At 54.2% G+C, this 57,671-nt stretch carries 50 protein-coding genes and 1 tRNA gene (1 of these 51 running past the window's edge); 13 read left to right on the plus strand and 38 right to left on the minus strand.

Translation table 11 applies throughout. The features are described 5' to 3' along the window. Positions 1–126: 126 nt before the first annotated feature. Positions 127–1,815, minus strand: a complete 1,689-nt coding sequence (gene ybaL / locus DEU53_RS00005; protein ID WP_101762391.1) for a YbaL family putative K(+) efflux transporter — start codon at positions 1,813–1,815, stop codon at positions 127–129. A 459-nt stretch (positions 1,816–2,274) separates the two neighbouring features. On the opposite strand from ybaL, the gene ushA reads away from it, so the two are divergent. Then, positions 2,275–4,026, plus strand: coding sequence for a bifunctional UDP-sugar hydrolase/5'-nucleotidase UshA (gene ushA / locus DEU53_RS00010; RefSeq protein ID WP_110865656.1), 1,752 nt, complete (start codon positions 2,275–2,277; stop codon positions 4,024–4,026). A 50-nt stretch (positions 4,027–4,076) separates the two neighbouring features. On the opposite strand, the gene DEU53_RS00015 is transcribed toward ushA, so the two are convergent. Then, the gene (locus tag DEU53_RS00015) at positions 4,077–4,508 is read right to left on the minus strand and encodes a multidrug/biocide efflux PACE transporter (protein WP_110865657.1); all 432 of its coding nucleotides are present in this window, start codon (positions 4,506–4,508) and stop codon (positions 4,077–4,079) included. A gap of 90 nt (positions 4,509–4,598) precedes the next feature. On the opposite strand from DEU53_RS00015, the gene DEU53_RS00020 reads away from it, so the two are divergent. After that, positions 4,599–5,468, plus strand: a complete 870-nt coding sequence (locus DEU53_RS00020) for a LysR family transcriptional regulator (RefSeq protein WP_110865658.1) — start codon at positions 4,599–4,601, stop codon at positions 5,466–5,468. Here the strand turns inward: DEU53_RS00020 and ybaK are convergent. The 3 genes from ybaK to copA all read right to left on the minus strand — a co-directional run bounded on the left by ybaK (position 5,465) and on the right by copA (position 9,594). Beyond that, positions 5,465–5,944 (minus strand): Cys-tRNA(Pro)/Cys-tRNA(Cys) deacylase YbaK, encoded by a 480-nt coding sequence (ybaK, locus tag DEU53_RS00025; RefSeq protein WP_110865659.1) that lies wholly within the window; start codon positions 5,942–5,944, stop codon positions 5,465–5,467. The two genes, DEU53_RS00020 and ybaK, sit on opposite strands and share 4 nt — an antisense overlap. A 261-nt stretch (positions 5,945–6,205) precedes the next feature. Continuing rightward, on the minus strand, positions 6,206–7,006 hold the full coding sequence (locus tag DEU53_RS00030) for a TraB/GumN family protein (RefSeq protein ID WP_110865660.1): 801 nt from the start codon (positions 7,004–7,006) through the stop codon (positions 6,206–6,208). Positions 7,007–7,074: 68 nt separating this feature from the next. Beyond that, positions 7,075–9,594, minus strand: a complete 2,520-nt coding sequence (gene copA, locus DEU53_RS00035; protein ID WP_110865661.1) for a copper-exporting P-type ATPase CopA — start codon at positions 9,592–9,594, stop codon at positions 7,075–7,077. Between the two features lie 96 nt (positions 9,595–9,690). Here copA and cueR point away from each other — a divergent pair, with 96 nt between their 5' ends. Beyond that, positions 9,691–10,107 carry a Cu(I)-responsive transcriptional regulator gene (gene cueR, locus DEU53_RS00040; protein ID WP_110865662.1) on the plus strand — a complete coding sequence of 139 codons (417 nt, stop codon included), beginning with the start codon at positions 9,691–9,693 and terminating at the stop codon, positions 10,105–10,107. On the opposite strand, the gene DEU53_RS00045 is transcribed toward cueR, so the two are convergent. From DEU53_RS00045 to tesA, 5 genes are all read right to left on the minus strand, one after another. Next, complete coding sequence (locus DEU53_RS00045) at positions 10,083–10,544, minus strand: NfeD family protein (protein ID WP_225608369.1); 462 nt, start codon at positions 10,542–10,544, stop codon at positions 10,083–10,085. The genes cueR and DEU53_RS00045 overlap by 25 nt on opposite strands. Continuing rightward, complete coding sequence (locus DEU53_RS00050; protein ID WP_110865663.1) at positions 10,541–11,455, minus strand: SPFH domain-containing protein; 915 nt, start codon at positions 11,453–11,455, stop codon at positions 10,541–10,543. Before DEU53_RS00050 ends, DEU53_RS00045 begins: the two co-directional genes overlap by 4 nt. A gap of 63 nt (positions 11,456–11,518) precedes the next feature. Continuing rightward, a complete protein-coding gene (locus DEU53_RS00055; protein WP_101762382.1) occupies positions 11,519–12,373 on the minus strand; it encodes a co-chaperone YbbN in 855 nt (284 codons plus the stop codon). 79 nt (positions 12,374–12,452) lie between these two features. Further along, positions 12,453–13,226, minus strand: coding sequence for an SDR family oxidoreductase (locus DEU53_RS00060; protein WP_101762381.1), 774 nt, complete (start codon positions 13,224–13,226; stop codon positions 12,453–12,455). A 31-nt stretch (positions 13,227–13,257) separates the two neighbouring features. Then, positions 13,258–13,884: a multifunctional acyl-CoA thioesterase I/protease I/lysophospholipase L1 gene (gene tesA, locus DEU53_RS00065; protein ID WP_176971305.1), complete on the minus strand. Its 627-nt coding sequence runs from the start codon at positions 13,882–13,884 to the stop codon at positions 13,258–13,260. Between tesA and ybbA the strand changes: the two genes are divergently transcribed. The 3 genes from ybbA to DEU53_RS00080 all read left to right on the plus strand — a co-directional run bounded on the left by ybbA (position 13,852) and on the right by DEU53_RS00080 (position 17,778). Continuing rightward, positions 13,852–14,538, plus strand: a complete 687-nt coding sequence (ybbA, locus tag DEU53_RS00070) for a putative ABC transporter ATP-binding protein YbbA (RefSeq protein WP_101762379.1) — start codon at positions 13,852–13,854, stop codon at positions 14,536–14,538. The two genes, tesA and ybbA, sit on opposite strands and share 33 nt — an antisense overlap. Beyond that, on the plus strand, positions 14,535–16,952 hold the full coding sequence (gene ybbP / locus DEU53_RS00075) for a putative ABC transporter permease subunit YbbP (RefSeq protein ID WP_110865664.1): 2,418 nt from the start codon (positions 14,535–14,537) through the stop codon (positions 16,950–16,952). The genes ybbA and ybbP overlap by 4 nt, the downstream gene beginning before the upstream one ends. Before the next feature lie 82 nt (positions 16,953–17,034). Next, positions 17,035–17,778 carry a class I SAM-dependent methyltransferase gene (locus DEU53_RS00080; protein WP_110865665.1) on the plus strand — a complete coding sequence of 248 codons (744 nt, stop codon included), beginning with the start codon at positions 17,035–17,037 and terminating at the stop codon, positions 17,776–17,778. Positions 17,779–17,894: 116 nt separating this feature from the next. On the opposite strand, the gene purK is transcribed toward DEU53_RS00080, so the two are convergent. The 4 genes from purK to ppiB form a co-directional block, all read right to left on the minus strand. Continuing rightward, the gene (gene purK / locus DEU53_RS00085) at positions 17,895–18,959 is read right to left on the minus strand and encodes a 5-(carboxyamino)imidazole ribonucleotide synthase (protein ID WP_110865666.1); all 1,065 of its coding nucleotides are present in this window, start codon (positions 18,957–18,959) and stop codon (positions 17,895–17,897) included. Then, the gene (purE, locus tag DEU53_RS00090) at positions 18,956–19,465 is read right to left on the minus strand and encodes a 5-(carboxyamino)imidazole ribonucleotide mutase (RefSeq protein WP_110865667.1); all 510 of its coding nucleotides are present in this window, start codon (positions 19,463–19,465) and stop codon (positions 18,956–18,958) included. Before purE ends, purK begins: the two co-directional genes overlap by 4 nt. Positions 19,466–19,596: 131 nt before the next feature. After that, positions 19,597–20,313: a UDP-2,3-diacylglucosamine diphosphatase gene (locus tag DEU53_RS00100; RefSeq protein ID WP_110865668.1), complete on the minus strand. Its 717-nt coding sequence runs from the start codon at positions 20,311–20,313 to the stop codon at positions 19,597–19,599. Continuing rightward, positions 20,313–20,807 (minus strand): peptidylprolyl isomerase B, encoded by a 495-nt coding sequence (ppiB, locus tag DEU53_RS00105; protein ID WP_008103818.1) that lies wholly within the window; start codon positions 20,805–20,807, stop codon positions 20,313–20,315. The genes DEU53_RS00100 and ppiB overlap by 1 nt, the downstream gene beginning before the upstream one ends. Positions 20,808–21,025: 218 nt before the next feature. Between ppiB and cysS the strand changes: the two genes are divergently transcribed. After that, positions 21,026–22,411, plus strand: a complete 1,386-nt coding sequence (gene cysS, locus DEU53_RS00110) for a cysteine--tRNA ligase (RefSeq protein WP_110865669.1) — start codon at positions 21,026–21,028, stop codon at positions 22,409–22,411. 33 nt (positions 22,412–22,444) lie between these two features. Further along, entirely contained in the window at positions 22,445–23,551 is a 1,107-nt protein-coding gene (locus DEU53_RS00115) for an AAA family ATPase (protein ID WP_110865670.1), read from the plus strand. Positions 23,552–23,576: 25 nt separating this feature from the next. Here the strand turns inward: DEU53_RS00115 and ybcJ are convergent, their stop codons facing one another. Beyond that, a complete protein-coding gene (gene ybcJ, locus DEU53_RS00120; RefSeq protein WP_007890771.1) occupies positions 23,577–23,789 on the minus strand; it encodes a ribosome-associated protein YbcJ in 213 nt (70 codons plus the stop codon). Then, positions 23,789–24,655 carry a bifunctional methylenetetrahydrofolate dehydrogenase/methenyltetrahydrofolate cyclohydrolase FolD gene (gene folD / locus DEU53_RS00125; RefSeq protein ID WP_110865671.1) on the minus strand — a complete coding sequence of 289 codons (867 nt, stop codon included), beginning with the start codon at positions 24,653–24,655 and terminating at the stop codon, positions 23,789–23,791. Before folD ends, ybcJ begins: the two co-directional genes overlap by 1 nt. Before the next feature lie 175 nt (positions 24,656–24,830). On the opposite strand from folD, the gene DEU53_RS00130 reads away from it, so the two are divergent. The 5 genes from DEU53_RS00130 (at position 24,831) to DEU53_RS00150 (ending at position 32,717) form a co-directional block, all read left to right on the plus strand. Next, the gene (locus DEU53_RS00130; protein ID WP_110866423.1) at positions 24,831–25,334 is read left to right on the plus strand and encodes a DUF1198 family protein; all 504 of its coding nucleotides are present in this window, start codon (positions 24,831–24,833) and stop codon (positions 25,332–25,334) included. 95 nt (positions 25,335–25,429) lie between these two features. Then, positions 25,430–25,506: transfer RNA gene (locus tag DEU53_RS00135), tRNA-Arg, on the plus strand. A 223-nt stretch (positions 25,507–25,729) separates the two neighbouring features. After that, entirely contained in the window at positions 25,730–28,096 is a 2,367-nt protein-coding gene (locus tag DEU53_RS00140; protein ID WP_110865672.1) for a class I SAM-dependent DNA methyltransferase, read from the plus strand. Next, complete coding sequence (locus tag DEU53_RS00145) at positions 28,096–29,469, plus strand: restriction endonuclease subunit S (RefSeq protein WP_110865673.1); 1,374 nt, start codon at positions 28,096–28,098, stop codon at positions 29,467–29,469. Before DEU53_RS00140 ends, DEU53_RS00145 begins: the two co-directional genes overlap by 1 nt. Next, positions 29,466–32,717 (plus strand): type I restriction endonuclease subunit R, encoded by a 3,252-nt coding sequence (locus tag DEU53_RS00150; RefSeq protein WP_110865674.1) that lies wholly within the window; start codon positions 29,466–29,468, stop codon positions 32,715–32,717. Before DEU53_RS00145 ends, DEU53_RS00150 begins: the two co-directional genes overlap by 4 nt. A gap of 119 nt (positions 32,718–32,836) precedes the next feature. Here the strand turns inward: DEU53_RS00150 and DEU53_RS00155 are convergent, their stop codons facing one another. From DEU53_RS00155 to DEU53_RS00260, 22 genes are all read right to left on the minus strand, one after another. After that, the gene (locus DEU53_RS00155; RefSeq protein WP_110865675.1) at positions 32,837–33,601 is read right to left on the minus strand and encodes a hypothetical protein; all 765 of its coding nucleotides are present in this window, start codon (positions 33,599–33,601) and stop codon (positions 32,837–32,839) included. A gap of 22 nt (positions 33,602–33,623) precedes the next feature. Next, positions 33,624–34,640, minus strand: a complete 1,017-nt coding sequence (gene tssG, locus DEU53_RS00160; RefSeq protein WP_110865676.1) for a type VI secretion system baseplate subunit TssG — start codon at positions 34,638–34,640, stop codon at positions 33,624–33,626. Beyond that, the gene (gene tssF / locus DEU53_RS00165; protein WP_110865677.1) at positions 34,637–36,421 is read right to left on the minus strand and encodes a type VI secretion system baseplate subunit TssF; all 1,785 of its coding nucleotides are present in this window, start codon (positions 36,419–36,421) and stop codon (positions 34,637–34,639) included. Before tssF ends, tssG begins: the two co-directional genes overlap by 4 nt. Before the next feature lie 7 nt (positions 36,422–36,428). After that, a complete protein-coding gene (locus tag DEU53_RS00170) occupies positions 36,429–36,782 on the minus strand; it encodes a hypothetical protein (protein ID WP_110865678.1) in 354 nt (117 codons plus the stop codon). Further along, entirely contained in the window at positions 36,767–38,086 is a 1,320-nt protein-coding gene (locus tag DEU53_RS00175; RefSeq protein WP_110865679.1) for a phosphatase PAP2/dual specificity phosphatase family protein, read from the minus strand. Before DEU53_RS00175 ends, DEU53_RS00170 begins: the two co-directional genes overlap by 16 nt. Position 38,087: 1 nt before the next feature. After that, positions 38,088–39,842, minus strand: a complete 1,755-nt coding sequence (locus DEU53_RS00180) for a bifunctional alpha/beta hydrolase/class I SAM-dependent methyltransferase (protein ID WP_110865680.1) — start codon at positions 39,840–39,842, stop codon at positions 38,088–38,090. Beyond that, positions 39,839–40,471 (minus strand): 1-acyl-sn-glycerol-3-phosphate acyltransferase, encoded by a 633-nt coding sequence (locus DEU53_RS00185; protein ID WP_110865681.1) that lies wholly within the window; start codon positions 40,469–40,471, stop codon positions 39,839–39,841. The genes DEU53_RS00180 and DEU53_RS00185 overlap by 4 nt, the downstream gene beginning before the upstream one ends. 9 nt (positions 40,472–40,480) lie before the next feature. After that, positions 40,481–41,410 carry a phosphatidate cytidylyltransferase gene (locus DEU53_RS00190; RefSeq protein WP_110865682.1) on the minus strand — a complete coding sequence of 310 codons (930 nt, stop codon included), beginning with the start codon at positions 41,408–41,410 and terminating at the stop codon, positions 40,481–40,483. Next, the gene (locus tag DEU53_RS00195) at positions 41,403–42,005 is read right to left on the minus strand and encodes a CDP-alcohol phosphatidyltransferase family protein (protein WP_110865683.1); all 603 of its coding nucleotides are present in this window, start codon (positions 42,003–42,005) and stop codon (positions 41,403–41,405) included. Before DEU53_RS00195 ends, DEU53_RS00190 begins: the two co-directional genes overlap by 8 nt. A 29-nt stretch (positions 42,006–42,034) precedes the next feature. After that, a complete protein-coding gene (tssJ, locus tag DEU53_RS00200) occupies positions 42,035–42,556 on the minus strand; it encodes a type VI secretion system lipoprotein TssJ (RefSeq protein ID WP_110865684.1) in 522 nt (173 codons plus the stop codon). Continuing rightward, complete coding sequence (locus DEU53_RS00205) at positions 42,553–45,888, minus strand: ImcF-related family protein (protein WP_110865685.1); 3,336 nt, start codon at positions 45,886–45,888, stop codon at positions 42,553–42,555. Before DEU53_RS00205 ends, tssJ begins: the two co-directional genes overlap by 4 nt. Next, complete coding sequence (locus tag DEU53_RS00210) at positions 45,869–47,005, minus strand: hypothetical protein (protein ID WP_110865686.1); 1,137 nt, start codon at positions 47,003–47,005, stop codon at positions 45,869–45,871. Before DEU53_RS00210 ends, DEU53_RS00205 begins: the two co-directional genes overlap by 20 nt. Further along, positions 47,002–47,265 (minus strand): PAAR domain-containing protein, encoded by a 264-nt coding sequence (locus tag DEU53_RS00215; RefSeq protein WP_110865687.1) that lies wholly within the window; start codon positions 47,263–47,265, stop codon positions 47,002–47,004. The genes DEU53_RS00210 and DEU53_RS00215 overlap by 4 nt, the downstream gene beginning before the upstream one ends. Continuing rightward, complete coding sequence (locus DEU53_RS00220; protein ID WP_110865688.1) at positions 47,262–49,571, minus strand: DUF2235 domain-containing protein; 2,310 nt, start codon at positions 49,569–49,571, stop codon at positions 47,262–47,264. The genes DEU53_RS00215 and DEU53_RS00220 overlap by 4 nt, the downstream gene beginning before the upstream one ends. After that, positions 49,556–50,080 carry a DUF3304 domain-containing protein gene (locus tag DEU53_RS00225; protein ID WP_110865689.1) on the minus strand — a complete coding sequence of 175 codons (525 nt, stop codon included), beginning with the start codon at positions 50,078–50,080 and terminating at the stop codon, positions 49,556–49,558. The genes DEU53_RS00220 and DEU53_RS00225 overlap by 16 nt, the downstream gene beginning before the upstream one ends. After that, positions 50,077–50,862, minus strand: coding sequence for a YceK/YidQ family lipoprotein (locus DEU53_RS00230; RefSeq protein WP_110865690.1), 786 nt, complete (start codon positions 50,860–50,862; stop codon positions 50,077–50,079). The genes DEU53_RS00225 and DEU53_RS00230 overlap by 4 nt, the downstream gene beginning before the upstream one ends. Before the next feature lie 5 nt (positions 50,863–50,867). Next, positions 50,868–51,605, minus strand: a complete 738-nt coding sequence (locus tag DEU53_RS00235) for a DUF4123 domain-containing protein (protein ID WP_110865691.1) — start codon at positions 51,603–51,605, stop codon at positions 50,868–50,870. Positions 51,606–51,607: 2 nt separating this feature from the next. Beyond that, the gene (locus tag DEU53_RS00240) at positions 51,608–53,992 is read right to left on the minus strand and encodes a type VI secretion system Vgr family protein (protein ID WP_110865692.1); all 2,385 of its coding nucleotides are present in this window, start codon (positions 53,990–53,992) and stop codon (positions 51,608–51,610) included. A 36-nt stretch (positions 53,993–54,028) separates the two neighbouring features. After that, on the minus strand, positions 54,029–54,685 hold the full coding sequence (gene tssL, locus DEU53_RS00245) for a type VI secretion system protein TssL, short form (protein ID WP_110865693.1): 657 nt from the start codon (positions 54,683–54,685) through the stop codon (positions 54,029–54,031). A gap of 557 nt (positions 54,686–55,242) precedes the next feature. Beyond that, entirely contained in the window at positions 55,243–55,725 is a 483-nt protein-coding gene (locus DEU53_RS00250; RefSeq protein ID WP_101763283.1) for a tellurium resistance protein TerW, read from the minus strand. A 175-nt stretch (positions 55,726–55,900) separates the two neighbouring features. Beyond that, positions 55,901–56,845: an HpcH/HpaI aldolase/citrate lyase family protein gene (locus tag DEU53_RS00255; RefSeq protein ID WP_110865694.1), complete on the minus strand. Its 945-nt coding sequence runs from the start codon at positions 56,843–56,845 to the stop codon at positions 55,901–55,903. Continuing rightward, a protein-coding gene (locus DEU53_RS00260; protein ID WP_110865695.1) for a cysteine protease StiP family protein crosses the window boundary here: on the minus strand, positions 56,845–57,671 show its 3' portion. 253 nt of this gene lie beyond the right edge of the window; 827 of the gene's 1,080 nt are visible here — the last part of the coding sequence; the start codon falls outside the window, past its right edge; the stop codon is at positions 56,845–56,847. The genes DEU53_RS00255 and DEU53_RS00260 overlap by 1 nt, the downstream gene beginning before the upstream one ends.

The following is a 57,671-nucleotide window of genomic DNA, read 5'->3' on the forward strand; positions in this document are numbered from 1 at the left end:
AAAATGGGGTTGGGTGGGCTGAGTCCGGTAGCGTACAGGACTCAGCATTACGCAGCGCTTTAACTAAACGGTCCAGGTTATGGGGTTCAGTTCATTAATGGCGACCTTGCTAAAGACCGCACTCACTTAAATCGGGCACTCACGTACAATCGGGTTCTGCGCAATCTCTTCTTCCAGCACATGCAGCATGCTGTTGGCGATCTCACGCTCGCCCATCACCACGCGATTCGCGCCGCGCTCCATTATGTAGGTCACTTCATCGTCATAATGCGCACGGGCAATTATCTCAATGTCCGGACGCTTTTCGCGCGCTGCCGTCACGACTTCACCGGCTTCGTAGCCATTCGGAATGGTCAGCAGCAGCCAGCGGGCACAGTCGAGGCGCGCCAGTTCCATGGTATCCACGCGTGCCGCATTGCCCAGCACCGCTTTGATCCCTTGCTCGCGCAGCGCTTCAACGCGCGGACGGGAGTTCTCCACCACCACCAGCGGCACATCCGCTTCCATCAGCTTTTGCCCCAGCAGGCTGCCGACGCGGCCATAACCTACTAAAACCGCGTGATTGCAGATATCCACCGGAATCTGCTTCTCTTCTTCGATCGCTTCTTCCAGCGTCTGTTCTTCGATGGTCTCGGTTTTGTCGAGGTAGCGTTCCAGCACGCTAAACAGAATCGGGTTAAGCATGATGGAGAGAATCGCCGCCGCCAGCACCAGATTGCGGCCTTCCTCGCTCAGCATGCCGAGCGAGATGCCGAGGCCGGCGAGAATAAAGGCGAATTCACCAATCTGCGCCAGGCTCACCGAAATGGTCATCGCGGTGCGACGTGAATGACCCAGCAGCGTTACCAGCAGCCAGGCGGCAATGGATTTGCCCAGCACGATAATCGCCAGCGCGCCAAGCACCGCCAGCGGCTGCTCAATCAGGATCATCGGGTCAAACAGCATGCCGACGGACACAAAGAACAGGACGGCGAACGCATCACGCAGCGGCAAGGTATCGTGCGCCGCGCGGTGGCTAAGTTCAGATTCGTTCAGCACCATGCCGGCAAAGAAGGCGCCGAGGGCGAAGGAGACATCAAAGAATTCGACAGCGCCAAAGGCGATACCGAGCGCCAGCGCTAACACCGCAAGGGTAAACAGCTCACGCGAACCGGTCGCGGCACTTTTTGCCAGAATCCACGGCACTACGCGACGGCCTACCACCATCATCAGCACCATAAAGGCGACGACTTTACCGATGGTCAGCAGCAGATCCCACAACAGCAGCGTTGGGCTGGCGTTGCCCTGTTCCAGCATGCCGGCGATGGCTGGCAGCAGCACCAGCGTCAGCACCATCACCAAATCTTCCACGATCAACCAGCCAATGGCGATTTGCCCGCGCTGGCTATCAATCAGCTGACGCTCTTCCAGCGCGCGCAGTAGCACCACGGTGCTGGCGGTGGAAAGACACAACCCAAATACCAAACCGGTCATCCACGACCAGCCCATTGTCCATGAAAGTCCCATTCCCAGCAGCGTCGCCACGGCGATTTGCGCGATGGCGCCAGGAATGGCGATGGACTTTACCGACATCAAATCCTTCAGCGAGAAGTGCAAACCGACGCCGAACATCAGCAGAATAACGCCGAGTTCAGCCAGTTCAGGGGCAAGGTTGGTATCCGCGACAAAGCCTGGCGTGAAAGGGCCGGCCAGGACGCCAGCCAGAAGATAACCGACTAACGGTGAGATGCGCAGGCGGTTTGCCAGCATACCAAGGAGAAATGCGAGGACCAGTCCCCCGACAATGGTAGTGATCAACGGTGTGGTGTGATGCATGCCTGTCTCCTTGTGTGCAAATGTATCCGCTTGTAACAACCTAGTGTAATGCACAATTCCTTACCGCGTTTAAACATTTGAGCGGTTAAAGCCCACTAAATTGAAAAAATGAGACTAAAACGCAGCTGAAGCTCCATTTTCGTCAGTTATCTCACTATATCGGCTGGAATTACGCAGAATGAAGGGTGGCGCGGAAAAAATAGTTGCAGGGGGAAATTGGCTTCGCAGCAGGGGTTGTTACGGTTAAAGCGGTCCTAAGTCGATAAAGTCACCGCCAGGTGTAGAATTGGGTTGTCAGTCCCAGCTTGAAGCGAATTTAAAAACGCTGGTCGTCACGCTGTGCCATGATGCAATGCGTGTTTCATCTTGAGTTAGCCAGCCATCTGTGCGACACAGAAGGGCGATAACGCACATTAAGTCCACCGCTAAGTGGAAAAACGCAGAATAAGGAGATCGACTTTGTTTTTATCACCGCGAAAAGGGCGCTGGCTGGCGCTGACAGTGTTACTGCTGCCGATGCTGGCGCAGGCGTGGCAAACGGATCGCAGTTATCGTTTCAGCATTCTGCACACCAACGATCATCACGGTCGTTACTGGCCGAACGCACAGGGCGAATATGGCCTTGCGGCACAGAAAACGCTGATGGATCAACAGCGCTACGATGTGCAGGCCAAAGGTGGCGGCGCGCTGATCCTGTCGGCGGGCGATGTGAATACCGGCGTGCCAGAGTCAGACATGCTGGATGCTGAACCCGACATTCGCGGCATGAACCTGGTGGGCTATGACGCCATGGCGTTGGGCAACCACGAATTCGACAAACCGCTGAGCGTGCTACAGCAGCAGCAGAAGTGGGCCAAATTTCCGTTCCTTTCGGCCAACATCTATCAAAAAGGCACCGACACGCGCTTATTTAAGCCGTGGGCAACCTTTAACCGCATGGGGCTGAAGATTGCGGTGATCGGCCTGACCACCACCGACACGCTGCGCATCGCCAATCCGGAAAACATTGCGACGATTGATATTCGCGATCCGGTGAAAGAGACCGAAAAAGCGGTGGCGGAACTACGCGCCAGCGAAAAGCCTGATGTCATCATCGCGCTGACACACATGGGCCACTACGACGACGGTCAGCACGGCAGCAATGCGCCGGGCGACGTGGAGCTGGCGCGCAGCCTGCCGCCGGGTACCCTCAACGTGATCATTGGCGGCCATTCGCAGGATGCGGTGTGCATGGAGAAAGAGAACGTCAGCGTAAAAGATTATCAGCCAGGCCAGCCCTGCCAGCCGGATCGGCAAAACGGCGTGTGGATCATGCAGGCAAAAGAGTGGGGCAAATTTGTTGGGCGCGGCGACTTTACCTTCCGCAATGGCGAGCTGACGCTGGAGAATTACCAGCTGATCCCGGTCAACCTCAAGCACAAGGTAAAAAATCTTGATGGCAGCGAATCCTGGCTCACCTGGCAGGAAGAGATCCCGAAAAACAGCGCGATGATGAAGCTGTTAACGCCGTATCAACTGCGTGCTGGCAAGAAACTGGATGTCAACGTCGGCAGCAGCGACGGCGTGTTTGTCGGTGAGCGCGACAAGGTACGCTTTGAGCAGACCAATCTTGGGCAGCTAATTTTGCGCGCCCAAATGGCGGCGACCAAAGCGGACTTTGCGGTGATGAGCGGCGGTGGCATTCGCACTTCGCTGGCGCAGGGTAATCTCAGCTGGCGCGATTTGTTGCAGGTGCAGCCGTTTGGCAATCAGGTGGTGTCGGTGACGCTGAAGGGTAATGAAGTGCTGAATTATCTGGCGACGGTTGCCAATATTAAAGTGGATTCCGGCGGCTTCGCGCAGTTCAGCAACATCAGCCTGGTGGCGGATGGTAAAGGCGTCAGCGACGTGAAGATTAATGGCGAACCGCTGCAAAAGGATAAAACCTACCGCATGGCGACTAACAGCTTTAACGCCAGCGGCGGCGATGGTTATCCGAACATTGAAACCCATGCTGGCTTCAGCAACAGCGGGCAGCGCGATGCGGATGTGCTGCGTGAGTATGTCAGCCAGCATTCACCGCTGAAGGTAGCGGATTATCAACCTGGCGGGATTGTGCATCTGACGGCAGCACAAATTGAAGAGCGCAACAAAGCGCTGGAGAAGCAACGCAAACCAAGCTACCCGCAAATGATTCTGGCGTGGATCTGGCCGCGCGCCGCACAACATTGAACTCTGCGCTCGTAGGTCGCCATTCATGGCGACCTCTTTTCAAATGCACATCACGCCTGACACGATTTCTGCGTCACCCAACGGTGGCGCAACTTATCCCACATCCAGTTGTAAACCATGGTATAGGGCAGGAAGAACAGGAAGAACGCCACTTCCAGCACAAAGGCTTCAAGCAGCGAAATATTCAGCATCCAGGCGGCAATCGGCAAGCCAATCAGGATAAAACCGCCTTCAAAGCCCAGCGCATGCATGGCGCGTAAACCGAATCCGCGTTTCACCTGCGGCGGCCAGATGCGGTCAAAGCCGGTGTTATAGATCATGTTCCACAGCATGGCGACGGTTGACAACATAATCGCCAGCGCGCCCATCTGAAACAGCGGTTTCTCCATGATCCAGGCAGCCAGCGGCGCAACAGTGATAAGTGCTAACCCTTCAAAGCCTGCGGCATGACAAAAACGTTCTTTCAGCGAACGGGTACGCATATAAACCTCCTTATTGGTGATAACCCCTATTTTCGCACTGGGTGATGCTAAGATAAAATGATCACCTATCGATAAAAGCGATGGTTCAACATGAAATATTCCCCGGAATCCCTTGAGGCATTTGTGCAAACCGTGGCCAGCGGATCCTTTTCGGCGGCGGCGCGCGCGTTGTCTAAAAGCCAGTCCACCATCAGTAACGCGATCGCTAATCTGGAAGACGATCTGGGTTTCACGCTGTTTGATCGCAGCGGACGTAATCCGATATTGACCGAGCATGGCCAGCGCGCGTTTGCGCAGGTGCAGCAGATTCTGGCCGCCAGCCAGCGGCTGGATGAGCTGGCAGTGCGCTTATCGCAGGGCGTAGAACCGCGCCTTAGCCTGGCGATCTCCGATTTTTGGCAAGCGGATCACCATGAAAATCTGCTTAACCGGTTTGAGGTGCGTTATCCAGATATCGATTTTGAATGCATGATCGCCGAGGATGCTGATGCATTAGATTTGATACAAGCCGGGCGCGTGCACCTTGGCGTGGTGCGGGCGCAGCCACAATTGCCGCCGGATTTGGCGGTGGCACGCTTGCAAGTGGGGGCGCAGATGGCGATCTACCTTCATCAGGATCATGCGCTGTCGCAGGCTCAGCAGGTGAGTGAAGGGCAGTTAGGTGAGTTGCGGCATCTGCGGCTCAATACCTGGGTACAAAATCGCGATCCCTTGCCCGCCGGACGCGTGTGGTCGGCACCATCTTATTTATTGCTGTTAGAGATGGCGGAGCAGGGTTTTGGCTGGAGTATATTACCGCGCTGGCTGGTGGAGCAGTTTGGTCATCAAGTGTTGAAGGAATTGCCGGTGCCGGGCTGGCCGCAGCATATCGCGGTTGATGTGGTGTGGTCGCGGCGTAATCCGCCGGGACCGGCCGGGCGCTGGATGATCGATCAACTCTGCGCCCAGCAGCCCGACTAATCGCGCCGTGCGACGTCGGCCAGCGGCGCATCCAGCAGGCGAGACAAATCTTGCGCGGCCAGCTCGATATCCAGCCCACGTTTGCCGCCGGAGATAAAGATGGTGGCAAACTCCGCTGCCTGCCGATCGATCACCGTTGGCAGACGTTTTTTCTGTCCCAGCGGGCTAATGCCGCCTACCAGATAACCGGTCACGCGCTGTGCCAGCTGCGGATCGGCCATATCCGCTTTCTTCGCGCCCAGCGCTTTGGCGACCTTTTTTAGATCCAATTGGGTTGAGACCGGCGTCACCGCAACCGCCAGCGCTTTAGCATCGCCGTTGAGCGATACCAGCAAGGTTTTGAACACCTGGCGCGCATCCCGATTAAGTTTACGCACCGCTTCGTCGCCAAAATTGGTTTCGTGGCTATCGTGGTCGTAGGGATGCAGGGTAAAGGTGACTTTTTGTTTTTCCAGAAGTTTTACCGCGGGCGTCATGATCGGTCCTTGTTAGGAAAATTCTTATTTCAGTTTTGATGGAAAAACAGTGGCGAAATTCTGAACTTTGCGCGAGAATTGGCCCGCGCCAGCAAGAGATTGTTGGTGATAACCAAAATCATAAACAAATTCCTCTTTGACGGGCCAATAGTATTATTGGCCTTCTTTTTTTCCGCCGAACGCAGAATTAATCAACCGCACAAGCCCGTAGCGGCGCGATTTATCGCGCAATAAATTGCGCCGCTACGAAATGTGCATGAATCAGCTCTTCAGCAGTTCCGGCAAATTATCATCGCCATACAGATGCAGTGCGCCCACCGCCACCACATAACGCCCTTTCGGTAACGCCAGCAGCAGCTCGCGCCAGTGCTGGTTGCGGTTGCGCATCAGCGTGTCGTTCAGCTCGCTGCTAAAGGTGGTCGGCAACGCCACCGGTTGCTGGGTGGGCGGCGCATCCAGCCACCAGCTGATCATGGTTTGCAGCAGGCGCGCGTTGGTGTGCCAGTGTTCCAGCGTATCCAGCAACAGCGGCAAACCATCCTGCGGCAGCGATTTCAGCAGGGCGATCTGCGTTTCCGGACCTTCCAGCTCGATAATGCGTTTGTTGGCCGCTTTGGCCGCCTGCAACAGCTGATAATCGATACCAAACTGCGGACGTAATCCCAGCCGCTGCGCCTGTTGCGCCTGCAACATCAGCGCGATCTGCCAGAACGGCAGCGTATCGAACAGGCTCAGTGACAGCGAAAGCTCATCGCACAAGGCCTGCAAGCGCTGCAGCACGTCGTCGTCGAGTCGCGTGGCCAGCGGCGGATGTTCATCATCATTGCTGAACGGCGATTCGCCTTGAGTGATATCGGCTTCGACAATCAGCGCGTCGGCTTTATGCAGCTGGCGCAATAGCCCGGCAGGCAGCGGCTGCATATCGCGCGTGCCCATGTGAATGCTGCCCGCCAAATGCAAACGACGATCGCCCAGCTGAATATCCATGGCCGGCCAGCTGTAACTGACCGGAAAAAGGGTCGCGATCCGTTGTTGGATGCTGTGCCACAGACCGTGTCTCATTCCCTGTCCTTTTTAAGGCAAAAAACCATGCTAGCGATTTCATCTCATGAAAAACAGGGCTGGAATGGCTATTGCCGTTGCGCGGGCTTGAAGCGCAACAAACGGTTAGCGTTGCTCACCACGGTAATGGATGACAGCGCCATCGCCGCGCCCGCGACAATCGGGCTCAGCAGCATGCCGGTAAACGGATAGAGCACGCCGGCCGCAATGGGAATCCCGAGGCTGTTGTAGATAAAGGCGCCCAACAGATTTTGCCGCATATTGCGCAGTGTAGCGCTGGAGATCGACAGCGCATCGGCGACGCAGTGCAGATCGTTGCGCATCAGCGTCATGGCGGCGGTTTCTACCGCCACATCGCTGCCGCCGCCCATTGCAATCCCGACATCCGCCTGCGCCAGCGCGGGCGCATCATTAATGCCGTCGCCGACCATCACCACTTTGCGGCCTTGCTGCTGTAACTGAGTAATCGCCTGCGCTTTGCCATCCGGCAACACGCCGGCAATCACTTCATCAATACCCGCTTCGGCGGCAATGGCCTGCGCGGTTTTCTGGTGATCGCCGGTCAGCATAATCAGGCGATAACCTTGCTGATGCAGACGCTGCAGCGCCGCTTTACTCTCGGGACGCAAGCTGTCACGCAGCGCGATCAATCCCAGCAGCTGCTGATTGTCGGCCAGCAGCACCGGCGTTGCGCCTTGTGCGGCGAAGCGCGCGATATCGTCCTGCGCGGCGCGGTAATCAACCTGCTGCTCATCCAGCAGCGCCTGATTCCCCAGCAGCAGCGTTCTGTCGGCAACTGTAGCGCTGATGCCTTTGCCGCGTATTGTACGAAATTGCTTAACCGCTTCGTTACTCACCGCAGGCGCAGCCTCAAGAATCGCTTTGGCGAGCGGATGGCTGGAGCCTTGCTCCATCTGCGCCGCCGCGCTGAGCACCTGCTCGCGATTCCACTCGCCATACAGCACCACATCGCTGACCTGCGGCGTGCCGCGCGTCAGGGTGCCGGTTTTATCGAACACGATAGTATCGACTTCGCTGGCCCGCTGCAGCGCATCGGCGTCACGCACCAGCACGCCCAACTCTGCGGCGCGCCCGACGCCCGCAATCACCGACATCGGCGTGGCTAAACCCAAAGCGCAAGGGCAGGCGATGATCAGCACCGTGGTGACAATTACCAGCGTGTAAGCCAGTTGCGGCTGCGGACCCGCCAGATACCAAATAACCCCGCTCAGCAGCGCAATCGCCACCACCACCGGCACAAATACGGCGGAGATGCGATCCGCCAGTCGGCCAATATCCGGTTTGCTGCTTTGCGCCTGACGCACCAGATTGATGATGCGCGCCAACGTGGTGTGGCTGCCGGTGGCGCGCGCCACAAAGTGAAGCGTGCCATCTTGCACCAAAGTACCGGCAAAGATTTTATCGCCCGGCTGTTTGGCCTGCGGCACTGCCTCGCCTGTCAGCATCGCTTCATCCAGCCAGGCTTCACCGCTGGCGACGTCACCGTCCACCGGTACGCGATCGCCGGTGACCAGCTTCAGCGTCATGCCGGACTGAATCTCGCTGAGCGGCAGCAGCATTTCACCCTGATCGCTGATGACCCGCGCCTGCGCCGGGGTTAAATCCAGTAATCGTTCCAGCGCCTTCGAGGCGCGCTGGCGTGCGCGCTGCTCCAGCGCGTGGCCGAGATTGATCAGGCCAACGATCATCACGCTGGCTTCGAAATAGAGATGACGCGCCTGATGTGGGAAGAATTCGGGCCAAAGGGCGACGCTCATCGAATAGAGCCACGCCGCGCCGGTTCCCAGCGCCACCAGCGTGTCCATAGTGGCGATACCGTGACGTAAACTGCGCCACGCGCTGCGATAGAAGTGCCCACCGGCAATCACCATCACCAGCAAGGTAATCATGCCGAGCGTGCGCCACAGCGTTTGGTTATCTGCGCTCAGCATCATGTTGTCGCCGAGCATGCCCCAAATCATCATCGGCACGCCGAGCAGCAATGCCAGCGCCGATTGCCAGCTAAAACGGCGCATGGCCTGCTGTGCGCTGACCTGCTGGCGTTCGCGCCGGGTTTGTTCATCCTCGATCACTTCGGCGGAATAACCGGCCTGATCGACTGCGCTCACCAGCGCTTCGGCGTTTGCATCGCCCAATATCAATGCGCTGCGCTCACCGAGATTGACGCGTGCCTGACTGACGCCCGGCACCTTTTGCAGCGCCTGTTCCACGCGGCTCACGCAGCTGGCGCAGCTCATGCCGCCAATCAGTAAATGATGCACAGGAAGCTCGGCTTCAGTGGATGGTGCCGGTTGCGACTCCGTTGTCAGCGCCTCCGGCGGCGGCTCTGTAGCTGTCAACGGATCAGGCTTTGGGCTGGTTGCGCCGTCTTTCAGCACCGCGTGATAACCGGCTTGTTTAACCGTAGCGATCAGATCGCTGGCGCTCGCCGCACCGGTCACGCGCGCTTCTTGCTGCGTGACGTCCGCCTGTTCAACATCGCTGCGCTGCTCCAGCGCTTCTTTGACGCGTTTAACACAGTGGCCGCAGGACAAGCCGTCCAGCGCCAGCAGTTGGGTGTGTGACATGGTGTACTCCTCAGGCTAATGATTTTGACTGCATGCAAAATTTGCATTAGATATAGAGCCTAAACCTTCCCCTGAATGGAAGGTCAAGGGGGAAAGATGAACATCAGCGATGTGGCAAAAAAAACCGGGCTCACCAGCAAAGCGATTCGCTTCTACGAAGAGAAGGGCGTGGTGACGCCGCCGTCGCGCAGTGACAATGGCTATCGCCATTACGCGGCGCATCATATTGATGAGCTGAATCTGCTGCGTCAGGCGCGTCAGGTGGGTTTTACGCTGGAAGAGTGCCGGGAATTGGTGACGCTATTCAACGATCCCGCGCGCCACAGCGCCGATGTTAAAGCGCGCACCTTGCAGAAAGCCGACGAAATTGCTGCGCACATCGAAGAGTTACATGCGATGCGCGCGCGCTTGCTGGAGCTGGCGGAGGCTTGCCCGGGCGATGACAGCGCAGAGTGCCCAATCATCAATCACCTGGCCGGTTGCTGCCATCACGCCGATGGAAAGCGCGGCTGAATCATCAGCGTGATGCCGACCACGCCGGTGACAATCACCGGCGTGCCCGCCGGCAGATCGCTATCCGCCTGCACGCGCCAGCTGCTGTCACCAATGCGTACGTGTCCAAGGCCGTTTTTCAGCGCATTATCCAGCGTCAACTGCATGCCCATTAACTGGTTGCCGCGTTGGTTAAGCGTGTTAGCGACCTGCGACGATTCGCGATAGCGCATCCAGCGATGCCAGAAGAACGCGCTGAACAACGTCATCACCGCAAACACAATGCCCTGACTGGTCCATGAGATGGGAAACAGCCACTCAATCAGCGCCACCGCGACGGCGGCTAAGCCACTCCACAGCAGATAACCGCTGGTGCCGAGCATTTCGGCGGCCAACAGCAGGCCGCCCAGCGTCAGCCAGAACCAGTGTGGATGCGCAATCAGCTCCATCAGGATCATGGTCTGCGCTCCGTCCGGTTCTCCTTCAGCAGTTCACTGATACCGGCAATTGAACCGAGCAGGCTGCTGGCGTCCAGCGGCATCATCACCACTTTGCTGTTGTTGGCTTCGCCGATTTTTTGCAGCGCGTCGGTGTATTTCTGCGCCACAAAGTAGTTCACCGCCTGAATATCACCGGCGGCTATCGCCTCGGAGACCATGCGCGTCGCCGTGGCTTCCGCTTCCGCCTGACGCTCGCGCGCTTCAGCTTGCAGGAAGGCCGAGGTGCGTTCGCCTTCTGCTTTGAGGATCTGCGACTGCTTGTCCCCTTCGGCGCGCAAAATCGCCGCCTGACGTACGCCTTCGGCGGCAAGGATATCGGCGCGTTTGGTGCGTTCCGCCTTCATCTGCGCGTTCATCGCGGCGATCAACTCCTGCGGCGGGCGCACGTCACGAATTTCGATACGGGTAATTTTCACGCCCCACGGATTGGTGGCTTCATCAACGATATGCAGCAGACGCGTGTTGATGTTGTCGCGCTGCGACAGCATCTCATCCAGCTCCATGCTGCCGAGCACGGTGCGGATATTGGTCATGGTCAGATTCAGGATCGAGAGTTCAAGATTGCTGACTTCGTAGGCGGCGCGCGCCGGATCGACAACCTGAATAAAGCAGACTGCATCAATGGTGACGTTGGCGTTGTCTTTAGAGATGATTTCCTGCGAAGGGATATCGAGCACCTGTTCCATCATATTGATTTTGCGACCAATACGATCCATGAACGGCACAAGCAAATTGAGGCCGGGCGCCAGGGTTTTGGTGTAGCGGCCAAAGCGCTCTACCGTCCACTGGTAACCTTGTGGAACAATTTTTACACCGGCCCACACGGTAACGAGTGCGAGCACAATGATGACGAGAATGACCGTTAACATATAACCTCCTGGCTGTCAGATTGTCGGGCCGAGTCGTTCGGCCCGTTTAACGCGCGGTACCGATCAGTACAGCAGCGAGTAAAGCTGGCGGCGATAGCGCGTGGCGAGGGTGTCGCCGGTGCCGAGTGCGGCCAAAATTTCCTGGAACATTTTACGCACCTGGCCGTCACCGACGCTGAGATCGCTTTTCAGGAAGCTGAATAACAACTCCAGCGCTTCCTCGTTGCGGCCAACCTGATGCAGCTGTAACGACAGTTTAGCAGCCAGTTCGGCATTGGTCGGATCGCTGGCTAACTGCTCCTGCAACAGCTGAATTTCTGGCGTATCGGCGGCCTGCTTTAACAGATCGATTTGCGAAATCAGGCTCTGATAGCGCGTGTCCTGATCCTGCAGCGGCACCGCATCCAGCACGGTTTCTGCCTCGTCGCTGCGGTTCAGGGTGATCAACACTTCTGCCAGCAGGAAGCCAATTTCGCTGTTTTTGTTACTCAGCTGCCAGGCGTCTTTCAGCAGCGGCAGCGCTTCCAGCGGTTTGCCTTCGTGCATCAATTGCATCGCCTGCTGCGCTTTAACTTCTTCTTCACGCGGCAACACTTTTTGCAGCAGAGCGCGAATCGCCTCTTCCGGCTGCGGTCCCTGGAAGCCGTCAACCGGCTGACCGTTTTGGAACAGATAAACGGTTGGGATCGAGCGCAGGCCGAACTGCGATGCCACCATCTGCTCTTTATCGCAATCCAGCTTCGCCAAAATAAACTGACCCGCATACTCCTGCGCCAGGCGATCCAGCACCGGCGTCAGTTCCAGACAGTGCTGACTGCGTTCGGACCAGAAATAGAACAGCACCGGCAGCTGCATCGACTGTTCTAAGGTCTGCTGCAGGTTGGATTCGTTGATGTCGATAATCAAAGCGTGTGACATGAATACGTCTCTTGTCAGAAAGTGTGTTGAGGATATGGGGGCAAGCTGCCCCGGTTCAAGTTTGATTCTGCGTTGCAGCTTAGTTGCTGCGCAAAATGCGATCCAGTATCCAACCTGGCAGCAGGCGTTTCAGCAGGCTCATCGCCCAGGCCACCAGCGTTACCGGATAGCGCAGGCGCGGATGTTTGCTCTCTAACGCGTGGCGCAGCTTCGGCAAAATCGCTTCCGGCGGCAGCGTGAAACGCGCGGCGATGCCCGGATTTTGTACCGGTTTATCCTGCTGGCCCTGATGCACGTTATCGGTGAAACGCGTGCTTATCGGGCCCGGTTCAATCAGGCTAACGCGCACGCCAGAGTCGCGCACTTCAAGACGCAGCGCATCGCTCCAGGCTTCCAGCGCCCATTTGCTGGCGGCATAGGCGCCGCGCCCCGGCGTCGAGATCAGTCCCAGTACCGAACTGGTATTGACGATGCGTCCGTTGCCGCTGGCTTGCAGCGCGGGCAGCAGGCGCATGGTCAGTTGATGAGTGCCAAACAGATTGGTGGAAAATTGCTTCTCTAATTGCTGACGCGAAACGCTGCTGAGCGGCCCATATTGACCAAAACCGCCGTTGTTAAACAGCGCGTGCAGGCGATGATCGGTGAGTTCCAGCACGCGATCGGCTGCGGCATCGACGCTGGCAGCATCATCCAAATCCAGCTGCACGCCAGTAAATCCCAATGCTTCCATGCGCGCCACATCGTCGGCGCGGCGACAGGCGGCCAGCACGCGATAGCCGCGCGATAAAAGGTCATTTGCGGCGACCAAACCAATGCCGCTCGAGCAGCCGGTGATGAGAATTGTTTTTTGCATTTCTTTACTCGTTAAAAATCACACGCCTGCATTAATCATGCTTTACTAGCGGAGCCAGTTCGGTCGCCATCAGGTTGGCGATAAACGGCTGAGCATCCGGATTGGGGTGAATTCCATCCTGCTGCATCCACTCCGGCTTCAGGTAGACCTGCTCCATAAAGAAGGGCACCAGAGGAATGTCGTACTGCTGTGCCAGGCGCGGATAGATCGCGCTAAACGCTTCCGTATAACGACGTCCATAATTAGCCGGCAGACGAATCTGCATCAGCAGCGGCTGCGCTTTCGCGGCTTTCACTTCGTCGATCACTTTGGTCAGATCCGCGGCGATATTCTGCGGCGGGAAACCACGCAGGCCATCGTTACCGCCCAATTCGATTAACACCCAGCGGGGTTGATGCTGTTTTAATAGGCCCGGTAAACGCGCCAGCCCTTGTCCTGCGGTATCTCCGCTGATGCTGGCGTTGACCACTTTGGGCTGCTGTTGCCACTCTTTATTTAGCAGGCTGGGCCAAGCCGCCGTGGCCGACATCCGATACCCGGCGCTCAGGCTGTCGCCCAACACCAGCAAGGTATCGGCGGCGGCGAGTCGGGACACCAGCAGAAGCAATAACAATAGGAAGGGATAATGCCAGCGGAAAACATTGTTGCAGTTCATCATCTTACTAAGTCCGTCGGTCAGGGAGAGCATCAGCTGACCATCCTTACCGGAGTTGAGCTGGTTGTCAAACCAGCTGAGACCATCGCCCTGATTGGCGAGTCCGGCTCGGGCAAATCCACGCTGCTGGGCATTCTGGCCGGACTGGATGACGGCAGCAGCGGCGAAGTGCATCTGCTTGGCCAGCCGCTGCACAGCATGAATGAAGAGCAGCGAGCGGCGCTGCGTGCGCGTGAAGTGGGCTTTGTGTTTCAATCCTTTATGCTGGTGCCGACGCTGAATGCGCTGGAAAACGTACAGTTGCCGGCGCTGCTGCGTGGCGACAGCGATCGCGAAAGTCGCCGCCAGGCGGTGGAACTGCTGACGGTGCTGGGTTTGAAAGATCGTCTGCATCATCTGCCGGCCCAACTTTCGGGCGGCGAGCAGCAGCGTGTGGCGCTGGCGCGTGCCTTTAGCGGCCGTCCCGGTTTGCTGTTTGCCGATGAACCCACTGGCAACCTTGACCGTAAAACCGGCGATCGTATCGCCGATCTGCTGTTCTCCCTCAACCGCGATTTTGCCACCACGCTGATTCTGGTAACGCACGATGAACAACTGGCGGCGCGCTGCGACCGTCGCTTACGGCTGCGCGACGGCAAGTTGTGGGAGGAGTCATGATTTGGCGCTGGTTCTGGCGCGAGTGGCGTTCGCCCTCGCTGCTGATTGTCTGGCTGGCGCTCACTTTAGCCGTGGCCTGCGTGCTGGCGCTGGGTTCGCTCAGCGATCGCATGGAAAAAGGCTTAAGCCAGCAGAGCCGCGACTTTATGGCGGGCGATCGCACGCTGCGCACCACCGCGCCCGCGCCGGAAGCGTGGCTTAACAAAGCGCGTGATGAAGGGCTGTCGGTCAGCAGCCAGCTGCACTTTATGACCATGACCTTCGCGCAAGAGACGCCGCAGCTGGCGGACGTAAAGGCGGTGGACAATGCCTATCCGATGTTCGGCACGCTGCAAACCGATCCGCCGGGCCTACGTCCACAAGCGGGCACGGTGTTGGTCGCACCGCGTTTGCTGGCGCTGTTGAATCTGAAAGTGGGCGATAGCGTGGATGTCGGCGACACCACGCTGCGCATTGCCGGGGAAGTGATTCAGGAGCCGGATGGCGGCTTCAATCCGTTCCAGACCGCGCCACGTCTGCTAATGAATCTGGCCGACGTGGAGAAAACCGGTGCGGTGCAGCCGGGCAGTCGTCTGAGCTGGCGCTATAAATTCTCCGGCGATCCGGCACCGCTGGCGCGCTATGACAGCTGGATCGCGCCGCAGCTAAAAGCCGATCAGCGCTGGATCAGCGTGGAAAATTCGGAAGATGCGCTGGGCCGCTCAATGCAGCGTGCGCAGCAGTTTCTACTGCTTTCAGCCTTGCTGACGCTGATGCTGGCGATTGCTGCGGTGGCGGTGGCGATGAGTCATTACTGCCGCAGCCGCTACGATTTGGTGGCGGTGCTGAAAACGCTGGGCGCAACGCGCAAGGCGCTGCAGCGGCTGATTATCGGTCAATGGTTGGCGGTGCTGCTGCTGGCGGCGATTGTCGGGAGCGCCCTGGGGCAGGGCATTGAAGTGATTCTGCTGCTGATGCTGAAACCGGTGCTGCCGGGCGCGCTGCCTGCGGCGAGTTTCTGGCCGTGGCTGTGGGCGATCGGCGCGATGTTTGTGATTTCGCTGCTGGTGGGTTTGCGTCCGTATCGTTTGCTGATGGCGACGCAACCGCTGCGCGTACTGCGGCGGGATGCGGTGGCGAACGTCTGGCCGCTGCGATTCTATCTGCCGGCAATGGCGCTGGTGGTGATTGGCTTGCTGGCGCTGCTGATGGGGGGCAGCAAAATGCTGTGGGCGCTGCTGGCGGGCGTGGTGATGCTGGCGCTGCTGCTGGCGTTACTCGGCTGGGGCACCTTGCTGCTGCTGCGTCGGCTGGTGGTGCGCAATCTGGCGCTGCGCCTGGCGATCAACCGTCTGCTGCGTCAACCGGCGATGACGCTCAGCCAGCTGGCGGCGTTTTCGCTGTCATTTATGCTGCTGGCGCTGCTGCTGGTGATGCGCGGCGATCTGCTGGATCGCTGGCAACAGCAACTGCCGCCGGACAGTCCGAACTATTTCCTGCTGAACATCACCAAAGAGCAGGTGCCGCAGGTACGCGAGTTCCTGGCCGGACATCAGCTCAAGCCGGAAACCTTCTACCCGATTGTGCGTGCGCGGCTGACCGGGCTAAACGGTAAAGAGGCTGATCCCCAGCTGGATAACGCGCTGAATCGCGAACTTAATTTGACGTGGCAAGCGGAGCGTCCGGATCACAATCCGCTGATTTCCGGTAACTGGCCGCCGCAGCCCGGTGAAGTGTCGATGGAGGTGGAGCTGGCGGATCGTCTGGGTGTGAAGCTCGGCGATAGCTTAACCTTCAGCGGCGATACCCAGCAGTTCAGCGCCAAAATCACCAGCTTGCGCAAGGTGGATTGGGAAAGTCTGCGGCCGAACTTCTTCTTTATCTTCCCGCCGGGCGCGCTCGATCAGCAGCCACAAACCTGGCTGACCAGCTTCCGTATGGAGAGCAATCCGGCGCTGCTGGCGCAGCTTAATCGTGCATTCCCGACGCTGAGCCTGCTGGATATCGGCAGCATGATGCGCCAGATTGGTCAGGTGCTGACGCAGGTTAGTCAGGCGCTGGAAGTGATGGTGGTGCTGGTAACGGTGTGCGGCGTGCTGCTGTTGCTGGCGCAGCTCCAGGTTGGCATGCGTCAGCGTCGGCAGGAGTTGGTAGTCTATCGCACGTTGGGTGCCAGTAAGCGCCTGCTGCGCGGCACCTTATGGTGTGAGTTTGCGCTACTTGGCGTGGTGTCGGGGATTGCGGCGGCGCTGGGCGCGGAAGCGGCGCTGTGGGGCTTGCAGCGCAAGATCTTCGATTTCCCGTGGCAGCCAGACTGGACGTTATGGATCGCCTTGCCGATCGGCGGCGCGCTGCTGCTCTCGCTGTGCGGTGCCTGGTTGGGTATTCGACTATTAAAACAGAAGGCGCTGTTCAGAAGCTTCAGTGCCGGATAAGCAAAACGATTTGTCTTAAATTTAAGTTCTGGTCTGCGTGAGTCGACTCATGAAAGCAGACCAGACTTATTTAAGGCTAAACATGTCATCTCCACTTATCGTCAAATCCGTTGTTGAAATCGGCTGCTGTAAAGTCTGCCAGGGCGAGGCCACGCTGTATGGTGTGACCGATTTCAATACCATCTGTCATTCGGAAAATGCCAGTCGTTACACTTATCCGCTCACCGGCGTGGCGATTTATTATCATCAATGCCAGACCTGTGGTTTGGTGTATACCCACGCATGCGATGACTGGACGCCAGCGGATTATGCACAGCATATGTATAACGAGGCTTACGGGCAGTTTGATCCTAACTATGAGATCAATCGACCGATGAGAAATCGCGATCTGATTTTGACGTTATTCAAAAAATATCACGGCAAAAAAATGCTGGATTACGGTGGAGGCACCGGCACGCTGGCGCGCTTAATGCAGGAAGTGGGCACTGATATGGTGGCGTGGGATCCGTTTGTGCCCGGCGATTATCCAGAACTGAATTCTTATGAATTTATGACCAGTTTTGAGGTGTTTGAGCATACGCCGGATCCGCATAAAACGCTGGCAGAAGTGTCAGGTTTTTTGAAAAAAGGCGGGGTGTTTTTCTTCAGCACCGCGACCACGGACGAAGTGAGTCATTTGGGGATGACTGACTGGTATATTGCGCCGCGCACCGGTCATATTACGATTCATTCGGAAGCGTCGCTGAATGCATTGTTCAGTGCGCATGGGTTCCAGATTACGCATCTGAATCGCTGGAGCCATGTGGCGATGAAGATGGTGGGATAAAGGGAGTTCTGGGCGGGCTGATGCCCTCACCCCGGCCCTCTCCCAGAGGGAGATGTTAGCTCGATTGGTTCCCTCTCCCAGTGGGAGAGGGCTAGGGTGAGGGAAAAACAGCTGAACTACAGCTTCTCAACCGCCCACGCAATCCCGCTCGCATACGCTTCCGGCAGCAGCGGCACCAGCGCATTCAAGGCTGACGCCAGACGCGCGTGATCGCTATCGGTGAGATTAAGATGCCCAACCTTGCGGCCTTCACGCACCTCTTTGTCGTACCAATGCAGATGCACCAGCGGCTGCTGCAGCCACGCCAGATTCACCTCAGTACCAATCAGATTCACCATCACCGACGGCGCAAACACCACCGGCTTTGGCAGTGCCAGGCCCAAAACCGCACGCAGATGCAGCTCGAACTGGCTGATTGACGCGCCATTCTGCGTCCAGTGGCCGCTGTTGTGCACGCGCGGTGCCAGCTCGTTGATCAGCAAACCTTCTGGCGTAATGAAACACTCCATCGCCATCACGCCGACGTAGTTCAGCTCATGCATGATGGCGCTGAGCATCGCTTCCGCCTGCTGTTGCTGTGCGGCATCGGCCTGCGGGAACGCCACGCTGGTGCGCAGAATGCCGTCCTGATGCAGGTTATGCGTCAGCGGATAAAACACCGTGCTGCCATCGTGCCCACGCGCGCCGACCAGCGACACTTCGCCGCTGAAGTTAATGCCTTGCTCAACGATGCATTCGCCGTAGCACTCATCCGGCAGCGCATCGGTTTCATGAGCGCGCAAACGCCACTGACCGCGGCCGTCATAGCCGCCGGTACGACGCTTTACAATCGCCAGTTCGCCAAGCGAGTTGAACACGGTTGGCCACTCGGCTTTATCGGCCAGCAGCTGCCACGGCGCGGTAGCGAGGTTCAGCTGATCCAGCAGCTGTTTTTGCGTCAGGCGATCGGCCAGACGCGGGAAGATATCGCGATTCACAAAGGCCGGATGGCTCGCCAGTTCGCGGGTTAACGCGGTTTCCGGCCAGCGCTCGATCTCAGCGGTGATCACGCTTTCGGCGATCGGCAGCGCAGAAGGTTCCGCATCCAGGCCCACCGGATACACCGCGATGCCCAGCGGTTCACCCGCCTGGCGCAGCATGCGGCCTAACTGACCATTTCCTAAGACGCAAACCGGCTTCATACGTCCTCCCGCGGATCCGGGTTGTTCAACACTTCATCGGTTTGCGTTTGACGCCAGTTGGCGATGCGCGTTGACAGCGCGCTGTCGTGAATCGCCAGAATCTGTGCCGCCAGCAGAGCGGCGTTGGCAGCACCGGCTTTACCAATCGCCAGCGTACCCACCGGAATGCCGCGCGGCATCTGCACGATGGAGTAGAGGCTATCGACGCCGCTCAGCGCCGCGCTTTGCACGGGCACGCCCAGCACCGGCACCAGCGTTTTCGCGGCCAGCATGCCCGGCAAATGGGCTGCACCGCCGGCACCGGCGATGATCACCTGAAAACCGTTGTCGGCTGCGGTTTCCGCGAAGCTAAACAGTTTGTCAGGCGTACGGTGAGCTGAGACCACTTCAACGTGGAAGGGAACATCCAGGCTGTTAAGAATTTCCTCGGCGAACTGCATGGTAGCCCAGTCACTTTTGGAACCCATGACAATGGCGATACGGGCCGGGGCGGCGTTGGATGACATGCGGTCAACTCCTGTGAATATGCAAACGAACCTGGCCGGGCGGGCAGGCGAAGAAGGGCACAGAGAATAGCATGAGATGGCAGCAAGGAAAACGGTTGCGTAGGCGGAAAACGGGCATTGATGCCCGGATTTCAGAAGGGAAATTCGATCAGGCTGACGCCGCTGGCATCAAGCTGAATCATCGATCCGTTCTTATGCCAGGCACCCAGCACCGCGCGCTCGGCGTTTTTGCCGTGCAGCGGGAAGGCGTGAATGGCGGGACGATGCGTGTGGCCGTGAATCAGAATCGCCACCTGTTGACGCGTCATCGCGGCTTCCACCGCGGACTGATTGACGTCCATGATGCTGACCGATTTATGCTGATTCGCCTGCTTGCTGCCATTGCGCATGCGCGCGGCAATACGCATGCGCAGACGCAGCGGCAACGCGAGGAACAGACGCTGCAACCAGCGCTGATGCACTTTGGCGCGGAAACGCTGATAGCCTGCATCGTCGGTGCACAAGGTATCGCCGTGCATGATCAACACACGATGTCCGTAGCGATCGAGCACCTTTTCTTCCGGCAGCAACGTCATGCCGCTGGCACGCGCAAAACGCTGGCCGAGCAGGAAGTCGCGATTACCGTGGATGAAGAATTTCGGTACCGGCAAGGCTTTGAGCGCCGCAGCGATCTGCTGATGCAGCGGATTAGGATCGTCGTCGCCGATCCAGGCTTCAAACAGATCGCCGAGGATGTAAAGCGCATCGCACGTGCGCGCTTCACCCTGCAAAAAATGCAGAAAACCGGCAGTAATTGCCGGTTCTTCATGACACAGATGCAGATCTGCGATAAACAGCGTGCGCGACATTACTCGCTAACAGTCACTTTCTGGATGACAACATCTTCAACCGGAACGTCCTGATGCATGCCGCTGCGGCCGGTTTTCACCGCTTTGATTTTCTCAACCACGTCCATGCCTTCAACCACTTCAGCAAACACGCAGTAACCCCAGCCTTGCAGGCTTTCGTCACGGAAGTTCAGGAAGTCGTTGTCTGCCACGTTGATGAAGAACTGGGCCGTTGCAGAGTGTGGCGCCTGAGTACGCGCCATCGCCAGGGTGCCTTTGGTGTTTTTCAGGCCGTTGTTCGCTTCGTTGCGGATGTCTGCTTTGGTATCTTTCTGCTTCATGCCAGGCTCAAAACCGCCGCCCTGAATCATGAAACCGTTGATTACGCGATGGAAGATAGTGTTATCGTAAAAACCTTCCGCGCAGTATTCCAGGAAGTTCTTCACGGTAGCCGGCGCTTTGTCATCGAAAGTTTTGATTACGATATCGCCATGGTTCGTCTGGAAAGTGACCATTATTTTCTTCCTGTCAAGGTTGTCGTCAGTATCAACTGCCACGCCTGTAAGGCGGCGGGGCATTTTTGTAGACGCTTCTTATATCACAATTTCCAATAACGCGTCAGTAACCGGACGGCAGTTGGCAACCGAGCGATGCACAAGTCAGAAAAATACGGCACAATAACCGGCTACGCTGCAAGGGCGTATCCCGCAAACGTCACTAACGGAACCATTCAATGTTGAAGATCTATAACACCCTGAGTCGACAGAAAGAGGAATTTAAACCTATCCACGCCGGTGAAATCGGTATGTACGTGTGTGGTATCACGGTTTACGACCTCTGTCATATCGGCCATGGGCGTACATTTGTGGCATTCGACGTGGTGGCGCGTTATCTGCGTTACGTGGGCTATCAGCTGAAGTATGTGCGTAACATCACCGATATCGATGACAAAATCATCAAACGTGCCAATCAAAATGGGGAAAGCATTGAAACGCTGACCAACCGCATGATCGCTGAGATGCACAACGATTTCGCCGCGCTCGGCATTCTGCCGCCGGATCTGGAGCCGCGCGCCACCCGCCATATCGATGAAATCATCGAGCTGGTCGGCAGGCTGATTGAGCGTAAGCACGCGTACGTGGCGGACAACGGCGACGTGATGTTCGACGTGATGAGCGACAAAGATTACGGCGTGCTGTCGCGTCAGGATCTGGAGCAGCTGCAGGCCGGCGCGCGCGTCGAAGTGGCGGATGTGAAGCGCAATCCGATGGACTTCGTGCTGTGGAAGATGTCTAAAGCCGACGAACCTGCGTGGAACTCGCCGTGGGGCAACGGCCGTCCCGGCTGGCACATCGAGTGTTCGGCGATGAACTGCAAACAGCTCGGCACCCATTTCGACATTCACGGCGGCGGTTCAGATCTGATGTTCCCGCACCATGAAAACGAAGTGGCGCAATCCACCTGTGCGCACGATGGTCCGTATGTGAATTACTGGATGCACTCCGGCATGGTGATGGTTGATCGCGAGAAGATGTCGAAATCGCTGGATAACTTCTTCACCGTGCGCGATGTGTTGCAGCATTACGATGCCGAAACCGTGCGTTACTTCCTGATGTCGGGCCACTATCGCAGCCAGCTCAACTACGGCGAAGATAACCTCAACCAGGCGCGTGCGGCGCTCGAGCGCTTGTACACCGCGCTGCGTCATACCGATGCCAATGCCACGGCGGCGGGTGGCGAAGAGTTTGAAGCGCGATTCCGTACCGCGATGGATGACGACTTCAACACGCCGGAAGCCTATTCGGTGTTGTTTGATATGGCGCGTGAAGTGAATCGCCTGAAGACCGAAGACAAAGCTTCCGCTGATGCGCTGGCAGCGAAACTGCGCCAGATCGCTAACGTGCTCGGCATTCTGCAGCAGGATCCCGAGCAGTTCCTGCAAAGCGGTGCGCAGGTGAATGACGATGAAGTGGCGGAAATCGAGCATTGGGTGAAAGCCCGTTCCGATGCGCGTGCAGCCAAAGATTGGGCGCAGGCGGATGTGGCGCGCGATAAGCTCAATGAGTTGGGCGTGATCGTTGAGGATGGGCCGCAAGGTTCCAGCTGGCGACGCAAATAACCGGAGAGGGCGAGAAATCGCCCTTTTTTATTGATGGCGATTGAACAGATTCATATTCACGGCTTCCGCTCGGTGCGCGACCTGACGCTACCGCTGCAACAGCTCAACGTGGTGAGCGGCCCCAACGGCTGCGGCAAATCCAACCTTTATAAAGCGGTGCGACTACTGCACGAAGCGGCGAGCGGACGTTTAGCGCTGGCGCTGGCGGAAGAGGGCGGCATCCAGAAAGCGATGTGGGCGGGCGGATTGCGGCGCGGCGATCGTCGCCACGATCCTAAACGTCTGGCGCTCGCGGTAGTGATGGATGATATGGATTATCAGCTGGATATCGGTTTTCCTGAGCCGTTAGCCACCAGCATGTTTAACCTCGATCCGCTGGTGAAAGAGGAGCGTATATGGATGAGCGGCCAGCGTCGGCGTCCTTCCTCCTGCATCCTGCAGCGGCAAAATCAAACCGCTTTCCTGCACAACGTTGAGGGCGAACGCGTTGCTTATCCTGCGGTGCTGCATCCGGAAGAGTCGCTGTTTGGGCAGCTTGGCGAGCCGCACCTTTATCCCGAGCTTTCGCAGGTACGTGAAAGGCTGCGTCAGTGGCGTTTCTATCATGAGTTTGCGGTGTGGCCCGGTTCGCCAATTCGTGCGCCGCAGATTGGCGTGCGCGCGCCGGTACTGAGCCACGATGGCAGCAATTTGGCCGCAGCCTGGGCTACGATTGTTGAACGCGGTCATTCCGAATTACTGCTTGAGGTGATGGCCGAAGCCTTCCCGGACACGGAATTTCACGTTGACGTGCAGAACGGGCGTTTTCAGATGCTGATGTCACGGCGGGGAATTTTGCGTCCGCTGGAGAGCGCCGAGTTCTCGGATGGCACGCTGCGCTTTCTCTGCTTAGTGGTGGCGCTGCTCAGCCCGCGTCCGCCAGCGTTTATGGCGCTGAATGAACCGGAAAACAGTTTGCATGAAGACTTGTTGCCTGCATTAGCACGACTGATCGCCGAAGCCAGCCAGTTTAGCCAACTGTGGATCACCAGCCATTCACCGAAACTGGCGACGCTGATTGCGCAGCATACGGCGGTGAATCATATCGCGCTGGAGCAAATCCAAGGGGAAACTCGGGTGGTGGGGGAAGAGCGGATTTAGGCGTCCCGATTGGGACGCCTAAAGGTCAGGCAACAACCGTAATCTTAAAGCCCGCAAACTCGACCTTCTGGCCTTCAACAATCTTGCAGCGCTTACGCGTTTCAACTGCGCCATCGACGCGCACTTCGCCTTCCGCGATCACCGCTTTCGCCTGCGCACCGCTTTGCACCCAACCTTCGAGTTTCAGCAGGTCGCACAAATCAACGTGGGCATGTTTACCGAGAGAAAAACTGGCCATTATGCCTCCTCAATGTCGTGAAATTCTTCACACGCCGTCAGCGTGTTTTGGATCAGTGTCGCGACCGTCATTGGACCGACGCCGCCTGGAACGGGCGTAATGTACGAGGCGCGCTCAGCAGCGGCTTCGAACTCCACATCACCCACCACTTTGCCGCTGTCGAGGCGGTTGATACCCACATCAATCACCACCGCGCCCGGCTTGATCCAGTCGCCCGGAATAAAGCCCGGCTTGCCAACCGCCACCACCAGCAGATCGGCGTGCTCAACGTGATGACGCAGATCTTTGGTGAAACGGTGCGTAACGGTGGTGGTACAACCGGCGAGCAGCAGCTCCATGCTCATCGGACGGCCAACGATGTTCGATGCGCCAACCACCACGGCGTTCAGGCCGTAAGTATCGATATTGTAGCGCTCCAGCAAGGTGACGATGCCGCGCGGCGTACACGGACGCAGCTTCGGTGCGCGCTGGCACAGACGACCGACGTTGTACGGATGGAAGCCATCCACGTCTTTGTCCGGCACGATACGCTCCAGCACTTTGACGTTATCGATGCCGGCTGGCAGCGGCAGCTGCACCAGAATGCCGTCGATGTCGTTATCGTTGTTGAGCTTGTCAATCAGCTCCAGCAGCTCGGCTTCGCTGGTGGTGGCGGGCAGATCGTATGAGCGGGAGATGAAGCCCACTTCATCACAAGCACGACGTTTGCTGGCGACATAGATCTGCGAAGCCGGGTTTTCACCCACCAGCACAACTGCCAAACCGGGCGCTCGTTTACCGGCCGCCAGACGCTGCTGTACTTTTTCGGCAACCTCAAGGCGCACCTGCTGCGCAATCGTTTTACCGTCAATAATTTTTGCTGCCATCAGAGAGGAAATCCATCTGTAGAGGGTTAGATCGGGGATGGCGCCTATTCTGTCAGAAGCGCGTCCGGCTGTCAGGTAGAGATTCGCCATCAACGCCGCTTTCCCGATTTTTCGCCGTGGCGCCCGCCCGCGTTAGCGCTTATGATGCCCGGCAGTGAATGAGATGGATGACGTGATGATTTGGTTAATTCTCGCCACGCTGGCGGTGGTGTTCGTGGTAGGTTTTCAGCTGCTGACGGCCAGCTCGCGCCATGCGGTGCAGGCGCTTAATAAACGGTTGCAACTGCCGCCGGTGCATATCGAATCAATGTTGTCGCTGATGGGCAAAGAGGCGGCAAAAGAGTTTACCGACTACATCGCGGGCGATAACGACACGCATCTGCACAATGGCGCGGCGGTGCTGCTGATTTGGCAGGTGCTGATTGTTGATGGCAGCGACGAGAATAGGCAGCGCTGGCACGGCATTTTGAGCCGGGCTGGGTTTTATGCGCTGATATCAAGGCAACAGCTGTTGCTGGCGTTGGGGTTCTTGCGCCAGCTGGAGCCGGACAGCCAGGAACTGCACGCGCTGCGCGATCAGTACAATGCGCACTTCACGCAGCAAGGGATTGAGCTGGAAGGCGAAACCGAGCAGAGCGGGAATCTGGTGTCGTTAAGCGAATGGCGCAAGCGGCATTAAGGAGTTTTGGTTAATCTGGCAGCACTCCGCCGCTAGTGGGAGGCAAAAACGTTGACGCGCGAGCCGCTGGACGTATAATCCGACCCAATCACTATGCGCCCTTAGCTCAGCTGGATAGAGCACCGGCCTTCTAAGCCGTAGGTCACAGGTTCGAATCCTGTAGGGCGTACCATCCTGAATTCTCCTCATCTTTATCTCTTTTCTTTTAAATTCATTCGTCGTTTATCCTTGTCATACAGTTCGCTAGCTGTATTATTTTGCCCAATCCCTTAGATCTACTCTTATATAAAACAGTGATTGAAGCGCTATCCGCTCATGATCTTTATATATGGCAATTTCTTATACAATTGCCGCAATAGTAGAACTAACCACTTTGCTTTTACTCAGGTTGCATAATGTCCAATCATAATTTTTCTCAAACTGCCGCTTTTCTCTGGTCGGTTGCCGATCTTCTGCGCGGAGATTTTAAACAGTCTCTTTATGGCCGCATCATTCTGCCATTTACTCTGTTGCGTCGATTAGAGTGTGTGCTTGAGGAGAGTAAAGAGGCTGTATTGGCCCAGGCTGAAAAGCTGAAAGCAATGAAAGATTTGCCAGGGGAAGCACAGGAAAAATTCTTGTTACGCGCAACTAATGGTCTGTCCTTTTTCAATACATCTCCCATGAATCTAAGCAAGTTGGGCCAAAGCGACAACGCAGATAATTTGCTGAATTATGTCGAATGCTTTTCTAGTGATGCGCGTCAGATTTTTGAACAGTTCAAATTTAGCGAATATGTGGGTGAGTTAAAGCAAGCGAACCTGCTGTTCAAAGTGGTCAAATTGTTTGCGGTAACTGATCTCAGCCCAAAAAAAATATCTAACCATGATATGGGATTAGTGTTTGAAGAACTGATCCGCCGCTTTGCTGAAAGTTCAAATGAAACCGCCGGAGAGCACTTTACTCCGCGTGATATCGTGCGTTTAACTACATCATTAGTATTTATGGAAGATGATGATGCGCTGAGTAAACCCGGTATCATCCGTACTATCTACGATCCCACTGCGGGAACCGGTGGGTTCTTATCTTCTGGTATGGAATATGTTCACGATCTCAATCCAGAAGCGGTAATGCGAGCCTTTGGCCAGGAACTCAATCCCGAATCTCATGCTATTTGTAAAGCCGATATGCTGATCAAAGGGCAGGATGTTAGCCGCATTAAGCTGGGTAATACCCTTTCTAACGATCAGCTCCCCGCCGACCAGTTTGATTACATGCTGTCTAATCCACCTTTCGGTGTGGACTGGAAAAAGATTGAAGGTGAGATTTACGATGAACATTCGCAGAAAGGCTTCAATGGTCGTTTTGGGCCGGGCCTGCCGCGTGTCTCCGATGGATCTCTGCTGTTCCTGATGCATCTGCTTAGCAAAATGCGCGGCATTCATAATGCTGATGGCTCAGTAAGTAACGGCGGTCGCATCGGCATTATACTTAACGGCTCGCCGCTTTTTACTGGCGGTGCGGGTAGCGGTGAGAGCGAAATCCGTCGCTATATTCTGGAAGCCGATTTACTGGAAGGCATCATCGCGTTGCCAACGGATATGTTTTACAACACCGGTATCGCGACCTACGTCTGGATCCTGTCGAATAAGAAATCAGCAGAACGTAAAGGCAAAGTTCAGCTGATCGATGGCACTAATCTTTGCGGTAAAATGCGTAAATCGCTGGGCTCCAAGCGTAACGTGATGGGTGAAGAGGATATCAGGCTAATTACGCAGACTTTCGGCGATTTTAAGGTGGTTGATGCGACTTCACTGGAAGAGCTTGGGCTGGAAAAAGCGCCAGAGCAGAAATCCAACCGTGGCCGTCAGTCTGCCACGGCTAAAACTGAAACGACGAAAACCTTCGCCAGTAAAATTTTTAACACTACCGAATTTGGTTATCGCCGCCTGACCATTGAACGTCCACTGCGTTTGTCTGCACAGGTGACTGATGAAGCGATTGCCACACTGCGCTTTGCACCTAAGCCGTTTAAAGCACCGATGGAGCGTTTATACGAGGAGTTTTCTGCACAGTGGCAGGATGATAATTACGGTGATTTTTCAGCGATCGAAGCTGAAGCCCGCGTCATTATCAAAGCAGAATTTGCTGAATTGAAAGAGAAGCAGATTAAGGATTTACTGGACAGCAAATTGTGGCTGGTGCAACGCACGTTGATGGATAAGGCGCATCAGATTCAGAATGCCTTAGGTGTTCAGGCGGGCGGCAAAACAGACGTCAGCCATGACTATAACCAGTTCCAGCTGACACTTAAAAATGCGATTAAAACCGCAGGCGTGAAGCTCGATACCAAAGACAATAAACAGTTTATCGACGCTATAACGACTAAAAACCCTGATGCCGAGCCGGTAGTGAAGAAGGTGCTGAAAGAGGGTGCTCAACCTCTATACGGTGCATTTGAGTACAAAGGTAAAGTAGTTGAATTTGAGCAGGACGGCGATCTGCGTGATAACGAGAACGTGCCGCTAAATGCGTCAGTTGCCACCAGCGATCTGATTGAAAATTACTTTAAAGCAGAAGTGCTGCCGCATGTGGCGGATGCGTGGATTAATGCAGATAAGCGCGATGCGAAAGACGGTGAAGTAGGTTTTGTTGGTTACGAGATTCCGTTTAACCGTCACTTCTATGTTTATCAGCCGCCGCGCCCGCTTGAAGAGATTGATGCAGATCTGGATGCTATCAGCGCAGATATAATGAAGCTACTTCAGGAGGTGCATTCCTGATGTCTAAATTTAATCATTACGAATTATATCGCGCCAGTGAGTATTTCAACACCGAGATACCTTCTCATTGGGAAGAAAAACAATTGGGGTTCTTGGCAAAACAGGATCGCAATGCATTTGTTGATGGCCCATTTGGTTCTGACTTGAAAACGACGGACTACCAAGATGATGGTATTCCATTAATTCAATTAAATAACATTCGAGATGGCAAACATCTTTTAAAAAATATTAAATTTGTCACCAAAAGAAAAAGCATAGAACTTTCAAGGCATATTGCTTATCCGAAAGATATTGTTTTTGCAAAAATGGCGGAGCCGGTAGCAAGGGCTGCAAAAGTTAATGAAGCTTACCCTGATTATGTCATTGTCGCTGACTGCGTGAAAATGACGCCTAATAAAAAAATTATAAATGAAGATTATCTGGTTTGGGCTGTCAATTCAGATTGCGTTCGGATGAATGCTGAATTGGTTTCTACTGGGACAACTAGAATTAGAATAAGCCTTGGGGAATTAAAAAAAATAAGGATTCCTTTCCCCTCGTTGGTAGAGCAGTCAAAGATAGCATTGTTTCTTAACCACGAAACAACAAAAATCAATAAGCTAATCGATAAGCAACAACAACTAATTGAACTGCTTAAAGAAAAACGTCAAGCAGTGATTAGCCATGCTGTAACCAAAGGTCTTAATCCTGATGTGCCCATGAAAGATTCTGGTGTTGAATGGTTGGGGGAAGTGCCTAAGCATTGGGTTGTTACTCGTGCAAAATTCATTTCAAACATATTTGTTCCACAACGAAACAAGCCTGAGTTAAATGATGATGCGGGTCTTTTCTGGGTAACTATGGAAAATATGAGTCAGCAATACATAACGTATTCGTCTCAATTCGTTTCTGATGCAGCAGCATTAAAATCAGGTTCAAAGATTTTACCTCAAGGGGCCGTAATTGCCAGTTGTGTCGGGAGTTTTGGTATCTCAGCAATTAACATGGTAGATGTGATTATCAATCAACAGTTACAAGCATTTCAGCCAGTAAATATAAAGGCTGAATTTCTTATGGCATTGATAACTATTTCGAGAAATTATTTTGAGCTCATTTGTACTGCAGCAACCCTAACTTATGTAAATAAGGAAGGTTTCGAAAATCTTCCCGTAGTAGTTCCACCCAAGAATGAACAAATAAGCATTTGCAAATTTATAAATGATAGTAACGAGAAATTTGAAATGTTGATGGAACATTCGCTGGATCAAGTCAATCTGCTTAAAGAACGCCGTGCCGCTCTTATTTCTGCCGCCGTTACCGGAAAAATCGATGTGCGTGACTGGGTAGCGCCCGAGAAGCAGGATGTTGAGGAGCCACAGGAGACCACCGCATGAGCATGGACAGCACCAAAGAACTGATTTTTCAGGATGAAATGATTGTGCAGATGGTCGATCGCGGCTGGATTGTTGGCAAAGCTGACGGCTACGATCGCGAACGTGCGCTCTATTCACAGGATGCGCTGACTTTCGTGCAAACTACGCAGCCGCAGGAGTGGGATAAGTTTGCCAAAATTTATCCCACCGATACCGAACGTCACTTCCTTGATGCGCTGGTGGCGCAACTCCAAAAAGTGGATATCAACGCTACCGATATGCTTTCACGCACTTACGGTACGCTCGGCGTATTGCGTCACGGCATCAAGAGCCATAGCGCGCGTTTTTCGCTATGTCAGTTCAAACCGGAACATAACCTCAATCCGGACACGCTGGCGCGATATAAACAAAACATCTGTCGTATTGTGCCCGAGCTGGTTTACAGCCCGCACGCTTCCAAAGCGGTATTTGAAGAGTCAGGCATAAAAGCGAAGAAGTGGCGTATTGATCTGGTGCTATTTGTGAATGGCCTACCGATTGCCACGCTGGAGCTAAAGTCTGAATTTAAGCAGGCAGTACAAAACGCCATCACCCAATATAAGAAAACGCGCCTGCCAAAAGATCCCGGCACTAACAAAATGGAACCGCTGCTGACATTCAAACGCGGTGCGTTGGTGCACTTTGCCGTCAGCCAGTATGAAGTGTTTATGGCGACTAAACTCGACGGCGACAAAACCTTCTTTCTGCCGTTTAACAAAGGCACCAAAGACGGCGGCGCGGGCAATGATATTCCGGAAAATGAAAATGACTATGCCACAAGCTATCTGTGGAATGAGGTCTTGCTGCCGGACAATCTGCTGAAAATTCTCGCCAGCTTTGTGCATCTGCAAATTGAAGATAAAGAAGACTGGCAGGGACTGAAGTATAAAAAAGAGAGTCTGATCTTTCCGCGCTATCACCAATGGGATGTGGTTAATAAACTGATCACGGCGGCAGCAGAGGAAGGGACAGGTAATAAATATCTGATTCAACATAGTGCGGGTTCAGGGAAATCCAATTCCATCGCCTGGACCGCTCACCAGCTATCGCGGCTTTATGATGAGAAAGGTGAGAAGCAGTTCCACTCGGTGATTGTTGTCACTGACCGAACCGTGCTGGACGATCAACTGCAGGACACAATCTACCAGTTTGAGCATCAGGATGGTGTGGTCGGACGCATCAACAACAAAGAGGGCGATGGTTCAAAGTCGGAAAAGCTTGCTAGCGCGCTTGAAAACTCGCAGCCGATTATCATCGTTACTATTCAGACCTTCCCGTTTGTGCTTAAAGTGATTGAAAACAGTGTCAGCCTCAAGCTACGTAAATATGCGGTAATTGCCGATGAAGCGCACTCTTCGCAAAGCGGATCCACCGCGCGTCAGCTGAAAGAAGTGTTGATGACAGAAGAAGCGGATGACGATGCCGTGATGTCGTCAGAGGATATTCTTGATGCTACGGTTGCCGCGCGTAAGGGCAGCAGCAATCTCAACTATTATGCATTTACCGCAACGCCGAAACCGAAAACGCTCGAGCTATTTGGCCGTCGCCCTAATCGGCATGAGCCAGCCTCCAGAATTAATAAGCCAGAAGCGTTTCATGTTTACTCCATGCGTCAGGCTATTGAAGAAGGTTTTATTCTCGATGTTCTGAAGAATTACACCAATTACAAGGTGGCCTATAAGCTGCTGCAAAAACTGGACGATCCGGACCGCGAAGTTGATAGCAAAAAAGCCAAAATAAAACTCACCCAGTGGGTATCGCTGCATGAGCACAATGTCTCGCAAAAGGTGAAGGTCATTGTTGAGCATTATCGTAAGCATGTGATGCATCTACTGGGCGGACAGGCGAAAGCAATGGTTGTTACCAGCTCACGTAAAGCGGCTGTGCGTTACAAGCTGGCGTTTGATAAATACATCGCTGAAAACAACTACCCGAAAATTAACGCGATGGTTGCCTTCTCCGGTGAAATTGAGTTTGCCGAAAGCGATCATAACGCGCTTGCGCTCCTGAATCAGAAATTCACTGAAATCAATATGAACCCCGGTCTGAAAGGGCGGGATATGCGTAAAGCCTTTGATAGCGATGATTATCAAGTGATGCTGGTGGCAAACAAATTCCAGACCGGTTTTGACCAGCCCAAATTGTGTGCCATGTATGTGGACAAAGCATTAGGGGGAGTGGAATGCGTTCAGACGCTTTCACGACTGAACCGCACCTATCCGGGCAAAGCAGAATCAGGCACATTTGTACTCGATTTCTGGAACGACCCAGATGAGATTCTTGAGGCTTTCCAACCGTATTACCAAACAGCGGAATTAACCGATGTTAGCGATCCGCAATTAGTCTTTGAGTTATTCGAAAAATTGCGCACCAGCGGTATTTTCTTGTGGAATGAAGTTGAGCAGTTCTGTGATGCATTTTTCACTAAGAATAAATCTAATGCAGCGATCAGCAACATCTGCAAGCCAGCAGTTGATCGTTGGAAGTTGCGTTATAGCTCAGCGATTGATGCTTACGTGCAGGCTAAAGAGATATTTGAGCTGACCAAAAAAAGCACGAATCAAGTAGTGCTTCTGACTAACGCAGAAAACACTTTCAAAGCCTGTAAGCAGGAAAAAGACAAGTTGGATATCTTTAAAAAAGATCTCGGCAGCTTTGTCCGCTTCTATGAATTTATGTCGCAGATCGTTGACTATGATGACAAGGACCTGGAAAAGCTAAGCCTGTTTGCTCGCCACTTGCGCCCAATGTTGCATGAACAGCGTATTGCAGAAGATGAGGTTGATCTCAGTAATGTTGAGATGAGCCATTATCGTTTGTCAAAGCTCCATGAACAGCATCTGAAACTCCAAGAGGATGCAGAAGAGTACAAACTCAAACCTGGCAATGAAATAGGCACCGCAAAGCCTAAGAACCCGAAAGAAGAGTTCCTGTCAAATATTCTGGCGCGTCTGAACAACCTCTTTATTACTGACAATCTTAGCGATAAAGACATGATTAATTATGCTTTTGCCGTGCGAGACAAGTTATCTGAGAACCAAGCGGTAATGACGCAAATTGCTAATAATACGCGCGAACAGGCAATGCTGGGCGATTTCCCGAAAGCGATTGATGATGCCGTAATGGATAGCAACGATGCGCATCAGGAGATGATGATTCAGTACTTGTCGAATCCGGAGCTTGCGAAAGGATTTGCCAGAGTGGTGTTTGATATGTTGAAAGGCGCTTAAAAGATGCGAGGCAGAATATTGCCTCGTTATCCTTAATACACTTGTTAATATGCTTGTAGAAAAAACAATTGGATATTTATTATGTTGAATCCTGTTTCTGAATGGGGCAGGTCAGCAGTTCAATCATAAAAGTGATGTAACATTTTCGTGTCTGTGCGCAAATATTTATTCTGCCAGTTCAGCTTCTGTTGTTGTTTTGTCTGAATATCAGCTTCCTCACGCAATTTTTGTTGCAGCCAGGGAGAAAATGTTCTGTAAAAAATTCTTGCTCTTCTGAACTTTTCAAACTGACTCATCATGAAAAGGATCCAAACCACATTTAAACAGTAGGCGGAGATAGCGAGTGCAATGTAAAACACTTGTTCGGTCCCAGATGAGGTTTTACCTATGTCTACAAATAAAAATAGAGCAGTGAGAAGAATCAGCGAAATGATACTGATGAATGTGAGTTGCAAACCTCTTAACTTCCTGTATCGTTTATTGTAACTATTAAATGAGTCGTTCTGAATGTCCTTGATGCAAGGGGTTTTAATAAAGCCTTGAAAGTCTCGGTCTTCATAGCTGATGTTTCGCTCTCTAAGGAATGTCAAAAGCAGCTCGTTTATTTTTACCGAGTACTGCATTCCTATTACATCATATAGTGCCTTAACAGCATTCTCAGTGGCTGTATTTATACTTTTTGCATATAGGTTAGAAATACAGGCAAGTGCTTTTGCTCTTTTTTCAGTGACTGTGGCCTTCTCAGCATAATGAATACCTGCCAACCTTTTTATGATGGGCCACGCTGCTTTTATTAACCCTGGGATAAGTACACCTAGAGATAATTTAAGAGACTCGGTGCTTATCAAAGTTGAGAAATTGATTGTTGAGTTTATTTCTTCCATTCATTCACTCTCGATGTTTATGTTATTTAACGTGACTATTTCGCAGTTTTCCCACTTTGATGCGCACTGTTTCCGGCATCGCACTCAGATTATCCTCCCTCAGCCCCAGCATCATATTGCATCCATTGAACAACCCGGCGTCGCCTAGCCGCGGCATTGGCAGCAATCGGGTGGGAATCGTCAGCCAAAACCGCAAATCGTAGTCACAGCCCAGATACGTACGCAGTAGCGCCATCACATCCTGTCTGAGCTGTCCGTCAGGCATCCAGCCCTTTGCCTCATCAGGATCGTCTGTTGAAAGCTCGACCCGTGAGCAGTAACCGACTACGCAAGTTTCATCACCCAAAATCGGATTCTGATCGAGCGTCATGCCGCTGAGCATTGAAAGTCGGGCGCGTTTCGCCACCGGCATCGTCACCGGATGTTGTGCGAAAACCTCAACTTTGGTCTTCGGTGCCTGGCTGTTGATCACCGCTGCAATACCTTCAGCAGTGTGCGTGGTATGCAGCAGCGGTTTAAGTATCGCCAGCAGGCGTGATGAGGGCTGATCGCTGCCGTGGGTAATGCCGGTTAACGCCATCAGGCTTTGCGAAACTCTATCGGTACCGCCTGGCTCAAAGGTGGCCGGATAGCTGTACTTGCGCCAGATGCGGTAAAACTGCGTCATCAGCCGATGGTTGAAGATATCCAGAAACGCTGCCATCGCATCCGCACCATCGCGGCCTTGGTTGATGTCGTCAATGATGCTGGTGGGCAGCGGCGAATCCACACCGTACAAGCCGAAGAAGTTGGTTCTGACCGTCGGTGGCGCATTCGGGTTATCGGCGTCAATTTCCGTGCGTTTTAGCTCCCCGGCGGGAAAGCCCAGGTGCGGATTGGGACGAAATCGTACCGGATCACTCTTTGGCGTGCGGCTCGTGCCAAGACGGCTGCCGGTCGTTTGCTCCAGCAGTTGGCAGAAGCGGTAAAAGTTATACCGCGCGGTCTGGTCATTGCCGTTATCGTCCAGCCAGAACGGTTTTTTGTTTTCTTCGCTCACATCAGCACCCTATCAATGCGTCGCTCCGGCCAGGCCCATTCGGTGCCCGACGCGGTCAGCAGCACCGTCAGCTGGGTAAAGCGGACAACGCTGGCGTACTGCGTCAGGAACTGCTCCAGCAGCTCGCAGAACAGGCGGGCATCGCCGGTGCTGCTGAACTGGGTTTCATCGAGCGCCACGCGAATACGCACCCCGTGCCAGTGATACAAGGCGTTATAGTCCTGACGCCAGCTGACGTGACGAATACCGCTGATGCGACGGCGGTTGTTATCGTCATTACTCCAGTCAAACAGCGCAAGCACGGCTCGAAGGTTTTTAGCATCGCTAATCATCTGGCTCAGCGCGCGCGGATGCAGCAGCGACATCACATGCCACTGATACAACTGCGTGGTTGGCGGGTAGCAAGGCATAGAAGGGGGATGACGCGTTGTGCACTGCAACGTCAGGTTGCCGGTGACCGCGCTTCCATCAAATACGGCTTTCTCCAGCGCCATGCGCGGATAGTTACCATTGGTGCAGGTGATGTTCATAAACAGCGTGGCATCATCCTCGCCTCGATCGGTCACGCTTTCATCGCCACCCAACATCAGCAGGGTTTCATAAAGACCGCTGACACCACGCCAGATGCGCGTATGGAAATATCGCTCCGGCCACGACTCTTTGCGTTGCAACATGCCCCCTTTTTGCCGGAAGTGCCGATACGGCACATAACGCCGCTTATCCAGTGTTTCGCTGGCGGCAACTTCATCAACACTGTAAATCTCAGTGTGCCGATCGCGCAGGCGGTGGGGACGCAGACGATAATCGAGCACCGCAGGCTTCACCTTCAGCGGCTCCGCGTTCAGCGTAAACAAGTTAATCACCGGCACGCAGTGAATGCGCAGCGCGTCTGCCGGCAGCGAAATATCATGCGGAAGTGGCTGACTGAGGTGAATGTCGAGGATCACTTCTCGAGAGCTTTCATTGAAGGGAAGCGTGTTGAGCCCCGAAAGAGTAAAGAAGGCGTAGCGGGCCGGGAAACTGAAATATTCCAGCAGCGGGCGCATTTCACCGCACAAGGCTGGGCTATCGCTTTCCGGCCAGACCGAGTGCCAATGCTGTTGCCAGCGGGAGCGGATGCCACCATTAAATGGCTGCGAATCGGGGTTATCACTCTGCGGCAGGCGAAAAGTGATGTTGCGCAGATGACGGGTCAGCGCATGGTATAGCAGCGACTGCACTGGGCGATCTCCGTTGATATAAAGCGGAATATCACTGAGATCGACCTGGCTCGGATCGGCCTGAGGGCTGAGTGTAAAACGCAGGGAGATAATCTGGTGCCCGTCGGGGTGAAACGATGTTGTGACATTACCTAACGCCAGCGGATGCAATTTCAACGCATCGGTCGTGCGATACGGGCAGCGCAGGCCAGTGATATCCATTGGTTGGGTCAGCAGCGTTGTACCTTCCGGCAGCACCGCATCACGTACCTGAGCGACGCTATCGGGCGTAAGTTCCACCACAGACATTGATGGCAGCGTGCGGTTCACCACGGGCAGCAGATGCCCAAGCAGCGGCTCCGTCAGCTCCGGAATATCATCATCAATCTTGCGACGCATCTGCGCCATCATCAGCGAGAAGCCCTGAAACAGTTGCTCGACCGAGTCATTCATCTTCAAAGACATGCCGTCGACACCCAGTCGCCGTCCCGCCTCCGGATACTGCTCAGCAAACTCCCGCGCAGCGGCTTTCAGATAACGCATTTCGCTGTCGAAATATTTTAGAAAATCATGCTCGTTCATGGTTCACCTACTCAACCAGCGTGAGTGCCAGATAACTCACTGAGCAGAGTGAAACCAACCACAACACCAGCAGTGAGATCATTGCCCGGTAAAACATGACTCTTGTTCCGTGCAGGCGATCTGCCAGAGAACGCGGGCGGGCAAATTTTTTCGGCCATAGCTGCGCCATGCCCCGGTCAAACTCAGCAAGGTCGTCTTCGTTGTTGAGCAATGCGAAGAGCCGTTCATCGAGCCATAAACGCCAGCAGTAGTAGTGTGTGATGAAGAACAACAACATTAACGGCAGACTCAGCGCGGCAAAGTAGCGCCAGCTTGCCAGATGAGTTTGCACAATTCGGTTGGTCATCATGATGTCTGACATAGCTGTTCCTTGCTAAAGGCTTCGAGGATTGCAATGTGTGCAGGGGTGAGAACAATCTGCGGGCGTCGGGACTTAATGAGTTCAACGGCCTGAACGACAGAGGCTGCATGTCCTTCCGCCAGCAGCCACGCCGCAATCACTGTGGCACTGCGCGATAAACCCAGCGCGCAGCAAACCAACACCTTGTCATTTTCCCGGTGCAGTTGCTGGAGCTGTCTTACTGCAGTGCGCAAATGCGCAATGTCGGGCACCAGCAGATCCATTAGCGGATAGGCCTGCCATTGCTGTGCGCTCCGGTTGCCTTTGTGAAATTCTGCGGTCAGATCAAAAACGGCAAAATCTTGCTGCGCCTTGTCCGGAAACCTGCCCAGCGCTACGCCAGCGGCAATCTCATTACTTTGCGCGCTATGTCGGGAAAACCAGCGGCGGGAAATGTTCGCGCCTGCCAGATAAGGCAGAAGCAGCAAACGTGCTGAGAGAGATAAGTTACCGCAACTGCTTTTCTGAAACACCGTCACGCCTAAGCCGGCATAGCCCGCAGCCACTGCCAGCAGCGCTATGGCAGACCACAGCAGCAAATGACCACAGGGAATCGCTATCCCCGCCAGTAAAAACAGCATTCCACCCAGGCAATATTTGCCAGCGAGACGTCGCGCGTGCCAAGTGGGCCGCTGCCAGCGCCATTCTCCTCTAATCGGAATCAGGTAGCTGATGATGACCGCGACCCCAATCCCGCTAATGACATCGATAACATGGTGCTGCCAGGTGGTCAGTACCGAGACAGCAATCAGCAGGAACCAACCGCCCGCAAAGATTCTTGCATTGCGATTCAGATGCTGGCGAAAGCGCAGCCAGAGCAGCCAGGTCAGAATAATGTGCAGCGAAGGGGCCTGGTTATAGGGTAAATCAAACTGTTCAAGCTGGCGGAACAACCAGCCGAAGGCACCAAGGGTTTCCGGGCGCGTGAAGGTAAACTTCAGCGGGAAAAGTAAAAACGCTGCACAAGCCACCAGCGATGCCGCAAGCAGGCGATAGCCGTGACGCATCAGCTCCTGTCTTGATGTGCAGATGAACAGCGAAATACCGTAAAGCAGGTCGATGCTCCAGTAAGGCACGATAGTCCAGGGAACAAATGGAATCGAACGTTCCCAGGCAAACACCAGGCTTTCCACATCATCGCGGGTCGCGGTGAAGGTATTCACCTGCCCGTAGCTGAGAAAAAACAGTGGCCCCAGCAACATCAGCCAGCAAAGCCCCTGTTTCCAGGGGCTAAAAGGGCGTTCTGTCAGCAATGATTCAGTCATGCTATTTTCTTACCGCCAGCGACACGGTAAAGATGCCAAACTCATCGATCAGCTGGTGGCATTTCTCAAATCCAGCTTCTTCGACCAGCGTATCCATCTCTTTCTGGCTGCGTACGCGCATCAACCAGGGAATACCGTTCTGGTGGCTGGTTAAGGTCCATGCGATGGTTTTCAACTGCGGATGCCACGGTTGCCCGGTATAAACCAGCACGCCGCCCGGCGGAATGGCTGCTGCCAACCCGGCCAACGAAGTTTTGATTAATTGGTTGCTCGGGAACAGTTCATACAGGCCGGAGACAATCCCCAGCGTCGGCGCAGGCGCGAGTGTGGCGAGCGAGTCATAATCGAAGGCATTGCCTTTTTTGAACTGCGCGAGATGGCCTAATTGACGCGCTTCAATCATCGCCTGGCCTTTTTCCACATTCAGATCGCTGTAATCTCGCAACAAGATGCTTTCAATTCCCGGCTGTTTCTCCAGCGCATCGAGAACGTAGCGGCCATGTCCAGCGGCTATGTCGACTACGCGAATCGGCAAATTGTGCTCTTGCAGTTTTGCTACGGCCTGCGCAATCACCTGCTGGATATTCTCTTTACGCATGCGAATGCCGCGCCAGCCAATGCTGTTGAGGTACTGCCTGTCGATGATACGGCCAATAATGCCGATGCCTTCAGCCGTGTTGCGGTAGACATAATCGAGCGTACTGCCAGAGTCAAAGCCGGTTTCATATCCCAGGCGCATGCCTTTTGACAGCCGACCAATGGTTTTCATGCCAAAACTTAATGAAGCGTAGGACATGCCTTGTAGTGAGCAGCGCTTAGGTGGTGCCTGCAGCTCACGGTACGCATCAGCGCCCGGACTCCACTGATCTTCATGGCTGTAATCGAAGGTGTAAGGTGCCGCGTGGTAAAGCTGTTCAATAAACGGCTTCATTTTATCGAAGGCAAGCTGGCGATCCTTCTCTCCCAGCGTATCGTGATAAAAACCGGGCAGAATATGCTGCTCTTTAATGACGCTACGCAGCCCCTGATAGAATTTTTTCTGCGGTCTGGTGTGCACCACAAAATCATCGCCGGATATCAGCAGCTGTGTTGGCACGGTGATGGCGGCAGAGTCAGAAACAATACGCTCCGCCGTTTTATACAGATCCAGCAGAATATTCACGGCAATCTGACGGGTGATGAATTTATCCTGCTCAAAGCTGCGAATGCGCTCGGGGTCGTGGCTGAGAAATTTCCCTTTGACGTAAGAGTTCACGTAAAACAGACCGCGAATACGTTGCAGCATAGCCAATCCCGTGCGTGCGAAAGGCACATACAGCTTCACCTTAAACGCTGGAGAGGCCAGCACCATACCGCGAATTTTAGGTGCGTAATCATGCACCCAGGTAGCGACCAGCACCGCGCCGACGCTTTGCGCAATCACCACTATATCTTCAATGCTCACCCTGGCTTGTTCAGCGACAAAGCGAACAAATTCCTCGACGTCCTGCACTGAGCGAGCCAGGCTTGGGCTATAACCTCGCTCTCCCGGCGAATGTCCGTGTCCACGCGCATCCCATGCGTAAAAATGGGCATCCGGCATCAGTAACTCATCGACAACATGCTGCAAACGTCCGGAGTGCTCATGCCCGCGATGAAATAGCACAATCACTTTTTTGCTCTGCGCATCCTGCGCGGGCCAGTGGCGAAAATAGAGAGATTCCCCGTCGCTGGTTGAAAAAGCTCCTTCCTGAAATAAACGTGCTTCCTGGCTCATGATGATTTCCTTATGGCTTGCTGTTGTAATTCGACAAAACGATTTAATAACGCGCTTTTAGATTCGGCCTTGTTGTCCTGATAACGCAGCGGATCGTCGATATAAATATCGATAAAGAACGGCACCGGTATTTTCTGACCTTTACCCATTGAGCGATCCAGTCCATGCATATAGACCGGAATGATGGGCACATCCGGGCACTGCTGGCTGAGGTGCCACAGGCCAGATTTAATTTCTGACAGTTTCCCCGGCTCGCCGCGCGTGCCTTCCGGGAAAATAATCACAATTTTCTTTTCCGCCAGTGCATCGACGCAGGCCTGCAACGGATTAGCCTGATGCGCCCCGCGATACACCGGGATGATGCCAATCACCTTGAGTGCAAACCAACCCACCACTTTGTTTTTCAGGAAGTAATCAGCCGCAGCCACTGGCTGTACGTCCACTAACGTCGAGAGGGGGAACAAGGTGAACAGCGTCAGCACATCAAGATGGCTGTTGTGGTTTGCCACAATGATCGCCGGGCCTGTTTTCGGTAGCTTCTTGCGGTTGGCCACGGCGACACCCAGCCAGATCCACACCACCGGATAAGCGATGCACAGGGTAAAGAGCCAGCGCAGCATGCGGTTCATGTGCGCCTCCTACACGTAGAAGTAGTAATAGAAGTGGAAGAACAGCGGCGCGGTGTAGATCAGTGAATCGAGTCGATCCAAAATGCCACCGTGTCCGGGCAGCAATTTGCCGGAATCCTTCACACCAAAATCGCGCTTGATCGCCGACATCACAACATCGCCGCAAAAGCCGCTTGCACCAATAATCAACCCAGCACCCAGCGAGTGGAGATAGTTCATCGGTGTCAGCAGTGGGCCAAGAATCACGGCCAGCAACATGGTGGTAAAGATGCCACCCAGCAAACCGGCCAGCGTCTTATTCGGGCTGACGTTGGGCGTTACCCGAATCCTGCCCAGCGATTTTCCCCACAGATACTGGGCAATATCATTCAGCTCAGTCAGCGCAACGAGGAAGAACACCAGCAGCGCACCGGCGCTGGCATCTGCACCGGGTAAAGTCATCAGGTAGGCAACCTGGCTCAGAGCGAACACGGTGGTCATCATGCCCCAGTGCATTACCGACGCAGAGTGCAGAAAACCTTTGGTATCACCGGCAATCACCATGCGAGCGGGCAGGAATAGGAAGACATAAACCGGGATAAAAATGATGAACATGCCGTACCAGGCCATGCCGGTCCAGAGATATTGCACCGGGATAGCGGCATACATCCACAGCAGCGGCATACTGTCAGAACGCCGCGTGGGTGCTAGCGTCAGATACTCTTTTAACGACAGGAAGCTGATGAAGCCGAAAAAGGTTAGCGCCAGCCACTTCGGCGACAGCATTGCTAACGAGAACAGGCAGATAATCACCCACCAGCTATTAACGCGCTGCTGCAATTCCAGCCAGTTGCGTTGTGGGCGGCACTTTCTCAGCACAAAAATAATCAGCGTCGCCAGCATGAGAACGCCGAAGATACCGCCCAGGCAGTAATAAAGCAGGTGTCTGGAATCAGCCATTTTTCACCTCCATCGCATTGCGACAGCGATTCAGGCAGGTCCAGCACAGCAACAGGGTGGCAAGGACAAACACTGCGTTAGCGTAGGCGATAGACTGCGGCCACAGCGCAATCACCAGGCCAAGAGCACCAAAGATAAATGCGCGGTCACTTTTGCCTAACGGGCCACGGTAGCTACGGATGCCGTTCAGCGTCTGGCACATCACACCGCAAAATTCGCTCAGCCAGGCAAGCAGCACCACCAGCACAACCCACCAGGCAGAGATGCCAGTAACAAAGGCAAAAGCGAGGTAGAGTGCCGCGTCGGAGATGATGTCACCCACCTCGTTGAGGATTGCCCCGAGGGTGGATTGCTGATGGAATTCCCGGGCTAACATGCCATCAATGGCGTTTAACGCCATGCGGAAAAACAGGAAAACGGGCAGGGTGATAAAAAAGCGTGGATCGGGGAAACGCATCAACGATGCGCCCAGTACCACAGAGGTGAGCATGGCAAACAATGTTACCTGGTTCGCGGTGATACCCTGCGCATGTAACCTGACGACCAGCGGTCTTAATAAATGCTGAAACTTCGGTTTTATATCGTATAGCGTCACTTTGTGGCTCCTGCCGTTAAATTGAATAGTTACTTCAATAATTCCAAATTCAGGGTGTTATCCCTTACTTCAATCGTGCGTGGTGAATCCGCATCAAGCTCCTCACGGCTCAGCACCTGTTTCCATGTACCGCGCTCCCGGTCCGGTTGGCGGAACAAGCCCACGACTGCGACAAACTGCGCCTGCTTCTCCATTGGCATATCCAAGCTGACGCTTTGTCCCGGCATGACGCTGAGCTGCCGCTGCGCCACCAGGCTCTCTTTCAGCACCCAATCCGGCTGTGTCAGCAGGCTGCTGTATTCGGCGTTATCGAAACGTTGACGCGTGCTGAGCTGTAAAATATTCAGGCGTAAAGGCATCGACTGCTGAGCGTCGTCCTGATTGATCGCCGTACGCGCAGTGAAGGTCAGGTGCAGGATATTGACCTGACGATAAAACACGACATCGGCAATGCTTGCTGTTCCCTGTTTGGTTTTTTGCCACGCTCCACAACTGCCCAGCAACGTTGCCGCGAGGATAATCAGCAACACATGAGCGAAGCGAACTTTCATTGTTCACCTCCCTGATACGCATCTTCATTTTGCGTAGCGGAAATAAATATCCGCGCAGGCATGCGGAAGCCGCGCAATTCGAGTAGCGCCAGCGGGCCACTGCCGAGCTCCGTACGTATCTGATAGTTGAGTGCCAGCCCGTCTGGCGTCGGCCAGGCAACACGATAGATGTTGTTCCCCAGATTGGTGATGCGGGCTTTATCCAGCAGGCGGATCAGGCCCCAGCTTCCAGGGTGATCGGCATAAATGCGGGTTCCGGTATGGGTGCTGCGCCAGGTCAGCGTGGTTTGCGGTTGCCAGCGGTTGTCAGGCCAGTTTAGCGTTTGCCAACTCTCTTCCTGGTTAAAATATTGCAGCTTCTGGCGATCCACCGTCAGCTCCGATTCCACCACGTCGCGGGAAGGTTTTGCCATCATCTGAAAGTGCAGCTCTACATCTCCCCGGACAAATGCGGTGTTAGCGATGTGCGTCAGTTTATTCAGCGCGTTGAGAAAAGCAGGATCGAACGTCAGTTCCTGGCTGTTCATGGCATCCCGCACCCAGCGATCGCCTTCGAGTCGTAACAGGCCAGCGAGGCGACTGTTAACGAACTGCGCGATACGTCCGGTGTCGGTACGCATAAACTGCGCTAAATGCGGTAAGGAGACGTCGCTTTGTCGGTTAGCAAACGGATAGCGGTCGGCAAACGATTGATCCCACGGCGTTACAATATCGTTCTGCCACTGGCTGTTAATGCTTTCAGCAGTGGGGCTGAGCACTTGCTCCCACGCCTGCACCATCGGCTCGACAAATATCGCCTGACCAAACCCGCTCCACTCCTGTCCGAGGCTGGCAGCAATCAGACTGCCGTAATCGCGGGTGTCAGTGAGATCAACGGCTTTGCCCTGAAACACCGTCAATGCTAACGACTGCATCATGGCCTGCGGATCCGGCGCGTTGGTGACCTGCTGCAGCCGCAGACGAACACGGGTAATACGCGTCAGGAAGATTGGCAGGCTGAGGCTATCTTTAGCCGCTGCGCCGGTATCGGTCAGCGCCAGCAAGGGTCCAAAGGCGTCATCCATTGGGCCACGTGCACCTTGTGGTCTGGCGATGGCCTGGGTTTTGTCACTGCTGAGCAGATTCTTTGCCGAGCTCACTAGCGAATCGGTAAGATTACCGCCAGTTTGCCCCGTCCGGCCTTGCACATTCAGCGTATTGAACAGCGCAATCAGAGGTGACTGGCGTATGTCGGCCAGCAGGGTTAACTGTTCAATCGATTCTGACAGGCTCTCCGCCCGCTGCCATTGCAGGCTATTGAGGAATTTCAGCCAGGCTCCGGCGTAATCGGAGAAATAGCGATCTGTCAGCCGCGCTTGCAACGTATCCGCAGAGACATCAATATTGCTGGCCGTTTTGTTATCACTCAGCACCCAATCGATTTCATCGCGACGCACTTTCGCCGCTTGCTCAATCGCAGGCTGTACTGCCTCTTCCCACGCTTTACGGGTAAAGACGCCGGGCACGGTTTCATCGGTACTGAACAACCTGCTGCTGTCGGTGCCGCTGACCATCTCACTGAGCGTCATATCAGCATAATCACGGGACACCTGCTCGATGAGCTGGTGATAGCGTGAGGTCTCCGCATTGCTGGCACCAATCTGACGCAGCAGCGCTGAGCGCATACTGCTGACCAGTCGCATATCCGGTTGTAACTGCCACTCTGGGTGCGCAGGCAGATTCGTCATCATAAAGGCCAGCATAGCGCCGCCATTGTTGCGCCAGCTTGCGTCCGGAATGCCATCACGCCGTTGCCAGACATTCATTACCGTGGCGCTGAAAAACGTCGGATCGAATTGTTCGGGATGCGCCAGCATCAGGTACGCTTTCAGCAGGTCATACATGCTTTTGGCCTCATCGGCCCGCAGCGGGCTATCGGGCGGCAGGTTACGCCAGCCGCTCATCAGCGTAGTCAGGCGCTTGACGGAGGCATCACGCAGCAGCGGCATGGCCGCCTGCTGCCATTGTTGCCACAGCGAATTTAACAGTGCGTCATTCTGGCTGAGACCAAAACGCATATACCAGGGCGCACCATATTGCTGACGATGCTGCAGACGATCGATCTCTTTCTGCAACTCGCGCAAGGCTGAAAGCTGCTGCTGCAGCGGCTGACGGGAATCTGTTGCGGTGTCGGCAAGGTGCTGATCTGCCTGTATAAGACGCATATTGGCAATCCAGGAAAACACCAGGCAGGCCATCCACATCACCAGCAGGCAGGAGCAGAGCGTCAGCACCGTTTTGCGCCATGAGGCACCGTTAGTTAGCGGCCTGCGCCAGCGTAGCGCCAGTAAATCCCGCCAGGCTTTTCCCGGCTGCCAGGCATTTCGCAATGAAGCGCTTCCGGTGGTCTCCGGCTGGCTGAGCACGACTCCCGCCAGCGGCAGCGCTCTTGCACCTGTGGAAAGCTGCAACAAGGTTCGTGTCAGGCGATCCGCGCCACCGCTGCGCAGCACGTGCGCCAGTTCCAGTAAAAAACTGTGCTGGCGATTACGCTCAATTTGCTGCATGCCGCGCTCAACCAACTGGTGCTGAAGATCATCCAGTGACTGACGGTAATCGTCCGTACTATCACCTTGCGCAATGGTAAATCCGATCCCCTGCGCGGGGGCGCTATACAGAGAGGGCGCGTGAATCTCCCACAGCCACAGCGGGATATCCTGGCCTAACAGGTTGTAGCGCTTCTGCATCTGGCGAGCCGTGGTATCCAGCACATCCTGAGTCATTTCCGCCTCTGCGTTCACTACCCACACCACCGCATCGGCCAGATGGCGGCGAATTTTGCGTAACGCCCGCAGCTGCGCGGGTAGCTGATCTTCCTGCGGACTACCGTGCCAGAGCAGCAAGGTATGATGCCCCTCAAGCCAGTGTTGAGTTGTCAGGCCGGGAATACTCCGTTCAACCAGATGCTCATCGCCGAACACCAGCAGAATGCGTACCCGGCTGCGCCAGCGCCACCGATACTGGTAGCGCATCTGGGTAATGATCTCCTGCACCCACTGATTCTTGGCAGGGTGCTGTTTCTGCGAATCAGTTGCGCCTGTTGCTTCACGCGCGTTGAGTCGCACCAGCCCGCGCCAGGCGAGAATAAACAGAGGACAGAACCACACCAGCGCCAGCCAGACCATCAATGACCAGAAAGCAATCTGGCGCGGCAGAGCCTCCGGCAGGTCAACGCTGCTGCCTGCGAAGTAATAGAGCCCTGCGCCAGTCAGCACCAGCAGGGTTACGGCTAGCAAATAGCCACAAACCAGCCAGAACAGCGAGTGCCGGGAATTAGTGCGGGAGGTTTCCACGGGGAACACAAACTCCTGTAGTGTGTTGAGATTCAATTTCTGCGGCGATCCAGCCGCAGGACTGGCCGTTGAGCGCCGAGAGCAGCGCCAGCGACCGTAACGTAAACGGTGTGATTTGCCCGGCATTGCCGAGCCATGGGGCAAGTACGTGATCCAGCGCGGACCAGCCGCCCTCCAGCAATGCTTCCATGGCGGGGGCATCTGCCGCGATCACCGTATCCGGCATATCACTTAATCCGGCATAACGGGAAAGCTGTGAAACGGCCAGAGTGGCCGTTTCACCCAACGCCGGTTGCCAGCACTCCGAGCGATGCATCAGCGCAGTCCCCTGCGCCGAGCAGAACCAGGCAAAGGCCGCTTCCCCGGCAACCGGGGTGCGATCAGACAATCCTTCGCCGCTTCCGGCACACAGCAGCAAAGCCGGAGCTGTATTGGCGAAAAGGTCGATAACGCTATCTGCGCCATCAATCGCACTGAGTCGAAGGGTTTCCTCTGGCAACGTCATGCCCGCTGCCAGTAGCGTTTCGCGAAAGGCGAGCAGACTGTGGTCATCACCCAGCCAACAGAGATGCGTGATTGAGCGTGCATCACTTGACTGACGAAGATGCGTCACCAGGCGATTGGCGAGATAAGCCGCCAGCATCACAGGACGACTGCGGGCGCTGTTAAGCACCCGTGGGCAACGCAACGCAGCATAACCTTGCGCAGTGATGCCCGGTTGTGGGGCATCTGCTGGGTGTGACAACAGCGCCAGATGTTCCGACGCATCGTCTCCGGCTGGCGTCACCAATAAAACGGCTTCAACCGGCAAGGCCTGTCTGCGCTTTCGCCACCACGCATCGAGCGCCAGCGAGATTTCTGCATAGTGCGTGCGGCGGTTATCGGTGGATTGCAGCCAGACCAGCCAGCGCAGCGTCACCGCCAGCAACCAGCACAGCAGCGGCAAGACCAGTGCGCAGAACCAGAAAAGCGGCGAACGGGTCGGCTTTCCCTCCGGCCACAACAGCATGGTTGTCATCGCTGATATAAACAGCAGCACGGGCAACGCCACCCACCAGCGCCGCCAGCGGGCAGGGTAAATGGTGGCGTAATCGGCATAAACCGGCGGTTGATTCATCCGCAGGCATCCATATCAGGTAGTGAACTGACCAGCGTGCAACCACAGGCGCACTTGTGCCCATCGAGCGCCACCGCTTTACCGTTTACGGTGCTGTTGGTTGCTCCCTGAATAATGGTGGTCATGCCGTGCTCGTTGCATTTCGCTTTGTCTTTGACGCAGGCCACCGGCTTGCCAAATGCGTTAAAGCTTCCGCTGAGTACTTCACCACCGTGAGGTTTGAGCGTATCGCCAACGCGCACCAGTTTTTTAAGTGTCATACCACTCGCGCTCCCGATGATTTCAGCATATCGATGGCAGAGGTCATCATGGCCTGGTGCTGTTCGCTCACCACACTGGTGCGAGCCAGAGCAACTGCGGCGCCTGGTTGGGTGGTTACCTCTGGTGGAGTAAGTGTCTGAACGGCACCGGTCGCCATATCCTTCACTTTATAAGTCACATTGTTATAAGCGGTTTTCGGCTCGATAAAATAGATGACGTTATTGGAGGTTGGCGCGGCGTTAATAACTTTGCCTTCGACGGAAATCAGGCGAAGGTTTTTATTGGTCTGGTTGCCGCAGTAAATCATGCGATAGCGGAAATAACCGCCCCAGGGTTCACGTCCCCCCAATGCACTTTGCATAAACCAGGCGCGGGAATCGTGAATTTGTTCATCGTAAAGGGCTAACAAGTCAGCACGCGGTTGAGTACGAATGCCGTTGCCCAGCTTGTCGATAAACAGCTGCGGATAACGACGATTGCCATCGGCTTTCATCTGCGCGTATTCCGCGTCTTCATCGTCACCGTTGATCAGGAAGATGGCGTGCTTGGGGATCACATCCAGAACGATCTGCGCAGTTTTATCTATCAAGCCACCATTAATGTCTCGCCGCCACAGCCTATAGTCGTGTTGGAATTCACGCGCAGCTTCGCGGAGTTGATATTGGGCGTTAGTCGGATCAAGATCGGGCTTGCCCTGCAAGCTTTCGTCCAGCGGCAAGCGGCTCTTTTTGGCTTCTGCTCGGCGTGAGTCAAGTGCTTTTACCGCTGCTTTATGGTCATCCGCTTCTTTCTTAAGTCCTTCAGGAGTTAGCTGGGGTGCTTTGTTAAAGAAACTGTTGGCAAAATCATCGCCCTGAGGAAGCATACTGCCGTGAGCGTAGCGGCCAATGCGCCACGCGGTGATCCAGCCAATCTGATCGATCAGCGCACTTTCAAGTGTCTGAGAAAGTTGATAGCCGCGATAGCCTTCTGATGTATCTCCCGGCTCTTCGCTCCCTTGCAGAGTGGTATTGAGCAGGGTTTGACGCCAGATGTTGAAGCGTCTCACCAGCGTTTTACTGAAGTCGAATTCTCCTTGTGATTCAGGAGACATAGCTCTTGACGGTGAAACGTCTTTTATTAGTGCAGAAATACTTTTAGGTAAAACTGCTAATGGTGCACCCGCCTCAAATGCCGCAACATATATATCGTGAAGAACAATTTGCGATAATAATTCTCCAGTGCCATTACATGATTTCCCTTGAGCCCCTGGAGGATAACCGCCGCCAACATCCGAGTGCATCCCGGGATAAATGACCTCCTGAGTGTTGGCCGGGTAACTGCCATCAGGGCGACGAACTGAGTCAAGAGGGAAACATAAGCGCTGTTCGTGTGCGGCAACAAAATGCCGACAATACTTAATCAACCCAGGAAATTTACGCTCATCAGGTAATTGCTGACTATTATCTGCCCAGCCCATATGACCTGCAGCACCCGGCATCATGTGAGCTGCTCCAACAGACGCCACCGTATCCAGTAATCCCAGAAACTCAATACTGATCGGTAAACCAGCGAGTTTCAGGTGATCACCCTTTAGCTTGGGATCGGGTAACTGGGTTAACCAGTTTACAAAGGTCCGAGCTTCAGCAGCTCCGCGAGAAAAACCATAGATAAACAACTTAATACCGAGTAGATGGGGCTGCTGAGTTTGGGCTGCCTGACTTTCTAATGCTTTTAACAAAGGGTTAATAACATTACGTCGGTTCACTTCGCCTGAAAAAGCTCCGCGAGCCTGCATGCTGGGCAGCATTCCCTTCGCTACTCCATCACCAAGGCGTTTGGCTCCTTTGGTGATGGCATAAGTCAAAGCATCCACTAATCTCAGCAACGCCCAGTTAATTCGGTCTTCTCCACCTGCGGCGAAAGCCAGACCATCATTGCTGTAATCCATTTCGCCAATTTTTGGGAAGGGCGTGCCAACACCAGGAATGTAATAGCGAAAATAGCCTTCACCATCAGCATTTTGATATGTCGCATGATACAACTTCGAGATATTGGTAGGATGCGACGGTTTAGCAATACGCGTATCGTTCTCTTCGTTATTTCCCGTCCCATCGAAAAATAAGCTGATATGTAGGCTTCTGCAGCAAGGGACGATGCCTTTCTTACCGATATCTTCGGCAAGACTGGCTCGGTTATCAATTTCTTCGCGAATCTGCTTTTTGTAATTGCCATTAATCTGCATTTCGCTAAGTTGCAAGCGTCCAGCATCAGGAAAAACCGGGGGCGCAAAGCAAGGCAACGCGAGGCTCATTTCACGGGACATGCCGGTGGCTCCTTCATGTTAAGCGGTTCCTTGATCGGATAATTCTCAGTGCCATACCCGGAACAAACAGTTGTGACCTTCACCTTATTACAAGGCAGAAAGTGCACAGTTAAGCCACAGCGCTCCTTGCCAAACTGCGGAATATTAACGATGGCACTGTATTGTTGATATTTTGTTCTATGCTGTTCGTATGCTTTACGGAACTCATCCGTTCCTAGTGGAGGTAAAATTACATTAGGATTGGGGTCAACTTCCCATTCAACCCTAGCTTTCAAATCAGGCGTCCACTTTTCAGGAAGCATGATGCAGCAATATCCCCCGCCTAGACCTGGAACGTGGTATCCATTCACTGAAAAACCATTTATACCCTGTCCCTCGACATGGTTTACTGCACGAAGATCGCCAGCGGTATAGCCGTCATCAACGCTTGCCTGCGAGCAACCTGAAAGTATCGAAGCAACGATAAAAAACAATCCTTTATTCAACCAATCGGATGTTTTCTTTTTCATTTCCATGCTCCTTCCATCATTAACGTTATCTGTCCTGAAGCAGAACACTGAGAACGCTCGGACAATGACTGTAATTGCTGGAAAACATCTTGTATGGCTTGCTTATGAATGAAATCGTAGTTGTAATATTCATCTTCATAATTAACCAGCATGACTCGATTGCAAGGCATAAATATTGCGATGATACTTGCGGCTTTAAGCAGAGAGTCATCGGGAGTATATGATTCAGTGATGTTACTGCTATCCGTCGACTCTGCTTGTAGAAGCCTTGTTCCAGCATCCCAGCTAATCATTACAGATTCCGGAGGAATAGATGGATTCTCCTTTTTCATCAGGGATGCTTTATTAAGTTTTCCTGATGCGCTACCAGCCTGAGGGATAATTCTAGTTCGGGATTGAGTAAGTATTTCTCCAGTGCTTTTTTTTCGAATAGTATAATCAACGTCTGGTTGACCCGTCATATTGACGGCAAAAACTGGGACATAATTTTCCGCGGGTTGTTTATAAACTTTAGGCGAATTGCTGATGGCTAGATCGACAGGCAATAAAAGTGTATCGATCACTGCATCAAAGGGCATCGAAATAATTGAGAAAACGGGTAAAATTCCACCAGTAAATAACCACATGAATGCATTAGTGGTAATGCGTATATCGGTATCAACTCCGCGATAAACTTTTTCGCTACTTTCTCCGCGCATCAATGTCCCGCATCCAGCTAGCTGCACAAACAAAATTGCGCAGATTAACTGTTTGCTCAGCGTACTAAATATCCATTTTTTCATTCGCTTTATTCCTTATAGTCCAGTAGATCGCCTATATATCCCGCCCGGCTTGCTTTAATAGCTATTTCCAGGCATTGCGCAAAGTGTTCCTCTCGTGAGGGAACCAAAGTTGCCTGCTCCTTCATCAGCGCCTCGGCATCACTAATACATCCCATCAGCTCAACCTGCGCATCACTCATGCGGTTCATCTCTGGCGCATCAGCAAGTTGTCGACCCGGGTTCCAGGTACCGGTTTTCCACACCACCTCGTCATCACGATCTCGCCAGCCCCAGAACAGCGCAATATCGGTGAAAGCCGCCTGCTGCTCTGGCGTCAGGACGTGCTCAAGTAGCGAGGGAAATACGCGATTGTCGTAATAGCGCAGTAAACCGGTTTGCTCTTCCCAGTGAACCTGTGACAGTGCCTGCAAATGGCTACTCAGCAGGTCGAATGCCAGTGGCGATATCAGTAACGTCAATCGCGGCGTCGTGGAGAAGTGTTCCACCAGCTGTTCCAGCCAGCGCTGGTGGCTGCTGATGCTAAAATGCAATCGCATCACCAGCGGTGAATACTCTGGCGTTGCCGCTTCCGGCGTGTTCGCAAACAGCTCGAACCAGCGTAACGGCGGGTTAATTTGGTTCAGCGCCTGTTGCAGCGGCTGTGCTGTGCCAGCCTGATCAACCAGCACATCGAGATAATCCTGTCCGGCAGCAGTGCAAAGCGCGTTAGCCTGTTTCAACCATCCATTATTCATGTCCGTCATCGCTATCCCCTTGGCGCGAAAGCCAGCGCGGCTTCCTGTGCTTTTTTCAGGCACTCTTTGCACACGGATTTAGGCAGATCAGGCAGCGTTGTTTCTTCGCTGGCAGGAGAATTCCAGGCATGAACGCCACGGATGCTGGTTTTACCCGGCGAATGAATTTGGATATCACCCTGCGGCGTAATCCTGATGGTTGCGCCGCCACATCCCAGCACAATGCCGTTTTTCGCGGTCAGGCGCAGTTCACCCTGAACGGTCTGCACGCTGATATCTTTCATCGCCGTCAGTCCCAGGGTATCGCCGTGCGATTCCACCGTCAGCGGACCCTGGCCCGACACCATGCGAATCCCTTCCTGCTGCGACAGCAGAGAAATCGCCTGGCCGGCGTTGACCTGAATGCGTTTGCCACTGGCAATGCTGGTTTCCATCTGGCTTTGCAGATGCAGAGTGCTGCCTGCGTTGAGCAGAATGCTTTTGGGGCTGACAACGCCAATGCCTTCTGGCGCACTCAGCAACATGGCAGGCGATTTGAGCTGGTCGACGGCGGCCAGATAAGCCCTGAGATGCGTGACATCAGGCTGGAGATTATGGTGCGACTGAGTGATCGATTGCCAGTCGCTCATCTGGCTGATCGCACCTTTGACCAGGCTTATTGCCGATGTCATTTCCAGCACCGGCCCGGTAGCCGTGGTCTGCTTATCAGCTGTCAGGAAAAGGCCTTTACCGGCTCGCAGCGTACCGGTGCTGTCTGTACGCAGCTCAAACCCTTCGCCGCGCTTGCTACGTGAACTGTCAACGATATGTCCGAGTGAGAGTTGACTCTTACCGCCAAATTCCGTCGACAGTTTGACATGCTCATATCCACGGCGATCCTCAAATCGGAGTTTGTTATTCGCCGGCGTCCTCAGCACATTGCGTTGATAGTTATAGAGATTGACATGATCTTCATGGCGAGAATCATGTACCGAGCAGAGAATAAAAGGTCTGTCAGGATCGCCGTTGGTGAAGGCAATCATCACCTGCGTTCCGGCTATCAGTGGAAAGTGCCAGCCGTAGACATTGCCTGCATAGGGCTTCGCCAGCCGCACCGGTACACTTTCAAAACCAGACTGCCAGGATTCGTTTAGATCGAACTGAAAACGCACCCGATAGCGGCCATGTTCATCAAGTTCTGCATATTGCGCATTTTCTACCGGGCTGGTGACGCGAGCCAGCAGCGTGCCTGCAATGTGCGGCCAGCTTTTTAACGGTGGACGATAAGTGCTTTGCGGCCGAACGGGCACAGCGGTAAAGCGGATAACATAGGCGGTATCGCGCGAAATACGGGTTGATGAGGTAGACACTACCAGCAGGCCATCCGGCGCGTCTGGCCACTCTTTACCCTGTGGCGAGATCACCATCCCCGGACGGATATCCATGCCGTTGCTCATACCGTCGAAAGTGACCTGCTCGGTGAGCAGGCGTTCCTGGCGACGTCTGACAAACCACTGTCCCTGTTCCGGCTGAGCCTGGTACTCCTTGCCCAGCAACTGATAGTTTTCACCATAGCGATACAGCTCTCCCGTAAGCGCAGGCTTATCAGGATCGGTTTCCGCTTGCGCCTTCATGTCATTTTGCGCGTTGCGGTAATACTCATCATTGAGTCGTGTGCTGGCGGCAACGGATTGGCGATTAACGGAAATATCCCAGAGAGATTCCAGGCCGCCATCAAATAACCCTGACGGATGGCGAAAGACGATGCTTTGCTCAGCGCCATAGGCCTGCGCGCTGTCACCCAGTACCAGCACATCACGGTGGTTTTCTTCATCCCAGGTGAAGTAATAAAAGACACCAATGCGCGACAGATGACGCTCTATAAAGGCGAGATCGCTCTCCGCATATGAGATATAGAAATCGCGAATCGGATATTGAGTATTCAGGCGAAAGTGATAATCCAGCGAGGAGTATTCCCAGCGTTTAAGGATATCCTCTACCGCACCCGGTACACTTTTATGCTGGTAAACGGCATAGGTCAGGCTGTTTTTTAGCAGCGCAAGGCGCGATTCCAGCGTGACCACATAACGTGTTTGGTCAGCAGAGGATTCGCACTGCTGGAAAGCGGTAACTACACCGCGCAAAATGCGAGGTTCCACTGACAGCCAGGGTTGGCCGTCAGGGTAAAACAATAACTGGGCCGTGCTGTTAATCAGAATATCGGCGGGAATATCGCGTGTAGCGCTGGTGAGTTCAATACTGTACTTCCACGGCGAATTTAATGCCTCTTCACCGCTAAAACGCAGCACTGACAAAAGAATATCGGGACGCTGATTTTTCAGCGTCTGGATGCTCAGTTGATAGTGGCTGTATATCGGCGTCTTGCCAGCCGTAATCACAAAATCCTTCTTGCCCATTTACAGATTCCTTCCTGAAATTTGTTTGCCTGAAACCTACCCTTTGACTAACAGATATTGCAGATGACCGTTCATGATGAAAGTGGCGATAATAATGGCAACCAGCACACTGCTGCGAATAAGCCACGGAGAACGTTGCCAGAACGATGTTTTGTGTTTCGAGCACTGGATAATTATTGCTGAGTCGGCAGATCCAATCTGCTTCGGCATTAGCGCTTTTAGCTGCTGCATCAGCAACTGGCGCTCCTCATCGTCTTCCGTTCGGTATTTTCCGGCATAACCCAAATGCAACATTCTGTAGTAGCAGCTAATGGCGGCTTGAGCTGTTGCTGGTTCACGAAGCAGATTTTTGACGCGGTCAAAGAATTGCTCACCACCAATGAGGTGCCCGAGAAAGTGCCCCTGCAAAGGTGTGCGTTTCCACCAGGCAGAGATATCAGCTTGCGGAATGGTCATGATCAGTTCGTCGAGAAAGACGCAGTGCGCAAATTTGATTTCTTCGCAGAGAGAAGTGGATGCTCCCGCTGTAGTGAGGTGATGCTGAACCTGTTGAATCGTATTGAAGCAGCGCTGGTAGAGTGCATCATCAACCGTGATGGATTGCCCATTACGGATCTCGAGCGCCAATAGCCAGGTATCCTGCATCAGCTCATCGAGAGTATTCGCTGTGATGTTGTGTTGTGAAAACGTCATGGGCACCTTCCTGGTAACGCCTGAGCATTGTTAATCCATTAATCCAATTACCGATTTCAATCGAGAAATGGCTGTTGCTCACGCTGCTTACTTAGCCGAGCAAAGGTGGACTCGCTGCCTTGAAAGAGCGATCTCCACCTACCAACGGCCCTGAGGATATTACAAGGAGTGATAGTTGATCAAACTAACAATTTGAGTTTGTGAAACAGGATTCCAATTTTAAGCAAGGATTTTCACTCGACATTACTAGTAATCCTAATGCGATTCAGTAACTGCGGTTTTTTATTTTACATTCTGATTTTGAAAGATTTTTGATAATTTAATAAAGGGGAAGGCTGTTCTGCGTGAGTAAACATGTGGTGCGAAGATGTGAATGTTGAGGATGAAAATAACGATCGATGAAACGTGATTACGTTAACAGTTTTGGCAGGTTAGGGGACATTGGCAATGTCGATAAGGTCCATCAAAAATTTAAGGGGCTGATGTAGAATTGGTATCGCTAAAGTGCGTTGGCAATACACCCCACCACTCAACGTCGTTAAACTACTGCTGAAATATTACTGCCGTTTTAACTCGTTCTTTTTAAGCATTAACTTTTCAATCAACTCATCCAACCCGCTTTCAACCAGCATCTCCACCGCATCACTCCTCGTCGTTTCACTCAATCTCACAACCTGATCGATTTTCCTTAAAACCGACATCCGCAACGACAGTGAAACCGCTTTCTTTTTCTCTTTATCCAGAAATACCCGGCTGACGGTTTCGCTTTGTTGCAGTTCGGCATTGAGCTTAAGCGCTTCATTAATATGGCGCAGGCTTTTCTTATCGAGTTTGCCGGGTTCAGTGAGTTGGTAGCAATGGGTGAGGCGGCTGTATTTGATCTCCGCAGACCAGGATTCACGCAGCTCTTTTAGCGCGCGCGTCAGCGTGGGTTCGGAGCAGTCGAGCGAGGCGAGAATGCGGCTGGATGCGACCGGTTTGCCGCTGCTGAGCAGTGAGGCGAGCATAAATACGCGTGTCTGTCGGGTACTGAGTTGCATGGTCGATTGAGGCCTGCGTTAGTGGTCAATGGTCGGTATCGCCCTCCTGGCAAACGGTTTTCGACAGTATCAGAGGGTATTTAAATATCAGGTAAATAGGGTCCGAAAATTCCTACGTCCGGTTTGTGGTTCAGTGGTAACGCGGTGGGCATGAATGCCCACCCTGCGGGGGTTGTCAGGTTACCAGCATCAAGGCGCCGTCTGAGCGGGTATCGGGTGCGATGCCATATTCCTGCGCGCGCGCCAGGATGGCGGCGGCCCAGCGGCGATGCGTCGCCGGTTCACACATCGCGCCCTGCGATTTGAATACCGCCTGGCTTGAGTTGAGGATGCGGAAGGCATCCGCCTGATCGCTGGCGGAAACCATTAGCATGTCCTGAATCTTGCCGATCTGGCTCGGGTGAATGGCGGTTTTGCCCACCAAACCGTGCGCGATATCCAGCGCCAGTTCCTGATCCATAATCTGCTGATCGTCGATGTGCTCGCACACCGGCGCGGTCAGCGCAAAATCGCGCGACGCGAATACCGCCACCAGCATTTTGATGGTGTAACCCATCGGGCTGTCATACAGCGTGAAGTGGCGTGAACGGCGCAGCGACAGCACATTCATCAAATCGTTACCGCCGATGCGCAGGGCGATCACGCGCTCGCGGCAGGCATGGTTTTGCAGCGTGAGGGCCAGCTCGCGCATCGCCACCACATCGAACACCTCTTCGGTTTCCAGCGTCGGCATCATGCACAGATGGCTCGGTTCGAGAATCTGCCACCACACCGGCAAGGAGTCGGCGGTGAATTTCGGCAGCACAAAACCGTCTATCGCGCTGAGGTTGAGGTTTTCCACCAGCCACGCGCCCATCTCGCTGTTACGCGGACGGATAAACACCAGCGGCCACTGCGCGTTGCCATTGGCGCGCTGTTCGGCGTTCAACACATTTAAGATTTGCTGGAGATTGTGCAGCGCCTGCGGCAAATCCGCATCACTGACCGCATCTTCCAGGCAGATCACCAGCGAGCGCAACCCGCTGATTTTATTGTGCAGAATGGCATCGACGATATCGCTGCGCACCGCTGGCATATACAGCGTTGCGCCCAAACGCCACGGAGAGAGACGGCCGTTCATCACAGCACCTTTTTGATTATCGTCACGGCGCGGTATTGCCCAAGATCGGCACCCGCTTCTGTGATGGTCAGCCCTTTTTGTTGGGCAAGATAGACCAGCAGCGCCACGTCGGGATCGTTCACCGAACGGACCAGCACCTGATCCGGCACGCGACGCAGCACGGCGCGCGTGGCTTCGGCGATGCCCGGCTTAATGCGGTTGATGCTGTTCACCTGATAACGCGCCGCCAGCATGGCGATCACCGCTTCACTTTGCGCCACCAGCTGCTGCTGATGTTGTGGATCCTGCTGGCACGCGGGCAGGGCGCTGACATCCAGCGATCGCGCATATTCCGCTACGGTGTTCACCAACTGCTGGCTGCAATCGTATTGCGCCAGATAGTCGCACTGCACGCAGCCGTGTAAGCCCGATTCAGACCACAACGAGCGCGAGATCAAACCTGAAACCGGCGCGCCCATAATGCCAAACGGGATCAGCCAGTCATCATCGCTGGCCGAAAGCCACGCCCGACCGCACGGATCGGCCAGCACCACCAAGCGCGGCTGTGCCGGATAGCCGGGACGATGTTCGAGGCTGCGGATCAGCTCGCCGGTGATGGCGCCTTTGCCGGTCCAGCCATCGACGAAGACAATGCCTGCGGTGCCGTGGCGCGCTTCGATGATCTCCAGCGCGGCCTGATCAATACCGCGATCGCGGATGATGCTAATGCCGTAATGGTAGGATTCGCGGCCCATCGCGCGCAGCGCCTGTTGCAGCATCACGCCGAGCGGCACGCCCGCGCGCACCAAGCTGGCGAGCACAATCGGCGTGTCGCCAAACTGTTGTG

Origin of the sequence: Pantoea sp. AG1095, assembly GCF_003208415.1 — a bacterium.
In the GTDB taxonomy this organism is placed as follows: domain Bacteria; phylum Pseudomonadota; class Gammaproteobacteria; order Enterobacterales; family Enterobacteriaceae; genus Pantoea; species Pantoea leporis.

Bases quoted from the DNA above. Each gene is read 5' to 3' on its own strand.
- DEU53_RS00060 (WP_101762381.1), bottom strand. From the start codon at position 13,226: ATGCAAAAAACAATTCTCATCACCGGCTGCTCGAGCGGCATTGGTTTG.
- DEU53_RS00055 (WP_101762382.1), bottom strand. From the start codon at position 12,373: ATGTCACACGCTTTGATTATCGACATCAACGAATCCAACCTGCAGCAG.
- DEU53_RS00020 (WP_110865658.1), top strand. From the start codon at position 4,599: ATGAAATATTCCCCGGAATCCCTTGAGGCATTTGTGCAAACCGTGGCC.
- DEU53_RS00015 (WP_110865657.1), bottom strand. From the start codon at position 4,508: ATGCGTACCCGTTCGCTGAAAGAACGTTTTTGTCATGCCGCAGGCTTT.
- DEU53_RS00170 (WP_110865678.1), bottom strand. From the start codon at position 36,782: ATGTCAGACATCATGATGACCAACCGAATTGTGCAAACTCATCTGGCA.
- DEU53_RS00175 (WP_110865679.1), bottom strand. From the start codon at position 38,086: ATGACTGAATCATTGCTGACAGAACGCCCTTTTAGCCCCTGGAAACAG.
- purE (WP_110865667.1), bottom strand. From the start codon at position 19,465: ATGTCATCCAACGCCGCCCCGGCCCGTATCGCCATTGTCATGGGTTCC.
- DEU53_RS00150 (WP_110865674.1), top strand. From the start codon at position 29,466: ATGAGCATGGACAGCACCAAAGAACTGATTTTTCAGGATGAAATGATT.
- tssL (WP_110865693.1), bottom strand. From the start codon at position 54,685: ATGACGTTTTCACAACACAACATCACAGCGAATACTCTCGATGAGCTG.
- DEU53_RS00230 (WP_110865690.1), bottom strand. From the start codon at position 50,862: ATGAAAAAATGGATATTTAGTACGCTGAGCAAACAGTTAATCTGCGCA.
- DEU53_RS00240 (WP_110865692.1), bottom strand. From the start codon at position 53,992: ATGGGCAAGAAGGATTTTGTGATTACGGCTGGCAAGACGCCGATATAC.
- DEU53_RS00100 (WP_110865668.1), bottom strand. From the start codon at position 20,313: ATGTCGCGCACGCTGTTTATCGCAGATCTGCATCTGTGTCATGAAGAA.
- DEU53_RS00155 (WP_110865675.1), bottom strand. From the start codon at position 33,601: ATGGAAGAAATAAACTCAACAATCAATTTCTCAACTTTGATAAGCACC.
- folD (WP_110865671.1), bottom strand. From the start codon at position 24,655: ATGGCAGCAAAAATTATTGACGGTAAAACGATTGCGCAGCAGGTGCGC.
- cueR (WP_110865662.1), top strand. From the start codon at position 9,691: ATGAACATCAGCGATGTGGCAAAAAAAACCGGGCTCACCAGCAAAGCG.
- DEU53_RS00215 (WP_110865687.1), bottom strand. From the start codon at position 47,265: ATGACACTTAAAAAACTGGTGCGCGTTGGCGATACGCTCAAACCTCAC.
- tssF (WP_110865677.1), bottom strand. From the start codon at position 36,421: ATGAACGAGCATGATTTTCTAAAATATTTCGACAGCGAAATGCGTTAT.
- DEU53_RS00190 (WP_110865682.1), bottom strand. From the start codon at position 41,410: ATGGCTGATTCCAGACACCTGCTTTATTACTGCCTGGGCGGTATCTTC.
- ybcJ (WP_007890771.1), bottom strand. From the start codon at position 23,789: ATGGCCAGTTTTTCTCTCGGTAAACATGCCCACGTTGATTTGTGCGAC.
- copA (WP_110865661.1), bottom strand. From the start codon at position 9,594: ATGTCACACACCCAACTGCTGGCGCTGGACGGCTTGTCCTGCGGCCAC.
- DEU53_RS00130 (WP_110866423.1), top strand. From the start codon at position 24,831: ATGATTTGGTTAATTCTCGCCACGCTGGCGGTGGTGTTCGTGGTAGGT.
- DEU53_RS00030 (WP_110865660.1), bottom strand. From the start codon at position 7,006: ATGAGACACGGTCTGTGGCACAGCATCCAACAACGGATCGCGACCCTT.
- DEU53_RS00210 (WP_110865686.1), bottom strand. From the start codon at position 47,005: ATGAATCAACCGCCGGTTTATGCCGATTACGCCACCATTTACCCTGCC.
- DEU53_RS00220 (WP_110865688.1), bottom strand. From the start codon at position 49,571: ATGTCCCGTGAAATGAGCCTCGCGTTGCCTTGCTTTGCGCCCCCGGTT.
- cysS (WP_110865669.1), top strand. From the start codon at position 21,026: ATGTTGAAGATCTATAACACCCTGAGTCGACAGAAAGAGGAATTTAAA.
- ybaL (WP_101762391.1), bottom strand. From the start codon at position 1,815: ATGCATCACACCACACCGTTGATCACTACCATTGTCGGGGGACTGGTC.
- purK (WP_110865666.1), bottom strand. From the start codon at position 18,959: ATGAAGCCGGTTTGCGTCTTAGGAAATGGTCAGTTAGGCCGCATGCTG.
- DEU53_RS00250 (WP_101763283.1), bottom strand. From the start codon at position 55,725: ATGCAACTCAGTACCCGACAGACACGCGTATTTATGCTCGCCTCACTG.
- tesA (WP_176971305.1), bottom strand. From the start codon at position 13,884: ATGATGAACTGCAACAATGTTTTCCGCTGGCATTATCCCTTCCTATTG.
- DEU53_RS00145 (WP_110865673.1), top strand. From the start codon at position 28,096: ATGTCTAAATTTAATCATTACGAATTATATCGCGCCAGTGAGTATTTC.
- DEU53_RS00235 (WP_110865691.1), bottom strand. From the start codon at position 51,605: ATGACGGACATGAATAATGGATGGTTGAAACAGGCTAACGCGCTTTGC.
- DEU53_RS00050 (WP_110865663.1), bottom strand. From the start codon at position 11,455: ATGTTAACGGTCATTCTCGTCATCATTGTGCTCGCACTCGTTACCGTG.
- ppiB (WP_008103818.1), bottom strand. From the start codon at position 20,807: ATGGTCACTTTCCAGACGAACCATGGCGATATCGTAATCAAAACTTTC.
- DEU53_RS00180 (WP_110865680.1), bottom strand. From the start codon at position 39,842: ATGAGCCAGGAAGCACGTTTATTTCAGGAAGGAGCTTTTTCAACCAGC.
- DEU53_RS00140 (WP_110865672.1), top strand. From the start codon at position 25,730: ATGTCCAATCATAATTTTTCTCAAACTGCCGCTTTTCTCTGGTCGGTT.
- tssJ (WP_110865684.1), bottom strand. From the start codon at position 42,556: ATGAAAGTTCGCTTCGCTCATGTGTTGCTGATTATCCTCGCGGCAACG.
- DEU53_RS00080 (WP_110865665.1), top strand. From the start codon at position 17,035: ATGTCATCTCCACTTATCGTCAAATCCGTTGTTGAAATCGGCTGCTGT.
- DEU53_RS00225 (WP_110865689.1), bottom strand. From the start codon at position 50,080: ATGAAAAAGAAAACATCCGATTGGTTGAATAAAGGATTGTTTTTTATC.
- ybaK (WP_110865659.1), bottom strand. From the start codon at position 5,944: ATGACGCCCGCGGTAAAACTTCTGGAAAAACAAAAAGTCACCTTTACC.
- DEU53_RS00045 (WP_225608369.1), bottom strand. From the start codon at position 10,544: ATGATCCTGATGGAGCTGATTGCGCATCCACACTGGTTCTGGCTGACG.
- ybbP (WP_110865664.1), top strand. From the start codon at position 14,535: ATGATTTGGCGCTGGTTCTGGCGCGAGTGGCGTTCGCCCTCGCTGCTG.
- DEU53_RS00185 (WP_110865681.1), bottom strand. From the start codon at position 40,471: ATGAACCGCATGCTGCGCTGGCTCTTTACCCTGTGCATCGCTTATCCG.
- ybbA (WP_101762379.1), top strand. From the start codon at position 13,852: ATGCCAGCGGAAAACATTGTTGCAGTTCATCATCTTACTAAGTCCGTC.
- DEU53_RS00255 (WP_110865694.1), bottom strand. From the start codon at position 56,845: ATGAACGGCCGTCTCTCTCCGTGGCGTTTGGGCGCAACGCTGTATATG.
- DEU53_RS00115 (WP_110865670.1), top strand. From the start codon at position 22,445: ATGGCGATTGAACAGATTCATATTCACGGCTTCCGCTCGGTGCGCGAC.